This is a genomic window from Streptomyces sp. NPDC127114 (assembly GCF_042677525.1).
Lineage (GTDB): Bacteria > Actinomycetota > Actinomycetes > Streptomycetales > Streptomycetaceae > Streptomyces.
The window spans coordinates 1-57,450 of record NZ_JBHXTJ010000045.1 but is presented as its reverse complement, the minus strand read 5'-3'; the positions used below and the strand labels follow the sequence as shown (position 1 = coordinate 57,450).

Sequence of the window (57,450 nt, the reverse complement as noted above, 5' to 3'; positions counted from 1 at the left end):
CGAAGGCCGCAACCCTAGACTTCGCGCCCATGTCCCTCTGGCTGCTCAATCACTTCAGCACCTTCACCCTGGCCGCCGTCACCGTAGGCGGAACGGTCCTCCTCGCCGTCGCCGGCAGCGTCGTCATGCGCCGCAGGTACCCGTCGCTGTCCGGCGGCGAGCACAACGACATGGTCGGGGTGACGCTGGGGATGTTCGGCGCGATCTACGGGATCATCCTCGCCTTCGTCATCGTCACCCTCTGGACGCAGCTGGAGAACACCCAGACCATCGTCGCGGCGGAGGCCACCGACGCCGCCCTCATCGCCCGTGACGCCGCCGCCTTCCCGCCACCGGTCCGCGCCGGTGTCGACGCCGCGCTCAGCGACTACGTCCACTCGGTCGTCGAGGACCAGTGGCCGCGGATGCGGGCCGGCGAACCGAGCCACGGCGCGACCGCGAACAAGCTCCAGTCCGTCTACGACGTGCTCCAGGCCTACGAGCCGAAGACCGCCCGCGAGGAGGTCTTCTACGAGGAGGCCGTCGGCCACCTCGACGACGTCGCCTCCCAGCGCCGGGCCCGCCTCACCATGGCCGAGCAGCAACTCCCGCCGCTGCTCCAGGTCCTGGCCTTCGGCGGCGCGCTCGTCCTGATCCCCCTGACCTTCCTCTACGGCATGCGCAAACTGCGCATCCAGCTCCTCTTCGTCGCCTCCGTGGCCGCGCTCATCGGCTTCAGCCTCCTCCTGGTCGTGGTCCTCGACCGCCCGTTCGCCGGCGAACTCAGCGTGACCCCGGCCCCGTACAAGGAGGGCGCCCTCGCCCGCTACTGGTCTCCCTGACGCGGTCCCGGGCGGCCCGTGCTCGTACCGGGGCTGAGACGGGGGAGCAGGAGGCGCGGCCGGGGGGTCGGCCGGGCGGGGGCGGCGATCGCGTGGAGGGCCAGGTCGACGGCCTGCCGGGACATCTCGCGCTTGGGCAGGACCACGCCGGTGAGCGCGGAGCGGGAGAGCAGGCCCTCGGGGGTGTCGTCGTGGGCGACGACGGAGAGGTCCGCGGGCACCGAGCGGCCGAGGAGGCGGGCCGCCTCCATCGCCGCCGCGGCGAGCACGTCATGGGTGGCGAAGAGGGCCGTCGTGGCGGGGTCCGCCCGCAGGGCGGTCAGGGCGGCGTCGAGTCCGCCGCGGAAGGTGGGGGCCGCGGCCAGGTGGACGGCGCCGTCCGGCACGGTGACGCCGTCCTCGCGGAAGGCCCGCCGGAAGCCCTCCACGCGTACGGTGTGGGCGGGGCTGGCGAGGACCGCCACGCGTTCGTGGCCGAGCTCGCGCAGGTGACGGCCCGCCAGATGGCCGCCGTGCTCGTAGTCGACGGTCACGACGGGGAAGCCGTCCGGAAGCGGCGCCTCCCACGCGCACAGCACCACCGGGAAGCGGGCGTCCGCAAGCAACGGCAGATGTCCGGTGAGGCCCTGGTCCCCGGCGATCAGGAGGGCGTCCACGGAGCGGCTGGTCAGCCCGGCCAGGTGCCGCCGGGCGCGTTCGCCGTCGAGGCGCGTCGTGCACAGCAGCAGGTGGTAGCCGCGCTCCTCCAGCGCGTCCTCCACCTCCTCGACCACGTCCGCGTAGAACGGCGCGGAGACGGTCGGCACGAGGAGGCCCACCGTGCGGGTGCTGCCCGTCGCCAGCGAGCGGGCCACCAGGTTGGGCACGTAACCGAGTTCGGCGATCGCGGCCCGTACCCGCGCCTCGGTCGCGGGGCGCACGGCCACCCGGCCCGTGACGACGTTCGAGACGGTCTGCTTGGTGACGCCGGCCCGTTCGGCCACGTCCTGCATGGTCACCATCGCGCCCCCGTCGCACCGCTCGCGTGAGGTCGCACCGTAGCCCCGCCCCCCGAACGGGTCAAGGCCGCCCCGGAGTTCGCCACGGCGCCGCTCTCCGGGGCTTGGTCCCCGGTGCCGTACCGAGTCTTGTTTTACCGGTCAAAGAAGCCCTAGGGTCCGTGCCACCACAGGCACCTCCCGATCCCGGCCCCCCTCCATCAGGGAGTACTCGTGACCACTCCGCGCTCCAGAGTCGTGGGCGTGCTCGCCGCGGCGGCCCTCGCCGTGACCGGCGGCAGCGCGCTCGCCGCGCCCGCGCCCGGCCCCACCGCCCAGGCCTCCGCCACCGCCGCCTCCCCGACCGCCACCTACACCGTCACCGTCGGCGCCAAGGGCTCCTGGACCCATCCGGACGACACCCCCGCCAGCCCCTACATCGACAAGGACGGCACCTTCTGGTTCCAGCAGGCGCACGCCCTCTACGGCGCCGACGACCCCCGGAAGTGGACCTTCTTCACCGGCACCGACCTCGACACCGCCACCCGGTCCGCCGCCGTCAGCGACGCCGTCAACCCCGCCAACGCCAACGACCGCAACAACGACACCACCTGGCGCTGCAACAACAGCCCCACCGGCGTCGAGTCCACCCAGGCCCCCGCCGGCAGCGGCTACGCCCACCGCAACTACTGCGACCTCACCGGCATGTGGGTCGACCCGGACACCGGCGACTGGTACGGCCTCGTGCACAACGAGTTCACCCCGCAGCCCTTCGCCGACGGCGTCCACTACGACGGCATCGACTACGCCGTCTCCAAGGACCAGGGCAGGACCTGGACCGTCAAGGACCACGTCATCACCTCGCCGTACAGCACCAGGCGCGGCGACACCACCGCCTTCCCGCAGCAGACGTACCACTACGGCACCGGCGACCCGCGGCTCTTCGTCGACACCGCGTCCGGTTACTTCTACGTCTTCTACGGCTCCCGCATCGTCAACAAGGGCGGCGGCTGGGCCGCGTTCCACGGGCACGTCGCCCGCGCCCCGATCGCCTCGAAGATGGCCCGCGGCTCCTGGCAGAAGTGGTACGGCGGCAGCTGGTCCCAGCCCGGCGTCGGCGGCCGCGAGAGCACCATGGTCCCGGTCGGCTCCACCGGCACCACCGGCTACGTGCCCACGACGAAGGAGTACGACCCCGCCAACAGCGGCACCGTCAGCCAGCAGGTCGCGGCCGGCCTCACCCCGCCCACCTCACCGCTGTTCGTCATGGACATCACCTGGAACGCCCACCTCGGCCTGTACGTCGGCGAACCGCAGGCCGTCGACCAGAGCGGCAACGCCCCGCAGGAGCTGTACGCCACCGACGACCTCACCACCCAGAAGTGGTTCCGGCTCGGCGACACCGGCAGCTACAAGACCGCCTCCTGGTACCGCTGGTTCCTCGACGCCCGCACCCGGACCGGCTCCGGCATCGTCGGCAGGGACTTCCGCGCGTACTGCTCGTTCGGCTGCTCCGGCGGCTCCAGCAGCGAATACGTCAACCTGAGCATCGACACCGACCGGCCCGCCGCCCCGGTCGACACCACCAGGACCTATCGCCTCGGCAGCGCCGGCGGGCGCGTCCTCGCCCAGGTCGCGGGCGGCTCCGCCACCACCTCCCTGGCCTCCGCCACCGGCTCCCCGCTCGAATCGTGGATCTTCACCGCCAAGGGCGACGGCTCCTACCGCATCGCCAACGCCTCCACCGGGCAGCTCCTCGGCGTCCCCGCCTCGGGCACCGCCGGCCGCGCCTGGGGCGCGAAGCCCACCGTCACCGCGGCCGGCGCGGGCGGCTCCACCGCCGGCCAGGAGTGGTTCGTGATCCGCGGCGCCTCCGCCGCCGACAACACGCCCACCGGCACGTACAAGCTGGTCAACCGCTACAGCGGCCTCGTCCTCGGCCTGTCGGGCGACTCCGCCCGGCTCGCCGAGACCACTCCCGCCCGCAACTGGACCGACACCAGCGGCAGTTCCGTCGGCGGCGGCGGCCGGACGGCGGGCGAGCAGAACCTCACGCTCACCGCCACCGGCGACGCCCCGTCCCCGCTCGACGGCGTCCGCACCCTCACCACCGGCGGGAAGGCCCTCGACGACCCGGACAGCAGCACCGCCAACGGCACCCAGCTGGTCACCTGGACGCCGAACGGCGGCGCCAACCAGAAGTGGACCCTGACCCGGCAGGCCGACGGCAGCTACGAGATGAGGAACGGCGCGTCCGGCAAGTGCGCCGACATCGAAGGCGGTTCCGCCGCCGCCGGCGCCCGCGTCATCCAGTGGACCTGCCACGGCGGGGCCAACCAGCGCTGGCGGATCGTCCGGCTGCCCTCGGGCGCCCACACCGTCGCCTCCGTCGGCAGCGGCCTGCTGCTGACCACGGCGTCCACCACGAACGGCGCCCCGGTCACCCAACAACCGGACACGGCCGCCGCGTTGCAGCAGTGGACGGTCGCCGCGGGCTGACGGCTCCGGTGCGCGGGCGCACCCCCCGCCCGCGCGCCGTACGACGTCCGCAGGCCGTACGACGTCCCTGGGCCGTGCGACGTTCCTAGGTCGTACGGCCGCCGTCTCCGAACGCGTCCAGGATCCGCTCCGCGGCGAGCGTCGGCGTCAGCTCGCCGTCCCGGACCCGCCGCTCCACCTCCGGCGCGAGCGCCCGGACCGCCGGGTCGGAGTGGAGCCGGCCGAGCAGCTCGTCACGGACCATCGACCAGGCCCAGTCGACCTGCTGCTCCCGGCGCCGGGCCTGGAGACGGCCGGTCGCGTCGAGCAGTGCGCGGTGCTTCTCCAGCCGCCCCCACACCTCGTCGAGACCGGTCGACTCACGGGCGCTGCAACTCAGCACCGGCGGCGTCCAGAAGGCCTCCTGGCCGTGCATCAGGCGCAGCGCGCCCGCGAGTTCGCGCGCGGCGGCGCGGGCGTCGGTCGCGTGCGGACCGTCGGCCTTGTTGACCGCGACGACGTCCGCGAGCTCCAGCACGCCCTTCTTGATGCCCTGGAGCTGGTCGCCCGTGCGGGCGAGGGTGAGCAGCAGGAACGAGTCGACCATGTTCGCCACGGTCGTCTCCGACTGGCCGACGCCGACCGTCTCGACGAGGACGACGTCGTATCCGGCGGCCTCCATCACCACCATCGACTCGCGGGTCGCCTTGGCGACACCGCCGAGCGTGCCCGCGCTCGGCGACGGCCGGACGAATGCCGCCGGGTCGACCGCGAGCCGCTCCATGCGGGTCTTGTCGCCCAGGATCGAGCCGCCGGTGCGCGTCGAGGACGGGTCGACGGCCAGCACCGCCACCCGGTGCCCGAGCCCGGTCAGCATCGTGCCGAAGGCGTCGATGAAGGTGGACTTGCCCACCCCGGGCACGCCGCTGATCCCGATCCGCCGGGCCCGGCCGCTGTACGGGAGCAGCCGCGTCAGCAGCTCCTGCGCGAGCACGCGGTGCGCGGGCCGGGTGGACTCCACCAGGGTGATCGCGCGCGCCACCAGCGCGCGCCTCCCGTCCCGCACACCCTTCTCGTACGTGTCGATGTCGATGGCCATCGGGCTACTGGCCGTCCCCGTCCTCCGGGCCGGCCCCGTCGTGCCCCGGACCGGCCGTCTCGTGGCCCAGACCGGCGGCGAGCCGGCGCACCAGGTCCGCCGCCGCGTCCGGGATCACGGTGCCGGGCGGGAACACCGCGGCGGCGCCCATCTCCAGGAGCGTCGGCACGTCCTGGGGCGGGATGACCCCGCCGACCACGATCATGATGTCCTCGCGGCCCTCCGCGGCCAGCTCCTCCCGCAGCGCCGGGACGAGCGTGAGGTGACCGGCCGCCAGCGACGAGACGCCCACGATGTGCACGTCCGCCTCGACGGCCTGCCGGGCCACCTCGGCCGGCGTCTGGAACAGCGGGCCGACGTCCACGTCGAAGCCCAGGTCGGCGAACGCGGTCGCGATCACCTTCTGGCCGCGGTCGTGCCCGTCCTGGCCCATCTTGGCCACCAGGATGCGCGGGCGCCGGCCCTCGGCCTCCTCGAAGGAGTCCACCAGCGCGCGGGTGCCGTCCACGGACGGCGACTGTCCTGCCTCGTTGCGGTACACGCCGGAGATCGTACGGATCTGGCCCGCGTGCCGCCCGTACACCTTCTCCAGGGCGTCCGAGATCTCGCCGACGGTGGCCTTGGCACGGGCCGCGCGCACGGCCAGTTCGAGGAGGTTGCCGTCGCCGCCCGCCGCCCGCGTGAGGTCGTCGAGCGCGTCCTGGCAGGCCCGCTCGTCGCGCTCGGCGCGCAGCCGGCGCAGCTTCTCGATCTGCTGGGCCCGCACGGACGAGTTGTCGACCTTGAGGACCTCGATCTGCTCGTCCCCGTCGACCCGGTACTTGTTGACGCCGATCACCGGCTGACGGCCCGAGTCGATCCGCGCCTGCGTACGGGCCGCGGCCTCCTCGACGCGCAGCTTCGGGATGCCCGCGTCGATGGCCTGCGCCATGCCGCCGGCCGCCTCGACCTCCTGGATGTGCTGCCAGGCCCGGCGCGCCAGGTCGTAGGTCAGCCGCTCCACGTACGCGCTGCCGCCCCACGGGTCGATGACCCGGGTCGTGCCCGACTCCTGCTGGATCATCAGCTGGGTGTTGCGGGCGATGCGGGCCGAGAAGTCGGTCGGCAGCGCCAGCGCCTCGTCGAGCGCGTTGGTGTGCAGCGACTGGGTGTGGCCCTGCGTCGCCGCCATCGCCTCGACGCACGTCCGGGTGACGTTGTTGAACACGTCCTGCGCGGTCAGAGACCAGCCGGAGGTCTGCGAATGGGTCCGCAGCGAAAGGGACTTCGCGTTCTTCGGGTCGAACTCCTTCACCAGCTTGGCCCAGAGGAGGCGGGCCGCGCGCAGCTTGGCGATCTCCATGAAGAAGTTCATGCCGATCGCCCAGAAGAACGACAGCCGCGGCGCGAACGCGTCCACGTCCAGACCGGCCTCGCGCCCGGCCCGGATGTACTCCACCCCGTCCGCCAGCGTGTACGCGAGCTCCAGGTCGGCCGTCGCACCGGCCTCCTGGATGTGGTAGCCGGAGATCGAGATCGAGTTGTAGCGCGGCATGTTCCGCGAGGTGAAGGCGAAGATGTCGGAGATGATCCGCATCGACGGCTTCGGCGGGTAGATGTAGGTGTTGCGGACCATGAACTCCTTGAGGATGTCGTTCTGGATGGTCCCCGCCAGCTTCTCGGCCGGCACACCCTGCTCCTCGGCCGCGACGATGTACAGCGCCAGCACGGGCAGCACCGCGCCGTTCATCGTCATCGACACCGACATCCTGTCGAGCGGGATCCCGTCGAACAGCGTCCGCATGTCGTAGATCGAGTCGATCGCCACGCCCGCCATGCCGACGTCGCCGGTGACGCGCGGGTGGTCGCTGTCGTAACCGCGGTGCGTCGGCAGGTCGAAGGCCACCGACAGGCCCTTCTGGCCGGCCGCCAGGTTGCGCCGGTAGAAGGCGTTCGACTCCTCGGCGGTCGAGAAGCCCGCGTACTGGCGGATGGTCCACGGCTGGTTGACGTACATCGTCGGGTACGGGCCGCGCAGGTACGGCGTCACACCCGGGTACGTGCCCAGGAAGTCCACGTCCTCCAGGTCACGGCCGGTGTACAGCGGCTTGACCGCGATGCCCTCCGGCGTCTCCCACAGCAGGTCGTCCCCGCCGGAGGCGCGCTTGACGGCCGCGCGCCACTCGTCGGCGCTGCCGGCCGGTGCGGGGGATCCGAGGTCGATCCCGGTGAAGTCGGGGATTCCCATCAGGACACTCCCATGCGGTCGAGGGTGGCGGAGAGCACGGCGATCGCGTCGCACCCCGCGAAGACGTACGAGTCGGCGTCCGGGTACGCCGCGGGGCGCCCGGCCAGCGCGACGTGCGTGGCCCCGGCGGCGCGGAACTCCGCCGCCTCGGCGGCGGCCCGCTCCTCGTACAGCGCGTCGCTGGAGCAGAGGCAGACCTCGGTGGCGCCGCTGTCCGCGAAGGAGCCGTCGGTGACCGGCTCGATGCCGCCGGCCTGGAAGAGGTTGGCGGCGAAGGTGAGCCGTGCCGTGTGCGCGGCGGCCGGGCCGAGAGCGGCCAGGTAGACGCGCGGCCGTGCCCCGGTCGCCGCGAGATGGGCGTCCGAGCGGGCACGCAGCGCCTCGAACGCCTCGTCGCGGCGGACCCGCGGCAGACCGCCGCCGGGACCGGCGGGCGCGGGCTCGCGCTCCACCGGCTTCTCCGCGAGGAACGGGAACTCGCTGACACCGGTGATCGGTTCGCGCCGCTTGGCCAGCGCCTTCGAACGCTCCGCCCAGGTCGCCGCGAGCCGGTCCCCGACCAGACCCGAGCGCAGCGCGGCCGCCTGACCGCCGGACCGCTCGATCTCCTGGAAGAACTCCCAGGCCGCCTGCGCGAGTTCGTCGGTGAGGGACTCCACGTACCAGGATCCGCCGGCCGGGTCGATGACCCGCGCGAGGTGCGACTCCTCGACCAGGATCGTGGAGGTGTTCCGGGCGATCCGGCGCGAGAACGCGTCCGGCAGGCCGAGCGCGTGGTCGAAGGGCTGCACCGTCACCGACTCGGCGCCGCCCACGCCGGCCGCGAGGGTCGCGACCGTCGTCCGCAGCATGTTCACCCACGGGTCACGGGCCGTCATCATCACCGACGAGGTGACCGCGTGCTGGAGCTGCGCCCCGGCCGCGGGCGCGCCGCAGGCCTCCGCGACCCGCGCCCACAGGCGGCGCGCGGCCCGCAGCTTGGCGATGGTCAGGAACTGGTCGGCGGTGGCCGCGTAGCGGAACTCCAGCTGGGCCAGCGCCTGTTCGACGCTCAGACCGCCTCCGGTGAGCGCCCGCAGATAGGCCACACCGGTGGCGAGCGAGCAGCCGAGCTCCTGCGCGGCCGAACCTCCGGCCTCGTGGTACGGCAGGGCGTCCACCGTCAGCGCCCGCAGACCCGGGTACGACTCCGCGCACAGCCGCGCCAGCGCCACCGTGGCGGCGAAGCCGTCGCCGTCGTAGGCCGCGCCCGTGCGCGCCTCCGTGCCGAGCGGATCGGCGCCGAGGTTGCCGCGGGCCGCCTCGGGAGCGACACCGCGGCGCTCGTACAGCGAGAGCAGCTCGTCGGCCGCGGCGGCGGTCTCCGCCCCGGCCTCCAGGACGATCGGGGCCAGGTCCAGGTACACGTCACGCAGGACCCGGTCGAGCTCCTCCACCGCGACGCCGTCCGGCCCGACGGCCAGCCACAGCGACGTGACGCCGTTCTCCAGGTCCGTGAGGACCGCCTCGGCGTCGGCCGCGCGGTGACGCTGGCGCACGTCCCAGCCGCCCGCGGTGTTGCCCTCGGCGCGGCCGGCGCGCACGAACGGGGCGAAACCGGGCAGGCCGGCGTCCGGCGCGCCGTCGGCGGCCGTGTACAGCGGCCGGGCCCGCAGGCCGTCCTCCAGCGCGGTGGAGAGCGCGTCCTCGGCCTCGGTCTCGGGAACGTCCTTGCCCGACCTGCTCAGCACGCCCGCCACGAGGCGCTGCCACTGCGCATGGGTCGCTGCGGGGAACTCGGCGGCCAGGGAGAGGCCGTCGTCAGGCAGCACAGTCATGCCCGGATGCTAGGCCAGCGCCCTAAAGTCACAGCAGTGTGATCAGCTGTGACCTTGACCTCTTCGGGATGGCCTTGATCCCGGGTGCCGTCCGTGCTCGGGGCCGGTACGGGCCGCGGACGGGCCGCGGACGGGCCGCGGACGGGCGGGGACAGGGCGGGGGCGGCGGCGGAGACAAGCGCCCGTACCGGCTCGAAACGAGTCTCCGGCCAGGCGCGGAACAGGGTTCCGGACGAGCGCGGGTTGGCGCGCCGGGGCGCCTTACTCGCGGGCGCCGGTCGCGGGCAGGGGCCGCTGGTTCCAGCCGGCCACGACGGGCAGTCCGTGCTCCTTCGACAGCCGCCCGAGCCTGGCCGTGGTCAGCAGGAACAGCCGTCCGTCCGACGCCGGCAGACCGAGGTAGCGGGCGGTCAGCACGCGCAGCAGGTGCGCGTGCGCCACCACGACGCCGTCCTCGTCGGACGCGGACAACGGAAGCGCGAGGCGCGCGAGCACCCGGTCGGCCCGGCGCCCCACGTCCTCGGCCGACTCGCCCGGACGCCCGTCCGGACGGGGCGGAACCCCGTCGCGCCACAGCGACCAGTCCGGCCGGTCCTCCTGGATCCGGGCCGTCGTCAGGCCTTCGTAGCCGCCGTAGTCCCACTCGCACAGGTCCGCGTCGGCCACCGCACCGCGCAGCCCGGCCAGCTCCGCCGTCCGCCGGGCCCGGCGGAGCGGGCTGGTCAGCACGAACGCGAAGGAACGCCCGGCGAAGTACGGCGCGAGCGTACGGGCCTCGGCCTCGCCCGCCGCGGTGAGCGGAAGATCGGTACGGCCGGTGTGCCGCCCGTCGGCGCTCCACTCCGTCGCACCGTGACGGACCAGCAGGAGGTCACCCATGGACGGCCCGCCTCGTGCGGCGGGAGGGGAGGAGAAGGGACACGACGCGCTCCGATCCGGGGCTGGCGAGACTATCCCCACAGGGCGGCCGGGCGCGCGGTGACGCGCAGGGCCGCCCCGCGACCGGTGACCGGCGCCGTCCGGTCACCGGTGGGTGCCGTGGTGCGGGGCGCCCGGGTCGTCCGCCGGCGTGGGTGCGGACGTGGGCGTGGAGCGGGAGCCCGCCGGAGCGCCGACGGGCCCCACGGCCGCACCCAGCGCGTACGACCCGAAGAAGACCACGGCGAGCAGCAGGAGGAACCCTCCGACGGCGACGGACGGAGGGACCGGGACCCGCCGGGTGCGGGCACGGGCAAGGGCCCGGCCCACCGCACCGGCGCCAGGGGGCGAGGATGCTCGGGGACTCTCCATCGGTCGCGCCTCTCCGATCGCCGGAACATGCCGAAGCATGCAGTACATGCCGAACACGCCGACCATGCCGAACTGCCGAACATGCCGAACGTGAACGTGTCACCCGAGGAGTCGGACGGCCGGGCCCTCCGGTTCCCGGAGGGTTCCGTGCGGGTCCGCGGGCGCCCCTGGCCCCTGACCCGGACCTCGGCCCCGGCCGCGGTCAGGGCCGGGGCCGACGCCGGGGTCAGGCGAGGGCCGGCGCCCGGGTGAAGCGTCTGCGGGCCGGCGGGCGGTCGGCCGAGGCCGGCCTTGAGTCCGCCTCCGGCCCCGCCCCCGACGCCGACTCCGGCGAGTCCCCGTCTCCCCTCACCAGGGCGACCAGGGTGGCGCGGGCCCGCGCCACGCGCGAGCGGATCGTGCCCACCGGGCAGCCCATGGCCTCGGCGGCCTCCGCGTACGGCAGACCCAGGAGCTGGGTGAGGACGAAGGCGTCCTTCCGCTCGGCCGGGATCGCGGCCAGGAGTTCGGCGAGCGCGACGCCGTCCTCGAAGCCGGGCAGCCCGCGCGGCTGGGTGTGTTCGGCCTCCGCCTGCCAGTCGTCGTGATCGGACAGCCGGGGCCGTGCGGCCGCGTGCCGCAGGCTGTCGACGACCGTACGGCGGGCTATCGACAGCAGCCAGGTGCGCGCCGAGGAACGCCCCTGGAAGCGCGGCAGCGCGGCCAGCGCGCGGAGGAACACCTCCTGCGTCAGGTCGTCCGCCGCCTGGCGGTCGGCGCTGAGGTAGGCCACGTACCGCCATACGTCGCGGTGCAGAGCCCGGACGAAGAGGTCGGCCTTGGCCGGGTCGCCGTCCCGCGCCGCGAGCGCGAGCAGCGTCGTCGCCGCGTCGGCGGCGGCGTCCGGCGCGTGCGCGGAGCGGGACGGCCGAGGCGGCCCCTGGCGCCGGATGAGGGTGTCGTGGGCAGCAGTCATCACCACAAGTCCTTACGAGGCAAAGGGAATCCGGCGGCGCGCGGACGGCGGCGCCGGTGATGAGGAGCCGGCTGTCAAAGGACAGCGAGTGCCTCTGGAGGACCCCGGGTGATGAGGGAATGGGCGAGATGGAGCCGCCGCGGGGCGCGCTCGTCGGCGGCGCGGACGGGGCGCGGGCGAGGGCGCGTTGCCGTCACGGGTACGAACGCGGCGAGGAGGAGGCGCAGGGGCCGGAAGAGCCCCAGGGGCAGGGCCCGCGCCAGGCGGAAGACGGCGCGCTCGCCGTACGCCAGCCACAGGCCGCTCAGGAGCGCGGCCAGAAGATGCGCCGACAGCATGCCGGAAGTCGAGGACATGTCTGTCATGTCGGAGGGCGCGTGCGCCGTCGTGGCCCATGCGTCAGGTGACATGGCGGGCATGGCCGGCATGCCGGGTTGACCGCTCATCAGGTGATGGGCGTGGGCCGAGTGGCCCATGGGTGAGTGGCCCATGGGCGAGTGGTCCGGCAGGGGAACGGAGGCCGGCCCGGACCGGGAGAACAAAGCGTGCAGCGCGCTCTGCACCGTCACCGTGGCGGCCGTGACCGCGAACAGACCGCGCTCGCGCTCCGCCAGTACCCACGCGACCGCCACGGTCCCGGCCAGCGCGAGCGACAGCGTCCCGACCGGCACCGGCCGGCCGGACATCAGGATGTGGCCGGTGGCCGCGAGCAGCACACACACGGCCGCGAACGTCGCGGCCCGCATGCCTCGCGAACATCGGCCTGCTGTCATGGCGCGCCCATCCTTGCACCCCTCCTCGGAGGCATGAGGGCGGGAACGGCCGCCTGGAGGCCGCCCCCTCGACCTGTCGGCCCATGAGTACGCCACTGTGGCCCGCCCCACAAGAGCGCCTCGGGAACTCGCGGCACGTCCGGGACGACTTCTCGACGTCGACGACGGGCGGCCGGGCCGGGCGGCCGGGACCGTCGTACGGAAGGAGGAACCACACGTGACGAGCGCGGACACCGAAGGACCGACCGGCACGCCGGAGGCGCGCGGGCTGACCGCGCTGCTGACGACCGCGATGGCGTTCTCGATGATGCAGCTCTTCCTGATCGGCGCCCTCGGTCCCCGTCTCGTCGAACGGCTCGGCGTCTCGGAAACCCTGCTGGGACTGACCACGACCGTCGGCTTCGGCACGGCCGCCGTGCTCTCGCCCGCCGGCGGCCGGATCGTCGACCGGACCGGCCCTCGCCGAGCGCTCGTGGCGCTGCTCGCCGTCTCGGCCGTGGCACTCGGCCTGATCGGCGCGGCGCCGGGCCCCGGCCTGCTCCTGGCGGCGGTCGCGCTCGGCGGCCTCCCTCAGGCGCTCGCCAACCCGGCCACGAACAAGGCGATCCTGGCCGCCGTCCCGGCACCGAGGCGGGGCGCCGTGACCGGCACCAAACAGTCCGGGGTCCAACTGGGCGCCTTCGCCGCCGGCCTGCCGCTCGCGGCGGCCGCCGGCCTCGTCGGCTGGCGCGGCGCGGTCTGGCTGGCCGCCGCCGCGGCCCTGCTCGCGGCCGTGTGGGCGTGGCGCGCCCTGCCGCCCGACGCCCCACGGCGGATGACGGCGAGCCCGGCCGTCCGGGCAGGCTCGGCACCGGAACCGGCGCCGATACCGGCACAGCCACAGGCGTCGGCACCGACAACGCCATCGGCATCGACATCGCTACCGGCATCGGAACCGGCGCCGATACCGGCACAGCCACAGGCGTCGGCACCGACAACGCCATCGGCACCGACATCGCTACCGGCACCGGTATCGGCACCGATATCGCCATCGCCATCGGCACCGATACCGATACCGATACCGATACCGGTGGCGCCCTCGGTGTCCGACGCGGGCTCGCCGCCGAAGGCGGGGCCGGTACCGCTCGCCGACCACCCTCGGCAGGCGGTCCCCGCCGGGCCCCTCAGCACGCCTCCCGCCGCACCCCCCGTCACGCCTCCCGCCGTGCCTCCCGCCGGGTCTCGCCCCCCGTCACCTGCCGCCTCCGGCAGTCCCGTGCCCTGGCTCGCCGCCTTCTCGCTCTTCCTCGGCGCCGGGATAGCGTCCGTCAACACCTACCTCGCGCTGTTCGGCGCCCAACGCCTCGGCATGGGGCCCACGATGGCGGGCGTCCTGGTCGCCGTCCTAGGCGTCGCCGGGATCGGCGGCCGCGTCGGCTGGGCCCGGGCGGCGACTCCCGGCCGCGCGCCCTGGCTGCCCGCCGGGCTCGCGGGCGGCGCGGTCCTCGCTGCCGTGCTCCTCGCCGCCGCCGTCCGCGTCGAACCGCTGGTGTGGCCCGCCGCCGTGGCGGTCGGCGTGTTCGCCGTGTCGGGCAACGCGGTCTCGATGGTGCTGGTGATGCAGCGTTCCGCGCCCGGCCGGGCCGGGCAGGACTCGGCGCTCGTCGCCGCCGGGTTCTTCGCCGGATTCGCCGTCGGACCGCCGCTGTTCGGCCTGCTCGCGGAGCGCGCACGGTACGGCCGGGGCTGGCTCCTGGTCGCGGTGGAGTTCGCGGTCGCGGGGGCCGTCGCGCTCGCCTGGGTGCTGCGGGACCGTCGTACGGGAACGGGTGCGGCGGCATGACCGCGGGGGACCCCGGCACCGGCTGGGCCGAGGAGGCCCTCGGGCTGCTGCTCGGGCGGGTCGGTGAGACCGCCGAGCAGGTGGGCGACCGCTTTCCGCTGTACGCGGACCCGGTGCACGGCCGGTGGACCACCACCGGCCGGGGCTCGTGGACCGGCGGCTTCTGGGCGGGACTCCTCCGGCTCCGGGCACGGCACACCGGCAGCCGCACCGACCACGCCCGCGCGACCGCGGCCACGGCGCGGCTCGCCTCCTGGGTCGGGGCGGACACGGCCACGCGCGGGCTCATCCTCTGGTACGGCACCGCCCTCGCCGACGAAGCCGAGGGCGCGTGCACCGGTATCGGCACGAAGCGCGAACGGGCGACGGAGGCGGCTGTGGCCGACAGCAGCGGCGGGAAGGGCGGGGGCGGGCACGAGAGTCGGGGCGACGCCCCGGACGCGGTCGCGATGCACGGTCAGGCGCTGAAGGGGGCCCTCGCCCACGGCGGCCACGGCGGCCACGGCAGCGGCGGCGCCGGTGGGAAGGGCGGGGACGGGCCCGAAGGTCGGGGCGGGGCCGTCGGCCAGGCCGTCGGCGTGGGCGCGGCGTGCGGACGAGCGACGGAGACCGCCGTCGCCGACGGCAGCGGCGGCAACGGCGACGGTACGGACGAACGCCGAAGGGGCGGCCATGGCGAGGCCGCGAGCGTGGGCGGGACAGCGAGCGTCGGCGTGCTGCGTCAGCGGGCGGCGGATGCGGTCCTCGCCGGGTTCGATCCGGTGCTCGGGCTGGTTCCGTGGGGTTCCGCGCTCGGCGGCCCTCGGCTGCGGGCGCGTGCGGACGGTGTTCCCGGCCTCGTACCGCTCCTGGCGACCGCCGGCCCCGAAGGGCGGGCGGCGGCGGCCGCGCATCTCCACCGCCATCTGGACCTGTGCCTGCCGCCCACGGCCGCCCGGCGTCCCGTTCCGGCCTGGCGCCGGGACGCGGCGGGCGGCTGGACGGCCGAGGCGGACCCGGCGCCAGGCTGGACCCGAGGCGAGGCGTGGCTCCTCCTCGCCGTGGCGGACGCGTTGACGTGCGCCGCCGACGACGACCCCGCCGTCTGGCGCGTCGGCCGGCTGACCGACGCCGCCGAACTCCTCCTCCACAGCTGCGCGTTCCTCACCGGACCCCTCGTCCCGCCCGCCGACGCCCGCCGCCCCGAGGGGCCGTCCGACACCTCCGCCGCCGCCATCGGGGCGGTCGCCCTGCTGAAGCTGGCGCGGGTTCCCGGTGCCGCCGCGTGGGCCCCGGCGTGCGCCGCCCGGGCGGCGGCCGTCCTGCACCGGCTCGCGTCGCCCGCCCACCTCACCCGGCCGGCCGGCTGCCTCCCGGCCGACTCCCTCGCCGCCGGCTCCCTCCCGCCAGGCTCCGTCCCGCCCGGCTCCCTCCCGGCCGGGATGCTGCTCGGCGGCTGCTACGACGCGCGCGGCGGCACGGCCGTCCGGCACGAACTGGTCTGGGGCGACTACTTCCTCGCCCTCGGCCTGGCCGCGCTCCTCGGCCGGGCGGACCTCAGACGGGTGTGACCGGCGGGATCGGGGGCGAGGGCGAGGGTGAGAACGGGGGCGGGGGCGGGAGCTGGGCCGCGTCCGCGTGGCCGCGCAGGACGCGCCGGGCGACGGAGGAGACGTGCTGCTCGTCGGGGCCGTCGAGGATCCGGGCGGTCCGCCCGGTCCGGAACAGGGCGGGAAGCGGAGTGTCCGGGCCGAGCCCGGCCGCGCCGAACACCTGGACGGCACGGTCCGCGACCTCCTGCAGCGTGCGCGCCGCCGCCGTCTTCGCCAGGCCCACCTCCACATGGGCGTCGCGGCCCTCCGCCACCAGGGCCATCGCCTCGTACACGAGCGGTCGAGCCGTCCGCAGTGCCAGCAGCGCCTCGAACACGTGCTGTCGGACCAGCTGCCGGTCGGCCAGCGGGCCCCGGGCGCCCCGGCGTGCGACGGCGCGTCCGCACATGAGGTCGAACGCCCGCTGGGCCTGACCGATCCATCGCAACGCCCGTAGCGTCCGGCCGAGTTGCAAGCGCTCGCCGGCGACGGCGAGCGCGCGGCCGGGTTCGCCGACCAGCTGGTCCGCCGCGACCTCGACCCCGTCGAACGCGATCTCGTACGGGCCGGTCGCGCCGAGCACGGGCAGTTCGCGGACGACGCGGAAGCCAGGGGAGCCGGTGGGCACGAGGAGGAGCGACAGGCCGTCGCGGTCCCCGGGCGACCCGCTCGTGCGGGCGAGCACGGTCACCAGATCCGCGTCCCCGGCGTGCGACACGAACCACTTGCGCCCGGTGACGCTCCAGCCGCCACCCGTGCGCGGCTCCGCCCGGGTGGCGGTGAGCGCCGGCTCGGTGCCGGGCGTGTCCGGCTCCGTCATCGCGTAACACGCCCGCAGCTCACCGGAGACCAGGCGCGTCAGGCACTCCGCCCGCACCCGGGGCGAGCCGTGCCGGGACAGCATGGTCACGTCGAGCAGCGAAGCCGACCCGAGGGCGGCCGGGCCGTGGTCGCTGGCGCCCTCCGCCTCCGCGAGCGCGGCATACGACCGCAACGGCAGTCCGCCGCCGCCGAGTTCGGAGGGCAACGGCAGTGCCCACAGCCCCGCCTCACGGGCCTCGGCGCGCAGCCGGGCCCTCAGCTCCGCGGCGACGGGGCCGCCGGCGTCCAGCCGGGACTCGCACGGGAACACCCGGTCACGGACGAACGCCTCCACCCGCTTCCGCAGGAGGCCGGCGTCCCTGTCACCACGAGCATCCGGTACGTCATGATCCGTCACTGTTTACCTCCGTCTCGGGAACTCGACAGAACACGCGTCCGACTGCCTGTCCGTGGAAGTGGTCGGGCCCGACCGCCCCTCGGTTCCCACGCAGTGACACGCCCGCGCGCCGGCCCACGCCGCGCCAGGAGATGAGGAGAGGCATGGCGTCACCAGCGACCACGCACACCACCTCGGCCCGCCGCCCGTCCGGCCGCGCGCGCCCGTTGGGCGGACTGGTCATCGCCGTCGCCGGGCCCGCCGCCCTGACCGGTACCGCGGCCGACCACCTGCGCCGGCTCGGGGCCGTGGACCCGCGCCCGGCGTCGGAGAGGGAGGCGGAGAACCGGGCGGAGGCGGCGGATCCGGCGTCGCGGGCGGCAGGCGCCGGGGAGATCGTGCTCGCCGGCGACGGCTTCGCGCCCGTCACCGCCGTCACCACCTGGGGCGCGGCGGGCTCCGGCATCGAGGACGAGGCCACCGCGCAGGCCGCCACCGGCGTGATGGCGGTCCACGGCCGCCGCCACGGAGCCCCGCGCGGACTGGGCGTCGACTACCTGGCCACCGCCACCGGCGTCCTCGCCGCACAGGGCCTGCTGGCCGCACTCGTCGGCCAGGCCCGAGGCGTGACCGCGACCGCCCGGAGCGGCGGCCGGTCGCCCGGCACCGCCGTGGCCACGGGCGCCCAGGCGGCGTGGGTGACCGCCTCCGCCGACCGCGCCGGCCTGCTCGCCGTCTCCCAGTACCTCGCCGCCGCCGGCGCCGACGAACCCGAGGCCGTCGAACCCGCCACCTGCGGACCCGCCCCCGGCGAGCCCACCCCCGGCGGACCGCCGTTCACCTCCGCCGACGGAGTCCTCTTCGAGCTGGAGACGCTCGATGCCGGGGCCTGGCTCGCGTTCTGGCGCGCGCTCCAGGCTCCCGCAGACGCGATACGAGCGGGCTGGCGGCCCTTCCAGTTCCGGTACGCCACCGCCTGCGCCCCCTTGCCCGGCGCCCTCCACGAGGTGACCCGGCGCCACACCTGGCAGCGCATCCGGCAGGCCGCCGCGGCCGTCGGGGCCACCGGGGCGGCCGCAGTCACCGGGGCGGCCGCGGTCACCGGGGCGGCCGCGGCCACCGGAGCGTCCGCGCCGGCCGGGATCGAGGTGTGCCGCCTGCGCACGCTCGCCGAGCGCGCCCGCGAGGACGACGGCGCCGACCCGTGGCACCTGCGCTCCCTGGGAGCGGGCCGAACCGCCCTCGGCGTGCCGCCCGCGCCTGGTCTTCCCCTCGCCGGCGTAACCGTCCTGGAAGCCGGACGGCGCATCCAAGCACCGCTCGCCGCCCACCTGTTGGGGCTGCTCGGCGCCCGGGTGATCCGGATCGAGCCGCCGGGCGGCGACCCGCTCAGGGGCATGCCGCCGACCTGCGCCGGAGTCTCCGCCCGCTGGCTCGCGCTCAACAGGGGAAAGGAGACCGCCGAGTTCGACATCAAGTCGCCCGCAGACCGGCGACGGCTGCGCCAACTCGCCGCCGACGCCGATGTGTTCCTGCACAACTGGGCTCCCGGGAAGGCCGCCGCGCTCGAACTCGACGCCGAGCACCTGACCGCCGTCAACCCGTCCCTCGTCTACGCCTACACGGGAGGCTGGGCCGACCGGCTCGACGACGCGCCCATGGGCACCGACTTCATGGTGCAGGCCCGCACCGCCGTCGGCGAGGCCGTCCACCCGGCCGGCGAACCGCCCGTACCGTCCCTCATGACGCTCCTCGACGTCCTGGGCGGACTCCACGGCGCCGAAGCCGTCCTCGCCGGCCTCCTCCTGCGCGAGCGCACCGGGCGCGGCGTACGCGTCGACTCCTCGCTCCTCGGCGCCGCCGACACCCTCCTCGCCCCGGCCCTGCGCAGAGCCGCCGCCGGAGCCGACCCCCGGCCGCCCGCCGGATTCCGCCACCCGCTCCCGGCGTCCGACGGCTGGATCGCCCCGACCGACGCCTGCCTCCGCGCCGCCGCCGCGTACGACCTGCGCGGCATGTGCGCCGAGGACGCCCTCGACCAGCTGCGCGCCCACGGCCTGACGGCCACCGCCGTCACCACCGACCTCTCCGCCCTCCACCACGACCCGCGCCTGTCCGGCCCGATCGGCCGGGACGCGCACGGCGCCCCCGCCGTTCCCGAACCCTGGAGCTTCGCGTGACCGTCGCCCTCAACGACCTGCTGCCCGCCGGACTCCGCCGCTCGTGGGCGGCCGACGGCACCTGTCCCGACCTCGACCTCTACAGCCTGTTCCGGGCCAGACAGATCGCCGACCCGCACCGGACCGCCGTCCTCGACGCCAAGGGCAAGCTCTGTTACACCGCACTCGACCGCAAGGTCCGCGCCCTCGCCGAGGGCCTGCGCGGGCTCGGGATCCGGGCCGGAGACGTCGTCGCCGTACAGCTTCCGGACGCGCGTGACGCCGTCGTCACCGACCTGGCCGTCGCCGCCCTGGGCGCCGTCGCCCTGCCCTTCCCGGTCGGACGCGGTCCCGCGGAGGCCGAGTGCCTGCTGCGGCGGGCCGAGGCGGTGGCGGTCGTCGCCGCCACGGAACACCGCGGCAGGACGCCGGCCGCCGACCTCCGGGCCCTCGCGCCCGCGCTGCCGGCCCTGCGCCACGTGATCGCCACGGCCCCGGACCACCACGCCGCGGCCCGTACGGAACCCGTGGGCGCCCGCACACCCACGTCGGCCCGCGTGCCCGAGGGAACGATTCCCTTCCGCGCGCTGCTGCGCACCGACCCCGCCGGCTTCGTTCCGGCCCGCCCGGATCCCGACGGTGCCGCCCGCATCCTCGTGTCCTCCGGATCGGAGGCGGAGCCGAAGATGGTCGCGTACTCGCACAACGCCCTGGCCGGCGGGCGCGGGAACTTCCTCGGCTCCCTCATGCCCGACGGCACCCCGCCCCGCTGTCTCTTCCTGGTCCCGCTCGCCTCGGCCTTCGGCTCGAACGGCACGGCGGTGACCCTCGCCCGCCACGGCGGCACGCTCGTGCTCCTCGACCACTTCACGCCCGAGGCCGCGCTCGCCGCCGTACGGGAACACCGTCCGACGCACGTCCTCGGCGTGCCCACGATGATCCGCATGATGCTGGAGGCCATGGAGGCCATGGAGGCCATGGAGGCCATGGAGGCCATGGGGGCCGTGGAGGCCGTGGAGGCCGTGGGGGCCGTGGAGGCCGTGGAGGCCATGGAGGCCGTGGGGGCATCGGGGGCCGTGGAGGCATCGGAGGCGCCAGAAGCTCCGGCGGGTTCGTTGCCGTGCCCGCGGCCGGGGCCGGCGGACCCGCTGCCCGCCCCGACCGCGCTCGTCGTGGGCGGCGCGCCCCTCGACGAGACGACCGCGAAGGCGGCGGCCGAGGCCTTCGGCTGTCCCGTCGTCAACCTCTACGGCTCGGCCGACGGCGTCAACTGCCACACCGGCCTCCGGCACACGGTGCCGCCCACCGACCGCACCGGAGTCGTCGCGGGCCACCCCGATCCCCGCGTCGCCGAGATCCGCATCGCCGACCCCGAGACGCACGAGCCGCTGCCCGAGGGGCAGATCGGCGAGATCGTGTCGCGCGGGCCGATGACCCCGCTCTGCTACGTGGCCTCCCCGGACCTCGACGCCCGCTACCGCACGCCCGAGGGCTGGGTGCGGACCGGAGACCTCGGCTTCCTCGACGACGAGGGCGTGCTGCACGTCGTCGGGCGCCTCAAGGACGTCGTGATCCGCGGCGGCGCCAACATCAGCCCCGCCGAGGTCGAGCGGGAGCTCGTCTCCCACCCGCTGGTGCGCGACGTCGTCTGCGTCGGCGTGCCGGACCCGCTGATGGGCGAGCGGCTCGCCGCCTGCCTCGTACCCAGGGGCGACCGGGCCCCGGACCTCGCCGAGCTCGGCGCCCACCTCGCCGTGCGCGGCCTCGCCCGCCACAAGCACCCGGAGCACCTGCTCGTGCTGCCCGAACTGCCCCTCACGGCCGCCGGCAAGCCCGACCGCGCGGCCCTGCGCCGCACCGTCAGGCCGTCGCTCGACCGATCAGGTCCGTCACTCGGTGTGCGAGGATGACGCCACCGTAGGTGTTGATCTTGGAAGGGGGCCTTGCACGCTGATGGCTCGTTGTTCCGCCCGCATACCGTGCCGCAGCTCGTCGAAGGCCGCGGACGCCACCGTCGCCCGGACCGTCGGCCCCGCCGACGGCAACGAAGGGCGTCCGTCATGCCGTTGACCCGCCGTACCGTCCTGACCGCCATGGTCGCGGCTCCGGTCCTCGCTCCCGCCGGAACCGCCGAGGCGGCCGCCCAGGCAGCCGGCCAACAGGCTGCCCTCCCAGCGGCCCTCGCCTCCGAGGGCCTGCCGGGACCCGTCTTCAACGCGCGCAACAGGTTCGACCTGCGTGCCCGGGCCGTCGACCTGTTCGGCAGGGAGATCCTGCTCAAGCAGGGCAGGGTGCACCAGCAGGTCGCCTTCGACCCGGTGACCGGCCTCGCGTACGTCACGCAGGTCATCAGTGACGGTCGCCGGCTCGCCGACGAGACCGTGACCCTGCCCGAAGGCGAGCGCGCCCGCCGGGGCGACCTGTGCGTCAACGAGGTCGCTCCCGACGGCACCGTACGCGCCGTCATGTACCTGAGGGGCTTCGGCCACGGCGGCGGGCTCGGCGTCGAACACGCCGACGGCCGTCCCTGGCTCTGGCTGGAGACCGACGCGGACCCCGTCACCGAGGGCAACGCCTACGGCAAGCACATCGGTCGCGTCGCGTTCACCCCCGACGCCGTCGTCGACGCGGGAAGCCCGCTGATCGAGGTCTTCGACCCGGTCCCGGGATCCGTCCGCCTCACCCCGTCCCTGGACGTCGCGCACGGCCGGATCGGGGTACGGCACGGGGCGCCCGGCGCCGAGGAGTACCGCGTCTACGACCTCGACGCCTTCAAGAGCCGGGCTTTCACCCCGCTGCACGCCTTCCCGGCCCGCTACCGCACCCAGGCCTGGTGTCTCTACGGGGACCTCGTCCACCAGAACGAGGGCAGCGCCTACGGCGACACGAACCCGCGGCCCGGCAACTCCTGGTGGAACGTCTACGACATCACCACCGGCCAGATCATCGAGCGGAGCTTCAACACCACCGCGCTCGACCTGTCCCACCGCGAGACCGAAGCCATCACCGTCCGCCAGACGCCCGAGGGGCCGCAGCTCGTCTTCGGCTTCGCCACCCGAGAACCAGGACCGCGCCAGATGGCCCTCTACGGCATCACCAGCACCACCGACGGCACCGGCGACCACGTCCCGTGGACCGAACTGGACTACGACACCGCCGTCTACGCGCCCAACTCCGGCAACTACGTGCCCCAGTACCGGCAGGTCGGCAACCGCGTCGACCTCCACCTCCGCCTGTACCGCAAGGACGGTGCCGCGTGGGGCAACGGCGAGACGGTCCTCACGCTCCCGCCGCACATCCGGCCCCACCGGACGCAGGGCATGGTCGGCCAGACCACCGGCTCCGGGGTCACCGGCTCCTTCACCCTCCGGTGGGAGGTCCTCGCCGACGGCCAGCTGCGCATCTACGACCAGCGCGCGTTCACCGGCTGGATCGGTCTCGACGACGGCTACTTCACCAGCTGAGCCGGCCGCGCCGCGGCAGGTGTGATCACGGGGAGGGCGGACTCTGTTCGCCCCGGCGACTGCGGCCCTCCTTCCTCCTCCCTCGTCAGGCCCCGGACATGGCCTTCCTCAGCTCGGTCGCCGCTGCGCGGTACACCGCCAGCAGGTCCAGGTCCTCGCCCGGGTAGTTCGCGATCTCGATCTGGCGCGCGCCGGCGTCGGGCAGCACCGTGCCCGTCGACATGTGCGCGTTGTCGAGGACGTACGCGGGCTTCCTCGCCGACAGGGAGGCGAGCTGGGACGGGGTGACCGGCTCCGGGCCGTACGTGCCCACGGTCGTGGCGCCCGCGAGGTCCGCCGCCCACGCGGTGAAGACCTGGGTGACGACGGCCGGACTCCGGCCGCCGGGCCAGGCGGACCTCAGCTCTCCGTGCAGCCTGGCGACCTCGCCGTCGAGCCGGGTCTTCCACCGGACGGCGGCGTCCTTCGTGCCGAACAGGGAGCCAAGCCGGGCGACTTCGGCGCCGGCCCTGGCCGGGTCATTGTCCAGGTTCACCTCGACCAGTCTCGCCTTCGAGCCGGCCGCCTCCCTGATCTTCCCGGCGTACGGCTCGAAGGGCGCGTACAGCACGAAGTCGGCCTCGGCGACCGCGGCGAGGTCCGAGGGCTTCGGGTCGTGGTCCGGCGCGTGGTGCACCGAGCGCGGCACGATCACCGTGACGTCCTCGGCCCCGGCTGCCTTGGCGAAGGCGCCCTCCCAGGTGGTGGTCGCGACCACCACCGGCCCCCGCCCGCCGGCCCCGGGCTTCCGCGGGTCCGGCGCGTCCTCGCTCCCGCACCCGGCGAGCAGCGGGACCACGGCGCTCAGTGCGACGAGGGCGACGAGGGAAACGAAACGGACACGGGTGCGCGCCATGAGCGGTCTCTCCGTTCGGGGACGAGGTGCGCGGCGAGGACCACGGCCCCCGCCGTCAGGACGAGGACCGGTCCGGGAGGCCAGTCCAGCCACAGGGCCAGCAGGAAACCCGTCAGGTTGACGGCGACGCCGATGCCGACCGCCCACAGGGTGATCGACCGCAGCGACCGGCCGAGCCGGCGGGCGGCGAGGGCGGGCAGCAGGGTCAGGGCGTCGACCAGGAGCGCGCCGGTCAGCTTGATCGCCCCGGCCACGGCCACCGCCACCAGCACGAGGAGCGCGGCGGTCAGGAACCGGACCGGAACGCCCGAACACTGCGCCAGCTCCCGGTCGTACAGCAGCAGAGCCACCTCGCGGCGCCGCCACCAGAACAGCGACGGCACGACGACGGCGAGGGCGCCCAGGACCACGAGGTCGGCGGTGCCGACGGACAGGATCGAGCCCCACAGCAGGGCGAAGGCCCCCGAGGCGTTGACGCCGGAGACGGCGAGGACGAGCAGTGCGGCGGCGACGGCCAGGCTCATCAGCAGGCCCATCGCGCCGGACAGTCCGTCCGGCGTACGGGCCAGCGGCGCGACCGCTGCCCCCGACAGGGCGCAGGCCACCAGCGCGCACACCATCGGGTCGAGACCGGTCAGGAGACCGACCGCGATGCCGAGCAACGCCACGTGCATCATCGCGAACCGCACCGGCATGATGTCCAGGCCGACGATGACGACGCCGATCACCGGCAGCCCGACGGCCGCGAGGAGCAGGGCCGCGCCCGCCCGCCGGACGGGCACGAGCTGGATCAGGGCGCCGAGATCGGCCGTGGCGAGCGTGTTCACCGCACCTCCCGCAGCCGGCCCGCGGCCATCTCCAGGACCCGGTCGCAGCGCGCGGCGAGCGCCCGGTCGTGGGTCACGACGACGAGCGTGACCGGAAGCGCGGTCAGCACGTCCGCCGCCTCCTCCTGGCCATCGAAGTCGAGCGCGGCGGTCGGCTCGTCGGCGAGCAGCACCTGCGCGCCAGCCGCCACGCAGCCGATGGACCGCGCCAGGTACATGCGCTGCAACTGCCCGCCGGACAAGGTGTCCACGGGTCTCGCCGTCAGCGCGCCGACGCCGAGCCGCTCGGCGGCCCCTGCCGCCTCCTCGACGGCCCCGCTGCTGCCGAGGAGTTCGTCCCCGCGCAGGGGGAAGCGGCCGGTGGCCGGCTTCTGCGGGATCCAGGCACACGCCCGGCGCCGCCACGCCCACTCGGCGGCGGAGCGCGCCTCGCGCCCGCCGACCTCGATCGTGCCGCTCGTCCGTGCGTGCAGCCCGAGCACCGCGCGCAGCAGCGTCGTCTTGCCGGAACCGTTGGTCCCGGTCAGCGCGACCCGTTCACCGGCGGCGATCTCCAGGTCGACGCCGGTGACGGCCTCGTTGCGGCCGTGCCGGCAGGCGACTCCGCGCATCCGTATGTCCAGTCCGCCCATCCGCCGTCTCTGCCCCCGCCCCTCACTCGCGTTGCCGTACCGGGTCGCCGTACGGCGGTCGCCGCGCCGGGTTCGCCGTGCCGCGTTCGCGGTGCCGGGTCGCCGCCGTACGGCGTTCGCCGTGCCGATGCGGTGAGGGAGTCGGACGGAAGGCGGCCGGAGTTCCCGTGGGGCCGACGCGGATGCGTACGATGAGCAGCCGCCCCGGGCGCGGGACGGGCGGTGACGGCACGGAGGACGACGGCGTGGTGGAGCGGAACGAGGGCGGGGCGGGTCCCGCACCGCGCAGGCGCGGACAGGGCGAACTGGAGGCCCAGGTGCTCGCCATGCTCCGCAGCGCCCCCGGGCCCGTGCCCGTCGCCTGGGTGCAGGAGCGCCTCGCCGGCGACCTCGCCTACACCACCGTCATCACGATCCTCACCCGGCTGCACGGGAAGGGCGCCGTGGCCCGCGAGCGGGCCGGGCGGTCCTTCGTCTGGACCGCCGTCGCGGACGAGGCCGGGCTCGCGGCGCTGCGGATGCGCAAGGTCCTCGACGCCGAGGCCGACCGCGAGGCGGTCCTCGCGAGCTTCGTCACCGCGTTGTCGCCGAACGACGAGCGGCTGCTGCGCGAACTCCTCGCCGACACCTCGGAGGAGGCTCCGGGCGAGGCGGAAGACTGACCGTCATGGGAGTCTTCGTCTTCCTTCCGCTGGTCCTTCCGCTCACCGCCTGGCCGGTGGCCCGGCTCGCCGAGCAGCGCCTGCACCCGCGCACCGCGACCCGGCTGCTCACCGCCGTCGCCGGTGTCCTCGCCGTGTGCAGCACCCTCTGCCTCGGACTCCTCATGATCGTCGGCACCGCTCAACTGCCGGGAAACCCGCTGCCCGACGGCTGGTCGGACCCGGAGGTACGGGCGGCCGTCCCGTACGACGAGTTCGCGGGGCCGGCGGCCATCCCCGCGCTGCTCGCGGTCCTCGTCTCCTGCGCGTCGGCGGCCTGGCGGCACGTCCGGGTACGCCGCGGGGCGGAGGGCGCCCTCGCGGGACTTCCGGCGCGGTCCGTCGCGGTGATGCCCGACCCCGACCCGTACGCGTACGCCCTGCCCGGCCGCCGGGGCCGGACCCCGGACCGCGTGGTGGCCAGCACCGGGATGCTGACCGGGCTCGGCCCGGCCGAACGGCGGGCCCTGTTCGCGCACGAGCGCGCGCACCTGAAGGGACGTCACCACCGCCATCTCGTCGTGGTGCACCTGGCGGCCCGCGCGAACCCGTTCCTGCGGCCGCTGCGCACCGCCGTGACGTACACGGCCGAGCGGTGGGCGGACGAGGAGGCGGCGGCCGAGGTGGGCAGCCGCCGCACGGTGGCACGCGCCATCGGCACCGCGGCCCTGATGTCCCGGGGCCCGCTCACCGCCACCCTGCCCGCCCTCGCCCAGGCCGGCCCGGTGCCCCGCCGGGTGGCGGCCCTGCTGCGGCCGGCCCCGGCGGCGCGCGCGTGGCCGTCGGCGTTCACGACGGCGGGGCTCGCCGTGTGGGGCGCCGCGGCGGGGGCGACCGTCTCGGCGCTGTCCTCCGCCAACTCCGCCGTCACGCTCTTCGCCGTCCTGCGCGCGGCCACGCCGATGTAGCGACGGCGGCGCGGCTACAGGTCGAACTCGTGCGGCGGCAGACCGAGCGTGAAGCAGGCCTCGCGGACGACGGCCTGTTCGGTCTTGTCGAAGTCGCCGTCCGCGCCGCCGATGACGATGCCGATCTGCACGACGGCACGGGCCTCGGCCGGCTTCTTCTTCGCCTTGGCCACCTCCTGGAGGACGCTGACCTTGCCGAAGTCGAAGTCGGCGGCCAGCTTGTCGAGGTTGTCGTCGAAACGACGCTGCAGATCGCTCGCGTCGAAGTTCTGCAGCACTTCGTTGGAGGCGATGAGCTGGGCGACACGACGCCGCTCGGAGGGGTCGACGGTCCCGTCGGCGGCGGCGACGAGCGCACACATCGCCATGCTCGCGTCTCGGAACGCGCCGCTCTTGAGGTCGTTCTTCCGGGCGATCAGCTGGGTCTGCATCGTCGATGCGGACTCCTTGATGCGGTCCCACAGGGCCATGGTGCGGTACTCCCGACGTCGGTCGATCAACTTCTACGTGCTTGTAGAACGAAGCTCGCCGGGGAGGAGTTCCCGGGTCAGCGCCGGTGGTCGCCTTGCGGCGGGCCGACGGGCAGTTCGGCCCACACCGTCTTGCCGTCCTCGCGGTACCGCACGCCCCAGCCCTCGGCCAGGGTCGCGGAGATGTGCAGGCCGCGGCCGCCCTCGTCCGAGGCCTTGGCGTGGCGCAGGTGGGGCGCGACGAGGGCGGCGTCGTCGACCTCGCAGACGACCGTCGTCTCGCCGCGGATCAGCCGCAGGGTGATCGGCGCGGCGCCGTACCGGACGGCGTTGGTCACCAGCTCGCTGACGACGAGCTCGACCGGGAACACGTCGGCCTCCGGCCACCACTCGCGGACGCGCTTCTCCGCGTGCCTCCGGGCGGGCCCGACCGCCGGGAGCTCGGCGGGCACGTCCCATGCGGCGAGGTCGTGCGCGGGCAGGCGCCGGGTGCGGGCGACGAGCAGCACACGGTCGGGGGAGAGGTGCGGTGCCACGTCGTTCGCCATCGCCTCCGGGCCGCGGCGGGCCTCGGCGAGCGCGGCGACCAGTTCGGCGGCGGTCGGGCCCTCGTCCTGCGACGTGGCCGGCGACGCCAGGCAGATCGTGCTCCCCTCCGGCAGGACGAGACTCGTGCTGGCGAACGGAGGCCCTTCCTCGCCGAGCAGCGGGCCCTCGGGAAGCGGCGAGGTGTCCACCGAACCGTCGGGACGCACGATCGCGAGGAGCGAGGAACCCGCCCGCGCGATGTCCAGCCGCCCGGTGACCGGGTCGTGCACGGCGAACGTGCAGTGCGCCGTCGGCTCGTCCGCGCCCGCGCCCGCGCCGCCGTCGCCCGCGCCGTGCGGGCTGCGCGGGCTGCGCGGGCCGCGTGTGCCGCGTGTGCCGTGTGTGCCGTGTGGCGGGTCGCCGGCGCCGCTGGGGCCGCTGGGGTGGGTGGGGCCGCTGGGGTGGCTGGGGTCTTGGTCGCAGCCCGGGCCTTCCGTGGTTTGCGGGCCGCCCGCCGCGTCCATCGCCGTGCCGGTGCCGGTGCCGGTGCCGGTGCCGGTGCCGGTGCCGGTGTCGGTGCCGGTGTCGGTGCCGGTGCCCCGGCCCGTCGGCCCGCCCGCCGTCTGGGCCTCCGCGCCCGGCTGTTCGCGGGCGAGTCGCCGGACCGTCGCGTGGAGGCGGGCGAGCAGCTCGTGCGGGTCGAGGTCGAGCGTCGTGAGGCTGTGCACGGCGGTCCGCAGCCGGCTCATCGTGGCGACGGCGCTCAGTCCCGGGTGCTCCACCTGGCCCACCACCAGCGCCACCCGCGCCCCGGGCAACGGCAGCGCGTCGAACCACGAGCCGGCCCCGCTGCCCCCGGCCCTGCGCCGCTGGGCGATCTCGGCGGCCCGCTGCGTCTCCCGCTCCTGCCGCAGCGGCCAGCTCTGCAGGGCCGTCATGACGATGTGCTCGCGGGTGAACCGCAGCGCGTTCTCCAGGCTCGCCGCGGCACGCGTCGTGATGCTCTCCGCCAGGTCGAGATCGGCCGCCAGATACGGCTCCGAGCCCGGCCGCCGCTCGAAGGACACCGCACCCAGGACCAGGCCCCGTACCGTCAACGGCGCCACCAGCCGTACCCCGTCCGCCGCGGGGACCAGCACGGGCCCGTCCGGCAGCGGGGAGCCGAACAGGCCGGGCAGGAGCACGCAGCCCGCCGTCGGCACCGGCGTCCCGGGATCGGCGGCACCGACGGCCGCGCAGCGCATCAACAGACCGTTCCCGCCCGCGAGTTCCGGCGCCCTGCCCTGCAGAACGGCGTCCGTGAGCGCCACGACGACCGCGTCCGCGAAACCGCCGTCCAGCGCGACCTCGACCAGCTCGCGGGCGGTCCGCTCCACGTCCAGCGTGCCGCCGATCCGTTCCCGCGCGTCGTACAGCAGCCGCAGCCGGGCGTTCGCGCGCTCCCGGTCGGTCACGTCCACCGTGGTGGCGACGAGACCGGCGGCCCGGCCCGCGTCGTCCTCGAGGCGGTAGACCGACACGGAGAAGACGTGCTCGTGACCCGGGTCGGAGGGAGGGGTGCTGCGCAGCAGCGTGTCCCTCAGCGGCTGGCCGGTCGCCAGCACGTCACGCAGCGCTTCCTCGTCGACGGTCACGCCCAGCGCCTCGTACGCCTCGGCCGCCGTCCGCCCGACGACGCTCTCCTCGGGCACGCCGCGCATGCCGACGGCCACCGGGTTGACCCGCACCACCCGCAGATCGGTGTCGAGGACGTGCAGTCCCACGTCCGACTGGGTGAAAACGGCGTCCAGGATCGCCTCCCCCAGCCGCGGAGCCTCCTCGCGGCTCTCCTCGTCCTTCGGCTCCGGCACCGGGACCTCCTCGCCTCGGACCCGATCGGCTCCCCCGACCATCCTGCGGGGTGGCGGCCGGATCGGCACGACGAGCGGTTCTGTATCCGGGACGTATCGGCGGGCGCTCGGCTGCGCGTCGATACGTACGGTCCCGGGGCGAGGGGGCGGACCTGAGCGCTGTCTGCCGTATCGTTCCGTCAGATCCGTCTCTTCCGTCTCTTCCGCCCATTCCGTCCATTCCGTCCACCTCCCCTTCTTCCCGTCGTTCCGTCCGCCGACCGAGAAACCGGAGCCTCCCCGTGTCCTCGCCCGCCCAGGCCGCGTCCGCCGCGCAGCCCGTCCGCGTCCTGCTCGTCGAGGACGACGAGCTGATGCGCCGCTCCTTCGCGGTGGCCCTGGAGCGCTACGGGTACGAGGTGCGGGCCGCGGCGGACGGACTCACGGGCCTCGAAATCTTCCGGGAGAACGCCTTCGATCTGCTGGTCCTGGACGTGATGCTGCCCGGCCTCGACGGGATCGGGCTGTGCCGCAGGGTCCGGGAGACCAGCCTCGTGCCGGTGCTGATGATGTCCGCCCGCGGCGACGGGCTCGACGTCGTCGCCGGACTCGAGGCCGGCGCGGACGACTACGTGGTCAAGCCCGTGGAGACGTACGTGCTGGTGGCCCGCATGCGTTCGCTGCTGCGGCGGGCGACGTACGCGCCCGCCCCGGCACCCGGGCGGACCACGGGCGGAGCCGGTCCGGCCGAGGGCGGCGGCGGGCCGGGCGAAGGCGACGTGCTGGAGTTCGGTGACCTCAGGATCGACACCGCCGGCATGGAGGTGTTCGTCTCGGACCGCCTGGTGGCCCTGACCCCGACCGAGCTGAAGCTCCTCCTCGCGTTCGCCGCCCACCCCGGTGTGGTCCTCGAACGGCACACCCTGCTGCGGGACGTCTGGGAGTACGGGTGGGACGGCGACAGCCGCGTCGTCGACCTGTGCGTGCAGCGGCTGCGCCGGAAGCTGGGCCGGGACCGGATCGAGACGGTCCGGGGCTTCGGATACAAGTTCCGGCGGTGAGGCGTGCGCCCGCCTCGCCCGTCCCGCCCGCCCCTCGCGCGTCGCCCGTCCCGCCCGCTCCTCGCGCGTCGCCCGTCCCGCACGTCCCTGCGCCGCAAGATCGTCGCGCTCGTCGCCGCCACGGCCTTCCTGATCGTGGCGGCGGTCGGCCTGCTCGTACACCTGTGGACCGCGCAGGACATCCGCAGTCGCGGTGACGCGCGGGCCTTCAACTCCCTGTACGCGGCCATGGACGTCTACCGGCGCACCGGCACGCTCACGGACGGCGCCGAGCTCGACCCCGCCGACCTGCCCGCCACGCTGCGTACCCCGGCCGACGACAGACGCCACACCGCGTACGACGGGCACGTCGACGGAAACGTCGGGCCGACCGTCTGGGCCGCCCAGCGGACCGGCGGCCCGGGCAGTCCCGTCCTCGCCGTCCAGATCAACCTGAACCCGGACCACGCCAACCTGGCGCGGCTCGACATGGCCATGGTGGTGGCCTCGCTCGCCGCGCTCGTGGCAGCCGCACCTCTGGCCGTCTACGGATCGGGCCTCGTGGCCCGCAGACTGCGCCGGGTCGCCGAGACCGCGGCCCGGATCTCGGCGGGGGACCTCGACGCCCGCACGGGGGCCACGAAGGGCCGCGACGAGGTCGCCGACATCGCCGCCACCGTCGACCGCATGGCCGACGCCCTCTCCGAGCGGCTGCGCGCCGAGCGCCGGTTCACCGCGGACGTGGCCCACGAGCTGCGCACCCCCGTCGGCGGACTGCTCGCGGCCACCGACCTGCTGCCGCCCGGCGAGACCGAGGACCTGCTCCGGGCCCGGGTACGCGATCTGCGCGGCCTGGTCGAGGACCTCCTGGAGATCTCCCGGCTGGACGCCGGCGCCGAACAGCCGGTCCGCGCCCGGGTGCCGCTCGCCGCCGTCGTCGCCGACGCCGTGGCCCGTACCGGCCTGGAGACGGAGTTCACTGAGACCGCCGAGACCGCCGAGGCCTCCACCGCGGCCACCGCGACGGGGCAGGTCGTGGAGACCGATCCCCGCCGTCTGGAGCGGATCGTCGGCAATCTCGTCGTCAACGCCCACCGGCACGGCGCCGCCCCCGTCCAGGTCACCGTCCACGGACGCACGGTCGTCGTCCGCGACCACGGACCCGGCTTCCCACCGGAGGTGCTGCGCCACGGCCCGCGCCGCTTCCACACCGGCGCGCGGGAACGCGGCTCCGGCCACGGCCTCGGCCTGACCATCGCCCTGGGACAGGCCCGCGTCCTCGGCGCCGCGCTGCGCCTCGCCAACGCCCCGGACGGCGGCGCCGTCGCCACCCTGCGCCTGCCGGCCTGACCGGCGCCGGGCGGCGGCACGAGGGAGGCGCCGCTGCAGACCTGCCGCGGCAGACCTCGCTACAGAGACCTGCCGCTACAGACCTGCCGCACGGCGGAGCGCTCGCCGATACACGGCCGCCCAGGTCCCGACACGTATCCCGGACACCCTTCGACGTGCGCCTTTCCGTACGAGAAGAGGAGTCCGCATGACATCCGTGCCCGTGACCACCGACCCCCTGCTGCCGTACCCGACGCCCGGCATCGCGGCCGCCACCACCGACCTCACGAAGGTCTACGGCAGCGGCGACACCCGGGTCGTCGCCCTGGACCGGGTCGACATCGCCTTCCGGGAGGGCGAGTTCACCGCGATCATGGGGCCGTCCGGGTGCGGCAAGTCCACCCTCATGCACTGCGCGGCCGGACTCGACGCGCCCACCTCCGGTTCCGTACGCGTCGGCACCACCGAGCTGAGCCGCCTGAACGACCGTCAGCTCACCCAACTGCGCCGGGAACGCATCGGGTTTGTCTTCCAGGCGTTCAACCTCCTCCCGACGCTGACCGCGATCGAGAACGTCACGCTGCCGATGGACATCGCGGGACGCCGCCCCGACCGGGAGTGGCTGGAACGCGTGATCTCCATGGTCGGCCTCGCCGGGCGCCTGGGTCACCGGCCCGCCCAGCTGTCCGGCGGCCAGCAGCAGCGCGTCGCGGTCGCCCGCGCCCTGGCCTCCCGGCCCGCGATCGTCTTCGCGGACGAGCCCACCGGCAACCTGGACTCGCGCGCCGGGGCCGAGGTCCTGGGCTTCCTGCGCGACTCGGTGCGCGAACTGGGCCAGACCGTGGTCATGGTCACCCACGACCCGGTCGCCGCCGGCTACGCCGACCGCGTGGTGTTCCTCTCCGACGGCCGCCTGGTCGAGGAGATGACGCGGCCCGGCCCGGACCGGGTCCTGGACCTGATGAAGAACCTCGGCGCCCGCAGCGGCTGATACCCGCGCCGGCTGATACCGGCACCGGCTGATACCCGCGCCGTCCGGCCTCCGCCCGCCGACCCCCGCTCTCCTCCCTCCGTACCTCCCCTCCCTCCGTACTTCCCTTCCCCTCCCTCCGTACCTCCCCTCTCCGTACCTCTCCTCTCCCCACCTCTCCTCCTCCCAGGCGAAAGCTCCCCATGCTGAGAACAGCCCTGCGCAACATCCTGGCCGCCAAGGCCCGACTGGCCATGACCGTCCTCGCCGTCTGCCTCGGCGTCGCGTTCGTCAGCGGCACCCTCGTCTTCGCGGACTCCACCGCCGCCGCCCACCGCGCCGCCGCGTCGAAGAGCTTCGCCGGGATCGCCGTCACCGTGACCGAGAAGGCCCCGCTGCCCGGCGCCGCGGACCGGCAGCGGAGCGGCGTGCTCGACGACGCGCTCGTACGGAAACTGGCCCAGGTGCCCGGCGTCGCCGCGGTACGGCCGTCCGCCGACGGCTCGGCGATCCTGAACGCGGCCGACGGTTCCCCGCTGCGGGCCGACCGGGCCTGGTCACACCTGGCCGCCGCCTACGTGCCAGCCGAGGACGTGCCCGCCAAGGACGGCACGGACAGCCGCTATCCGCTGGCCGAAGGCCGCGGCCCCGTGAGCAGCGACGAGATCGCGGTCGACAGCGGCACCGCGGCCGCCGGCCGCTTCCGCGTCGGCGACACGATCACGCTGGCCACGGACGGCCCGGTCATGACCAAGCGGCTCGTCGGCATCGTCACCACCGACGACCCCCGGGTGACCGCCGGCGGCACCCTCGCGCTGTTCGACAAGGCGACCGCTCAGCGGCTGTTCGCGACGCCGGGCCACTACACCGGCATCGACCTGTCCGCCGCGCCCGGCACCACCGCGGGCGAACTCGCCGACCGGGTCACGGCCGTGCTCCCCCCCGACCGTGCCGAGGCCACCACGGGAGCCGCCCAGGCGGCGCAGCAGGCGGTCCTCGTCGACACCCTGACCCGCGGCTACGAGAAGGTGCCGATGGTGTTCGCCGGAGTCGCGCTGTTCATCGGCTCCTTCCTCATCGTCAACACCTTCACCATGCTCGTGGCGCGGCGCACCCGTGAGACCGCCCTGCTGCGGGCGATCGGCGCCTCGCGCCGCCAGGTGTCGCGCGCCGTCCTGCTGGAGGCCCTGGTGGTCGGTCTGGTCGCCTCGGCGGCCGGCTTCCTGCTCGGCCTGGGCGTCGCCGCCGTCCTGCCCGAGGTCCTGAGCAGCGGCGGGAACACCCTGCCCCGCGGCCCCCTCGTCATCGGCCCGCTCCCGGTCGTCGCGGCCTTCGCCGTCGGTGTCGGCGTCACCGTGCTCGCCGCCTGGCTGCCGGCCCGGCGGGCGGCGCGGGTCGCACCGGTCGAGGCGATGCGTACGGCCGAACAGCCGCCCGCTCTCCCGCGGTTCGGGCTGCGTGGCGCGGTGGGCCTCGGCCTCCTCGTCCTCGGCGCCGGATGGCTCGTCTCGCTCAGCGGCGCGCAGGACGCGTCGGAGGAGAACCTGCGGAGCGCCATGGCCGGCTGCGGCCTGCTCGTCGCCGCCCTGATCGTGCTCGCGCCGCTGCTCGCCGGCCCGGTGATCCGGCTGACCGGGCGGCTGACCGGCCGCCTCGGCGTCACCGGCCGGCTGGCACGCGAGAACGCGCTGCGCGACCCGCGCCGCACCGCGGCCACCGCCGCCACCCTCCTGGTCAGTACCGCGCTCGTCGCGGGGCTCGCCGTCATCGGCAACTCCACCGGGCAGGCCCTCGACCGCCAGGCCGCGGCCGGCCTCGGTGCCGACCACGTGATCAGCACCCGCTCCACCATGACCGGCATCGACCCCGCAGCCGTACGGCGGCTCGCCGGGACGCCCGGAGTGCGGACGGCGAGCGCCGTCACCGACTCCACCATGTTCACCGGTGGCGGCGTCAGGCAGATCTCCGGCGTCGACCCGGCCACCGTCGACGACACGATGAGGCTCGAGTTCGTCTCCGGCTCCGCCGAGGGCCTCGCACCGGGCCGGATCGCCGTCTCCGCCACCCTGGCCAGGGAGAACGGGGTGACGACCGGAGACGTGCTGAACGTCAGCCTGGGGCGCGGCGACCGGTTCACGAAGGTCACCGTCGCGGGCGTCTACCAGGACAACCCCACGGCACGGGACGCGCTCGGCGTCCGTTCCGAGGTCGCGGGGAACAGCCTCCTGCCCGGCTCCGTCCAGCGCGTCCTCCTGCGCACGGACGGCACGGTGTCGAAGCCGGACCTGGAGGCACGTCTGCGCACCGCCGTGGACAACAACCCGCTGCTGAAGGTGCAGGACCGCGACGAGCTCGTCCGCGAGGCCGCCGGCACCATGACCGACCTGCTGAGCGTGATGTACGGGATGCTCGTCATCGGCGTCGTCATCGGCGCGCTCGGCATCGTGAACACGCTGGCGGTGTCGGTCGCCGAACGCACCCGTGAGATCGGCGTGCTGCGGGCCCTCGGCATGGACCGCGCCGCCGTCCGCCGGACGATCCGCCTGGAGGCGCTGACCGTCGCCGGCCTCGGCACCCTCCTGGGCCTGACGGGCGGGCTGTTCGGCGCCTGGGCGGTCGGATCGCTCGCCAACGGCGCGGTCGAGCAGTACTCCCTGGCCGTTCCCTGGGGAACGCTGCTCCTCGTCTGCCTGCTGTCCCTCACGGTCGGCACCCTCGCGGCGGCCGTCCCTGCCCGCAGGGCGGCGGCCTTGAGCCCGCTCGAGGCCGCGGCCTAGGACCCGCCCCGGTCCGCCGGCGCACCTGCGGGCCTCCGAAGGTCACCGCTCACCGTCCGGACCGCTCACCGCACCGCGACCGTGCCGAGGTAGCGGGCGTACTCGTCGAGCGCGGCCGTGGCCTGGGCGTCGTCGCGGTCGATGAGCCAGTTGAGGGTGAGGCCGTCCATGAGGGAGAGCCCGTGGCGTGCGAGGACCGGAACCTCGACGGTCCAGCGGACGTGGGCGGCGCGGGCGACGGCCTCCAGGTACTCGCCGAACACGGCGAGGTAGTGCGCGTACTGCCGGCGGGCCACGTCCGCCAGGTCCGGCTGCCGCAGGGCGTACTGGGTCAGCTCGTACGTCACCATCTGCTCGGCGGGGCTCCGGCGGATGCCGTCCCAGTAGGCGTGCAGGGTGTCGCGGATGATCTCGTACGGGGAGCGGCCGTCGTCCTCCGTGGCCGTCGCCGTCGTGGGGACGAGCGTCCGCCGCATGATCCGGTCGATCACGGCGTGCAGGAGTTCCTGCTTGGAGCGGAAGCAGTAGTGGAAGGCGCCCAGCGGGGCCCCGGCCTCGGTGGTGATGGCCCGGGTGGTCGCCTTCGCGACGCCGTCGCGGATCATGACGGCGATGGCCGCCTCGACGAGCTGGTCGCGGCGTTCGTCGGCCGACAGGCGGGTCATGCAGGCTCCCTGGGCGGGCGGGCGGGCGGGCAGGCGGGTGGAGGAGAACAGGAGTCTAGGCACGGGACAGGAGCCGCCGGAGGGGCAGGAGTCATCCAGAGGGACAGGAGTGAGTCGCCGGTGGGACAGGAGTCGCCGCAGGGACAGGAGTGAGTCGCCGGAGGGACAGGGGCCGCCGTAGGAAGAGGTCAGAGGAAGGCGTGGCCCTCTCCCCGGTACGTGGGGACCTCGTCGACGATCCGGCCGCCCGCCACGACGTGCAGCCGGTCGACCCGCTCGCACAGTTCGCCGGCCTTGGCGTGGCGGAACCATACGCGGTCGCCGAGCCGCAGCGCGTCGGCGGCCTCCCCGGTGAGCGGCGTCTGCACCTCGCCCGCGCCCTCGCGGGGCAGCAGGCGCAGGCCGGGCGGCCACACGGGTACGGGCAGGCGGTCCGCGCCCGCCGGTCCGGAGGCGGTCCAGCCGCCGCCGAGGACCGTGACGTGCCGGGGCGCCGGGCGGCGGACGACGGGGAGGACGAAGAAGGCGGCGGGATACGGCGTGAACGCGCGGTAGTGGTCGAAGAGCGCCGGGGCGTAGAGGCCGGAGCCGGCGCCGAGTTCGGTGACGGCCGCCTCGGCCGAGGTCGTGTGCAGGCTGCCGGTGCCGCCGCCGTTGACGAACTCGAGGTCCGCGACCGAGCGGACGGCGCGGATCGCCTCGGCCCTGCGCCGCGCCAGTTCGCGCGCGGAGACCCGCTGGACGAGCCGGAGCGCCGCCCGGGCGGCGCGCGGGCCGGGCTGGTCGTCCGCGACACCGGCGATCTGCCCCTCGTACGACATGAGCCCGACCAGCCGGAAACGGCGGCGGGCGACGACGGCGCGGGCGAGTTGGCGGGCCTGGGCGGGGGAGTGCAGCGGGGAGCGCCGCATCCCCAGGTGCAGGCGGCCGCCCCACAGGCGCAGGGAGGCGTCGAGGTCGAGGCAGACCCGTACCGGAGGGCCGTAGTGGCCGATCACGGACGCGACGTGGTCCAGGTGCTCGACCGAGTCGATCATGATCGTCACCCGCGCGGCGAGCGTGTCGTCGGAGGCGAGCCGGCGCAGCGCGTCGGGGTCCGTCGTGGGATAGCCGACGAGGACGTCCTCCGCCTGTTCGGCGAGCCACAGTGCCTCGGGCAGGGTGAAGGCGAGGATGCCGGCGAAGCCGGGGAGGCGCAGCACGTCGCTGATCAGCGCGCGGCAGCGCAGCGACTTGCTGGCGAGGCGGACGGGCTTGCCGTTGCTGCGCCCGGTCATCTCCCGCGCGTTGGCGCGCAGTGCGTCCAGGTCGACGACGGCGAACGGCGGCGTGAGACCGGCCGTCGCCCTCTCCAGCTCGGCGAACGGCGCCGAGGCGGCGGGGGACTGGGCGGCCGGGCGCGGCAGGAAACCGGAGCGGGAGCCGGAGCCCGAGCGGGAGTCGGAGCCGGGTGACGGGGGCGGGGTTCGCATGGCGTGGGCGCCTTCCTGACGGGGCGGCGGCAGGAGCCGTCCGAGGCGCGGCCACCATCTCCTGGTCGCCCGTCCAAGTCAAGCTATCGGGACCCTTGACTTGGACGACTGACCAAGACGACCATCCGGACAACCGAATCCCCGGGGACCGCCCGGCGGGGAGGTACACCGGCGGGCCGCGTCCAGTGCATCCCCGGCATACCTCCCGCTTCCCCGGGGGGTTCCAGGGCGGGGCTCCAGGGCTCCAGGCCCCCAGGGCTCCAGGCCCTCAGGGCTCCAGGCCCTCAGGGCTCCAGGCCTCCCGGCCTTCCGGTCCACCCCGGCCTTCCCGTCCACCCCGGCCGCCCAGGCCTCCCGGTCACCCCCGGCCGCCCACACCGCCCCCCCGTCGAGAGGAATCCGCCGTGACCGAGACCTGGCGCAACTGGTCCGGAAGCCAGCAGGCACGTCCCGCCAGGGTCGTCCGGCCCGGAAGTACGGACGAGGTGGCCGCCGCCGTGAAGGACGCGGCCCGCGAGGGACTACGCCTCAAGGCCGTCGGCGCGGGGCACTCCTTCAGTCCGGTCGCCGTCGCCGACGGCGTCCAGCTGAGGCTGGACCGGCTCGACGCGCCGCACGTGGTCGACGCGGAGAGCGGCCTGGTCACGGTGGGTGCCGGCATGCCCCTGTGGAAGCTCAACCCGCTGCTCGCCGCGCACGGCCTCGCGCTGGAGAACATGGGCGACATCGACCGGCAGACCGTCTCCGGGGCGATCTCGACCGGAACCCACGGCAGCGGTCTCCGCTTCGGCGGGATCGCCACCCAGGTCCGGGCCCTCGAACTCGTCCTCGCCGACGGATCGGTGGTCACCTGCTCGGCCGGCGAGCGGCCCGAGCTGTTCGCGGCCGCCCGGGTCGGTCTCGGCGCGCTCGGCGTCCTCACCCGCGTGACGCTCCAGTGCGTGCCGAGCTACGTCCTGCACGCCAGGGACGCCACCACGCCCGTGACCGAGACGCTCGACCGGATGCACGAACTCGCGGACACCCACGACCACTTCGAGTTCTTCTGGTTCCCGCACAGCGATCTGACCCTCACCCGCAGGTTCCGCCGCCTGCCCGGCACCACACCGCTGAAGCCCATCGGCGCGCTGAGCCGCCGGGTCGACGAGACCGTCAGCGGCCTGGGCTTCGAGGGGCTCAACCGGCTCGGCACCCGCTTCCCGGCCCTCGTACCGCCGATCACCCGCTTCGCGGCGCGCGCCATGTCCACGCGCGAGTGGACCGACCTTTCCCACCGTGTCTTCGCGTCCGCGCGCGACGTCCGGTTCCACGAGGGCGAGTTCGCCATCCCGAGGGAACGGGCCGCGGACGCGCTCGGCGAACTGAAGCGCTGGATCGACACCCATGACGAGAAGGTGTCCTTCCCGCTGGAGGTCCGTTTCACCGCCGCCGACGACATCTGGCTCTCCACCGCGTACGGCCGCGAGAGCTGCTACATCGCCTTCCACCAGTACCACCGGATGCCGTACGACCGGTACTTCCGCGCCTGCGAGGACATCCTCGCCGCCCACGGCGGCCGGCCGCACTGGGGCAAGATGCACGGCCTGGACGCCGAACGGCTGCGTCCCCGCTACGAGCGCTTCGACGACTTCGTCGCCCTGCGAGACGAGCTGGACCCGGCCGGTCTCTTCGCCAACCCGTACCTCGACCGCGTCCTCGGACGCGCACCGGGAGCGGCCAGGCCGTGATTCGCTGGTGCACGCTTTTCCCGCGCGCCACCCGCGGGGCGCCGTGAGGACGCCGAGTCGAGTGTCCTGATCTCGTCTCAGATGTCCCGATGCTGTCCGTCGTTGCTGCGCGCACCCGTGTATCGAGGGCTGGGCCGTGCGCACTCGCACATACGCGAACCCCTACCCTGGTGCCCGCCGAGTGGCGGACTTCGAACAGTACGACGAACGGGATGTGACAGGTGACGGGGGCGAACGGCGCCGACATGGTCGGCCAGGTCCTGGGCGGGCGATACCGCGTGACCGCGACGATCGGCCGCGGGGGCATGGGCGTGGTCGCCCGGGCGGTGGACCAGCTGCTGAACCGCGAGGTCGCCGTCAAGGTGCTGCGGGCCTACACCGACGCATCCCCGGCCGAACTGGCCGATCTGCGGGTCCGGATGCAGCGCGAGGCGCAGGCCGCCGCCCGCATCCGGCACAGCGGCGTGGTCACCGTGCACGACGTCGTCGAGGAGCAGGGACTGCCCGTCATCGTCATGGAGCTGGTCGACGGACCCTCCCTCGACGACCTGCTGACGGAGCGCGGCCCCATGGACCCGCGCGAAGCGGCCGCGATCGGCGCGAAGCTGATGGACGCGCTCGACGCGGCCCACCGGGCCGGCGTCCTCCACCGGGACGTCAAGCCCGGCAACGTCCTCCTGGAGAGCAGCGGCCGTGTGGTGCTCACCGACTTCGGCATCGCCAGCATGGACACCTCCGGCGAGGAGGCCCTGGCCAAGCTGACCCAGAGCGGCCAGATCGTCGGCTCCCTCGACTACCTCCCGCCGGAGCGCGCCCAGGGACAGGTCCCGGGTGCCGCGTCGGACATCTGGGCGCTCGGCATGACGCTGTACGCGGCCGTGGAGGGCGCCGCGCCCTTCCGCCGTACGTCGGTCTGGTCCACGCTCGCGGCGATCGTCGGCGAACCGCTGCCGGCGCCCCGCCTCGCCGGGCCGCTCGCCCCGGTGCTCCAGGCGCTGATGGCCAAGGACCCGCTGCAGCGGCCGGACGCCGCGCAGGCCCGCGAGATGCTGGAGGCGGTCGCCGCGGGCCGGACGCCGGGGGCCGCGCCGACGCCCGGCACGGGCACAGGCCTGGGCACGGCCCAGGCGCCGGGCCCGGGCGGCACCCCGACCGCGGGCCTGGGCGTGCACCCGGCGGCCCCGGCCGCCGGCCTGGGGGCGACCCCGAACCCGGGTACGGCGCCCGGCCTGGGCGCGGCCCCGAACCCGGGCATGGCGTCCGGCACAGGCACGAACCCCGGCACGGCGCCCGGCCTGGGCGCGACCCCGCCCCCTGCCCCGGCCCCGCAGGCCGTCACGCCACCGCCGGCGGCCTTCGGTCCTCCCGCCGCCACGCCGTTCTCCCAGCCGGCTCCCCAGCCCGCCGCCTTCTCCCTGCCGGCCGACGCGTACGGTGCTCCCGCTCCGCACCCGGGCGCCGCGCACCCGGGAGTGGCGCCGGGCGTGGCCGCGGGTGGCGTCGGCCGGGCCGAGACGCGTGCCACCGCCGTCCGCGCGCGGCGCCGTCGCACCCGTACCGTCGTCGCGGTGGCCGCAGCAACCGTCCTCACCTGCGGCGGAGTCGCCTACGCCCTGATCGGCATGCGCGGAGACGCGGACACCGGCGGGTCGGACACGGCGCTCCCCACGGCGAGCACCTCCACCGACGGTGACATGTCCGACGCGGGCGGTGCCACCGACGGCGCGACCTCCCCGGGGGACCTGACGTCCATCAGCCCCAGCGCGACGCCGTCCGCCACCCCTTCCCAGAAGGACGGGGACAGCGGAGCCACGTCGGCGCCCGGCGACGGCGACGGGGACGCGGACGACAAGCCGACCGCGTCGCCGTCCGCCTCGAAGGACACCCTGCCCAGCTCGACGGTGAAGGAGCCCACGCCGGTGTCGACGGCGTGCACCGGCTGGGCCCACTCGAACCGCAGCAGCGGCGTGGGTGCGGCAGGCCAGAACACCCACCTCTACACCGGGCCGTACGCGGAGTGCTCGTACGTGACCGTGATCAAGACCGGCGTGAAGGTCTCGTACGACTGCTACGTGACCAACGCCCACGGCAACAAGTGGATCTTCGCCCGGATCCAGGGCACGACCACCGAAGGCTGGATCTTCGCCGACAAGTCCACCCTCACCGGCGGCTCGCTCATCCGCTGCTGAGCGGCCGCTTCACGGTCACGGTGACCGCCTCGGGCGCGAGCACCGCCTCCAGCTCCGTGCCGTCGGGCCGGCGCAGCCGGACCCGGGCCCCCTCGACGTGCACGGAAAGCGCCGGAAGGCCCTGCGGCTCGGCCGAGAAGGGCGTCGTGGGGGAGGACGTCGCCCCGGAGAGCCCTGTGGCGGAGACCTTCGTCGCAGCGAGCTTCGTGGCGGCGACGAAGAGGGTGGCCGTACCACCCGTGGTGCCGGTGAGGACGGGCAGCGCGGCCGCCGTCCCGTACGCGGTGCCGCTCGGTACGGGCCGGGTGGCGGCCGCGGCGTACCCGTGGACGTTCCGCATGGACGACGTCAGCCACGTACCGCCCGGCGTCGTGGCGACCACCCGGGCGGACAGCCCGTCCGTGCTCTCCGCGACGGTCGTGCCCGCCGCCGCCCAGCCGCTGTGACGCACCTCGGTGCCGGGCTGCGCGCCGGTGACCAGATGGGCGTGGATCTCGTCCGCACCCGCCGCGAGGACGACGGAGGTCACGGTCACACCCGGGAGTTCGGCGCCCCGGACGCGGGGCCGGTGGGCGGAGGCGGCCCAGCCCTCGCCCGCGCCGAGCGGGCGGATCCGGCCGCGCAGGCTGAGTTCGCCGTCGACGAGGACGCCGACGTGGTTGTCCGGAGCGCCGTCGAGGACCGGGCCGGTGGCGGTGGAGTGGGCGAGGCGGGCGTACAGCGGATCGTCGGGCAGGACCTGGTCGGCCGGCTGGTCGTCGCTGCCGTGGTTGTGGAGCCGTACGACGCCGTCGGCGGCGGTGGACTGGATCAGCCAGCCCGGCCGGGGGAGCGGGACGACCGCGTCGGCGCGCTCGACCGGAGCGGGTTCCTCGGCCGCCGTCCACACGGGGTGGTCGGGCGGAAGGAGGAGCCCGAGGAAGCCCTTGCTCGCCCAGTACGGCGAGGCGGGCCCCGAGTACTCCTGGACGAGCGGGAGATGGGGCCCGTGCCAGCCGAGGGTGAGCAGCCCGTCCGCGTCCGTCGCGCCCCGGTCGACGAAGTGGCGCAGCGACCCGGAGGCGAGGCGGCGGGTGGTGCCCGGCGCGAGCGGGGTGTGGCCGGTGAGGGCGCCGGCCCACAGCGGCGCGGTGGCGGCGAAGCGGTAGGTGAGGGAGCGGCCCTGGTGCATGGGGGAGCCGTCGGCGCCGAAGGTGCGGGAGTAGCCGTCGAGATGGGTGCGCAGGCGGGGGCCGTAGACGTCCATCAAGTGCCTGGCGCCGGCGAGATGGGCGTGCAGGACGGGGTAGAGGTGGAAGGCCCAGCCGTTGTAGTGGTCGAAGGCGCGCGGGCGGCCGTCGGTGTACCAGCCGTCGCCGAGGTACCACTGCTCGATCTTCGCCAGGCCTCGCTCGACGGCTGCCCGGGCGGCACCGTCCGCGTCCGGGCCGACCTCGGTCAGGAAGCCGCCGACGGTGAACGGGAAGAGCCACCAGTTGTTGTCGACGGGGGTGTGGTGCAGGGCTCCGGCGAGCCAGGCCCGGACGCGCTCGCGGACCGGGTCGTCGAGCCGGTCCCACAGCCAGGGGCGGGTCAGGCGCAGCGCGAGCGCGATCGAGGCGGCCTCGACCATGGGCTGGTTGCGGTCGCCGACGGCGAGCCAGGAGACCGGGTCCCCGCGGGTCAGGTCGCGGTCGGTGGTCGGAGTGCGGGTACCGGCGGCCAGGCCCTCGGCGTAGCGCGAGAGGAAGCCGTGCGGATCGTCGCCGGCCGCGCCCGCGATCCGAAAGGCGGCCAGCAGGAAGGTCCGGGCGAAGCCTTCGAGGGCGTCCGACCGCGTCCCCGAGACGCTGGGTCGGGGCCCGGGCAGGGCGATCAGGGCGTGTCCGGGACCGGCGTGGCGCAGGGCCGAGGTCAACAGCCCGTCGGCGACCGCCTCCCAGTGCGCCCGGGTCCAGCCGGTGCGGGGGCTGAGGACGCGGTCCTCCGGGGGAAGCGGGATCGAGGACATGCGGGTGCGCTCCTTGGTCCGATCAGGCGGACCGAATCTAGGGAGCGACGGATCGAACGTCAAGAACACATGAGCGTACGATCACGTCAGATCGTTTGATCAGCGTCCGGTGGGGCGAGGAGCCCATGCAGGGTGCGGTCAGCGTCTCGGCGGTCAGTCGACCGGCTTGCCGGGCTGGTCGTGGGTGGCGCAGTGGATGCCGCCGCCTCCGGCGGCGATGGTGTCGATGTTCACCTGCACGACGTCCCGCTCGGGGAAGTGCTCCTGGAGGATTCCCCGCGCGCGGTCGTCGGCCTTCCTGTCGCCGAACCTGGGCAGGTACACCGCGTCGTTGCCGATGGAGAAGTTCGCGTAGGTCGACAGGAAGTCGTCGCCGTGGCCCGTGATCCGGTCGGGGTCCGGCTGCGGGAGGTCGATGACCTCGAAGCGGCGGCCCCGTGCGTCGGTCGCCTCGCTCAGCACCGCCTTGGCCTCGTCCGAGGAGCGCGACCAGGAATCGGCGGGCGTTCCCGGGAAGGCCCGGTCCAGGAGGATCACCCCGGGCGCCGTGAACCGTACGAGACTGTCGACGTGGGCGTCGGTGATGTCCTCGCCGCGGACGCCCGTCAGCCAGATCACCTTCTCCACGCCCAGGAGCCGTTTGAGCTCGGCCTCGATCCGGTCGCGGCTCTTGCCGCGGTTGCGGTTGTCGTTGACGATCGAGCTCTCGGTGACCAGCAGCGTTCCTTCGCCGTCCGTCTCGAAGGAGCCGCCCTCGGCGACGAGGGGCGCCTGCTCGCGGGGAATCTCGTATCGCGCGAGCAGCTTCCGGCCGACCTGGCCGTCGTTGGTGTGGACCTGCTTGCCGCCCCAGCCGTTGAAGTTGAAGTCGACGCCGACGATTTCTCCGCCCTCCTCGACGAAGACGGGGACGGTGTCCCGGGCCCACAGGTCGTCGACGGCGAGAGGAATGACCTCGACGCCGGAGCCGCACGCCTTCTGCGCCGCGGCCTGCTGGTCCGGCCGGGCCGACATCACGACGTACTCGTACTCGGCGACGGCCCGTGCGACGCGCGCGATGTCCTGCCGTACGTACGGGAGGTCGCCCTCCCAGACGGACTCCAGCGCCGGCCATGACATGAACGTGCGGGCGTGGCTCTCCCACTCGGCCCCCAGGCGCCGCTTCCTGTCGGTTCCGGTGGCCGGACCGGTGGTATCCGCCGCACCTGACGGGCCCGCGTCGCCGGGCCCGCAGGCCGCGGCGCCGAGGGTGAGCGCTCCGGCTCCTGCGAGCACACGCAGAGCGGAACGGCGGGAGGCGCGGAAGTCGGACATGGGGTCTCCGATCGTGAGGGCGCGGGACCGGGGATCCGGCGGCGGCGGGCAACAGGGAGATGACGCGCGAACCGCCGCGGTTCCCGCTGCTGTGGTCCCGTCGCCGCGGTTCCCGTCGACAGCGTGCCTCGCGTGCCTTGGAACCGTCGGCACCGCCGCCTCCCGGCTTGAACGCCCCCGCGGTCGCTTCGGTCACGCCTCCTGAGGTGAACGCCCTGCCCGAGGTGAACGCCCTGCGGTCGCCTCGCTCATGCCTCCCGCCGCGCGTCGATCTCGGCGATCAGGCCCTCGATGAGCTCCTTGATCTCGTCCCGGATGGGCCGGACGGCTTCCACGCCCCGGCCGGCCGGGTCCTCCAGCTGCCAGTCGAGGTAGGTCCTGCCGGGGAAGTACGGGCAGGCGTCGCCGCAGCCCATGGTGATGACGTAGTCGGACGCCTGGACGGCCTCGGTGGTGAGCCGCTTCGGCTGCTGGTCAGTCCATGCTGACGTCAGTCGACACTGAGCTGATGCGGGTCCTGGCCGACCCGCTCCGGCTCGAGATCGTGACCCTGCTCGCCCGCGAGACCCTGTGCACCACGCACCTGGTCGAGGAGACGGGAGCCAAGCAGACCAACCTCTCCAGAGGTCATCGAGGCCCTGGCCGGTCAGTTCGCCGCCCTGGGCCGGCTCGCGCGGCTCACCACCGAGGCGAACACCAAGCGTTCCTGCCCCTGACGCACCTCTTCCCCGCCCACACCCGAGGTGGGATCGCGGGCGCGGTCCTGGCTGACGCGATGTTCGGCGAGCCGCTGGTGAAGTGGTCCACGCACGACCGCTCGGCCGGGGACCTGCTGCTCGGCGAGGTCGTGGCGACGGCCGGGCTGATCCTGCTGATCTTCGGCCTGGCCCGGACGGACCGCCTCCGCTTCGCGCCCGTCGCGGTCGCCTCGTACATCGGCGCCGCGTACTGGTTCACCTCGTCGACGTCCTTCGCGAACCCGGCGGTGACGATCGGTCGCGCCTTCACCGACACCTTCGCGGGCATCGCCCCGGCCTCGGTCCCCGGCTTCGTCGCCATGCAGCTGGTGGGCGCGGTGGCCGGCCTGTGCCTGGTCGCGGTCATCTTCGTACGCGGCCGCTCATGAGCGCCTGAACGCGACCGACGCCGGTCGGCCGACGGATGCCGGTCGGTCGACGGATGCCGGTCAGTCGACGGACGTGGGTCAGTCGATACGGGGGCTGCGGCGTTCCACGAGGACGGTGTCGCGCCAGACGCCGTGGTGGCGGCCGATGCGCTCGCGGGTGCCGACGACCCGGAAGCCGGCCGGGGCGTGGACGGCGAGACTGGCGGCGTTCTCGGGGAAGATGCCCGACTGGATGGTCCAGATCCCCGCCGCCTCCGTCGACGCGACGAGCGCTTCGAGAAGGGCGGAGGCGACACCGCGGCCACGGGCCTCGGGGTGGACGTAGACCGAGTGCTCGACGACGCCCGCGTACGCGCAACGGTCGGAGACCCGGGTGGCGGCCACCCAGCCGAGGACGCGACCGCTCCCGTCGAGGGCGGCGAACCGGTGCTCGGGCAGCCTGGCCGCGTCGAACTGCTCCCAGGTGGGGGCGGTGGTCTCGAAGGTGGCGTTGCCCTCGTCGACGCCCGCCTGGTAGATCGCGACGACCTCCTCGGCGTGGTCGGTGGTGAGCGGCACCACGACGACGGCGAGCGCGGCGGTCATGCGGCGGCGGCGTTCGTGAGGACGGCGCCCATGGCGGCGAGGACGGCCGGTTCGACCCGGTAGTAGACCCAGGTGCCGCGCCGCTCGGAGGAGAGCAGCCCGGCCTCCTTCAGCTTCTTCAGGTGGTGGGAGACGGTGGGCTGGGAGACGCCGACGTCGGAGATGTCGCAGACGCACGCCTCGCCGCCCCCGTGGGAGGCAACGGCGGAGAACAGCCGCAGGCGGACCGGATCGCCCAGCGCCTTGAACATGACGGCGGTCCGCTCGGCCTCGTCGGCCGTCAGCGGACGCTCGGTCAGCGGCGGGCAGCAGGGCTCGACGGCGGGTTCGAGGAGCGGCAGCGCCTTCGTGTTCGACATGCATCTATGTTGACATACGTCAAACCAGGCGCGGTGATGCCTGCGGGATACAGGGTGCGCTGATTCGATAGATGTCTATGTTGACGTCTGTCGATGCAGGTGTCAGGCTGAAGGGGCAAGAGATCGACGGATGTCGAAACAGGGTGGGCGGCTGCTCATCGCTCTCGCCCTCCCGCGCCCGCCCCCGCACTCACCCCAGGAGCCCGTCATGTCCCGTGTCCAGCTTGCCCTGCGCGTTCCCGACCTGGCGGCGTCCGTCGCCTTCTACTCCAAGCTCTTCGGCACCGAGCCGGCCAAGCTCCGCGAGGGCTACGCCAACTTCGCCGTCGCCGAACCGCCGCTCAAGCTCGTCCTGATCGAAGGCACCGGCACCGAGGAGACCCGTCTGGACCACCTCGGTGTCGAGGTCGACACCGCCGACGCCGTTCACGCGGCCACCGGCCGGCTGAGCCGGGAAGGACTCGCCGTCAGCGAGGAGAACGACACCACCTGCTGCTACGCCCTCCAGGACAAGGTGTGGGTGCACGGCCCGGGCCGCGAGCCGTGGGAGGTGTACGTCGTCAAGGCCGACGCCGACACCCTGGCCAAGGAGCAGGGCAGCACGTGCTGTTCCGCCCCGGCCACCGCCGCCGGGTCGCGGTAGGCGCCGAGACCCGCACCATCAGCCGCCCGGGCCGGACACGTCGCGGCCCGCGATGCCGGCCCTGCGCAGAGCGGCACGCCAGGCCAGGGCGACCGCGGTCTCCGCCAGGCCGAGGAGGACGAGCCACAGGCCGAGCAGCCTGGTCAGGGCCCGGGCCGACTCCGTCGGCAGCGCCAGGACGACGATGCCCGCGACGATGCCGAGGGCCGCGACGGCCATGACGATGCCGCGGTGCGGCATGTTCTTGGTCGCGACGGCCGTGTAGAGGGTGACGATGCCGGACACCAGCCAGACGGCGCCGACGATCAGGGAGAGCACGGCGATCGTCTGGAGGGGGTTCCTCAGACACAGCACCCCGCCCAGGACGTACAGGACGGCCACGATCAGGCCGGGCACGCGGTCGCTGTCACGTCCGAACACGGCCACGAAGCGGAAGCCGCCGATCACCAGCAGGTACACCCCGATGAGCACGGCAAGGACGTGCAGGGTGGCCTCCGGCCAGACGAGCACCATGACGCCGGGGACGAGCGTCGCCATCGCGGCGCCGAGGAGCCAGACCCAGGAACGGCCGAGACGCGCCAGCTGGTCCGCCGGGTCGACCGCGGGCGCGGCGGACGAGCCGGCGGCCGCGGCCTCCGGTCCGGCATGGGGCGCGGAGCCCTGTGAGGTCGACATGTGTCCTCCTCGCGCTCGCCCGAGTGGATCGTCCCGGAACGCTCACGGCCGGCGGTAGCCGTCACGTCTCCACGAGGTCGAGTGACCGGAGGGGCCGGCGGCTCGTGCGGACGGCCTCACCGGTGCAACGCCTTGGCCGACGTTCCCGTCCATCCTCAGGGAGCCAGGAGGGGGAGCCCGTGGCGCTCCAGGACCAGTCTGCACCCTGCGCCCCTGCACCGCCTCACCTCGTGAGGGACAGGGCAGGAGCCGGGGACGCGGGACGTGACGGTGGTGATGAGGCAGGGGCGGCGAGGCCGGGGAAGGCCGGCGCGCGGGCAGGCCTAGGGCAGGTCCCGCACCGCCCTCGCCGTCCTGCGCACCGGCGGCGGAGCCGCGCCCACCGCTTCCGTACGCCCCGAGGAACTCGGCCGCAGCCCGGCCCGGACGCCGGTGGACGCACTCCGCGGCCGGACCGGCGGGTCAGTGGTCGTGGCCGTCGTCGGCGTGGCCCGGAACGGTGTCCGCTCCGTCACCGCCGTCCGCGCCCGTTCCGGCGCTCGGTGCCCCGCTCGGCGTCCGAGACCCGCTCGGTGCGGTGGAGCCGTTCTCCGAGGTGGAGGGCTCCGACGGGGTTCTGTGCTCGTCGTTCTCCGGCGCTCCGCCGCCATGGCTGTGTCCGCCGCCTTCGGAGGCGGTGCCCATGCCCGCCGCGAGCGTGCTCAGGCCGACGTAGCCGCCGCCCGCGACGAGCAGGACCGCCAGGCCCAACGGGCTGAGGACGCGACGGCTCGGCGTCTCGGCGTCCTTGACGACGAAGGCCACGAACGACACCACGATGCCCAGCGGAACGAGCACCGACCCCCGGGCGGGGAAGTCGTCGAAGTGCTGGAGTCCGCCGCTGAGCATGCCGATGCCGAACGACAGCAGCAGCGAGGCGCCGATCACCACGAGCGCGCGGCCGAGCGGTGGCCGGTCCTTCGTCAGCAGGAACTCGTTGACGACGGTGGCGGCCAGGAAGACGCCCACGCCCGCGACGGCGATCGTCGTGTAGCGGGCGGGGTCGAGCGGATGGTGGACCACGGCGCCGCTGATGAGGCCGGCGCCCACGAAATACAGCACGTAACCGATGTAGCGGCCGGCGAGGGGCGTCGGCCGCTTGCGGCGTCGCGACCGGGCGGTGCGTCTGGCGTCGCCGCGTCTTCCGGGAGCGGACTGCGGCGGGGAGCTTTGCGGGGCGCGTCGGTCGGTGGCATCGGTGAAAGCGGACATGGGGTGCCTTCCGGGCAAGTAGGGCAGCGCGCGACGAGCCACCTCGCCGCCCTGTGGGCGCGGGGTGGGCGAAGCGGAAACGCTGAAGCGTGCCGCGCGACGGACGATGACGAGGCCGGCGGCAGGAGGCCCGTGAAGGGCCGGTGCAGAGACGCGAGCGCGAGCGCCGACGAGGACGGCGGCTCGGGCGGGCGATGGCGGCTGGGCCGCCTCTTTCGGATCAGGGGCGGACCCGGCCACGATCCGGAAGGGACGGCCTAGATGCGCAGGACCACCGCTGCGGGGCAACGGGGCGTCACGGGCCGCGCCACGGCGGCCCGGGAAACGCCTCGCGCGAGAAGGGCGGGGTCGTGCTCCGCACTCAACGGCGAAACGGCGGGCGGAGGGACGGTGACGGCCTCGCTGGGCTGCCCGGTCGCGCAGTCCTGCACGACGCGCGCCGACTCCCCGCCGGGGTGGTGGTCCTCATGGGACGACAGAGCCCGATGGGACGGCTGAGCCTCATGGGATGACAGCGCCTCATGGGACGGCAGAGCCTCATGGGATGACAGCGCCTGCTCCGGATGACCGGCGACGGCCGCCGCGGCGACGCTGCCCGGTGCGAGATGTCCCGCCACGCCGTCGGCGTGGAGCCCGTGCGCGTACAGGAGGCCGGTCAGCAGCGCTCCGATCCACAGCAGACGGGACCACCGCGCGACCACAGGTCGCGTGCGGGACTTCCTCGCCGCCGTGGGTTCCGTGAGCACGGCGCGATGATAGTCACGCGGCCGGGCGTGACCGGCACCCGGGTACGCCCGCACGGCACTCCGGCGGCGGAGGGCCACCGCGTCGCGCGGTCGCGCGGGAGGCCGGATTCCGCGCCGTCGGGGTGGCGTCACGGAGGCGCGTCAAGGAGGTGTCAGGGGCGGGGCGTGCGGTGCCAAGAACGCGCCAGGAGGGCAGACACACGACGGGCGGGGGCGGACGCTGAGCGGAGTCCGATCCGAAGGAGTCCGCCCGCATGACCACCCTGACCACCGAGAGGAACGCCGTACCTGGTGCCGAGGAACCGCCTGATACCGGGGCGCGGCACAAGCTGACCACGCTCACCGGGGTCGCGGCGCTGTCGCTGGACGCGATGGCGTCGGTGGCGTACGGGCCCGAGGCCATCGTGCTGGTCCTCGGGGCCGCCGGCGTGTACGGGCTGGGATTCACGCTGCCGGTGACGCTCGCCATCGTGGGGCTGCTCGCGGTGCTGGTCGCCTCGTACCGGCAGGTCATCGCCGCGTTCCCGGACGGCGGCGGTTCCTACGCGGTGGCGAAGGCGCACCTGGGACGTCGTACGAGCCTGGTCGCGGCCGGTTCGCTGGTCCTTGACTACGTCCTGAACGTGGCCGTCGCCGTCACCGCCGGTGTGGCCGCGCTGACGTCCGCCTTCCCGGGCCTGTACGGCGACCGGCTGGTGATCTGCCTCGGTGTCCTGGTGCTCATCACGGTCGTGAACCTGCGCGGGATCGTCGACTCGGCCCGCGCGTTCATCGTCCCGACCGCCGTCTTCGTCGGCGCGATCCTCGTCGTGATCGCCGTCGGCCTGTTCCGCGACGCGCCCGCCTCCACCGCGGCCTCCGACGGGCACGTCTCCGTCCTCGCCGACAACGCCACCGGCGTCGGCGCCCTGCTCCTCCTCAAAGCGTTCGCCTCCGGCTGCTCCGCGCTGACCGGTGTGGAGGCGATAGCCAACGCGGTGCCGTCCTTCCGGGCGCCGGCCGCCCGCCGGGCGATGCGCGCGGAGGTGGCGCTGGGCGGGCTGCTGGGCGTGATGCTGATCGGGCTGTCGGTGCTGATCGCCCGCTTCGGGCTCCGGCCGGTGGAGGGCGTCACCGTCCTCGCCCAGCTCACCGACGCCTCTCTCGGCCACGACTGGGCCTTCTACGTCGTGCAGTTCGCGACCGTGGTGCTGCTGGCGCTCTCTGCGAACACGTCTTTCGGCGGGCTGCCGGTCCTGCTGAAGCTGCTGGCCCGCGACAACTACGCGCCGCACGTCTTCGGGCTCAAGGCCGACCGGCAGGTGCACCGGCACGGAGTGGTGTGGCTCGCGGTGGTGTCGGCCGCGTTGCTGGTCTTCTCCGGTGGTGACACGAACACCCTGGTGCCGCTCTTCGCGATCGGTGTCTTCGTCGGCTTCACGATCGCCCAGACCGGGATGTTCCTGCACTGGAGGGCCACCCGGCAGTGGGGCAGAGCCTTCCTCAACGGTCTCGGCGCTGTTCTGACCGGTGTCTCCGCGGTCGTCGTCACCGCCTCGAAGTTCCACGACGGGGCCTGGCTGATCGTGATCGCCCTGCCGGCTCTCGTCCTCGCCTTCGAGACCGTCCACCGCGCGTACGGGCGGATCGGCGAACGCCTCGGCGTGGGCAGGATCCCGGAGCCGCCGCACCGTGAACGCTCCCTGGTCCTGGTCCCCGTCTCCTCGCTCACTCGGCTCACCAGCGAGGCCCTCACCACCGCCGTCTCCCTCGGCGACGAGGTCCGCGCCGTGACCGTCTGCCACCCGGACCCCGAGGACCTGGCGGCCACCGAGGCCCTGGAGCGGGACTGGGCGCTGTGGAACCCGGACGTCCCGCTCGTACGGCTCCCCTGGGAACGCCGCTCCCTCGGCCGGCCCATCAGCGCGTACGTACGCGCACTGCGCGACGCCGACCCCGGAGCCCGCGTCACCGTCCTGATCCCCGAGGCCGAGCCCGAGCGCCTGTGGCAGCGGCTGCTGCAGAACCAGCGTGGCGCCGTCGTCGCCCACGCCGTACGCCGGGACACCGACGCCGTGATCTGCCGCCTGAGGTTCAGGCTCGGGACTCGTCAGCCGGCGTGATCGTCTCCGCCAGGCCTCCGGCGAGGACATCCGCCGGGCCGTGGGCGCCGTCGCCATGGGCTTCACGACGGCCGCGTCACCGGGGTCGACCTGGGCCGTACCGGTCCCGGTGGAGGCGTGGCTCGTCGCCGGTCATGGCGCGTTTCGCGTAGCGGATGCGTCAAGAGGGGCGGCAAGGGCGTTAGGGCGGCGTCAACGGCGAGGGCGGGTGGCCGAAAGTCCTGTTTTCTCATCTCGTCAGAGAATCCGCTCTTCCTTCTTCCGGGAGTTCACGATGGCCGACGTGGCCTTCGTCGTCACCACGGTCGCGGTCTTCGCGCTGGTGGCTTTCGTCGCCAAGGGGGTGGCGAAGCTGTGACTGTCGAGAACATCGTCGGTCTGCTCGTCGCCGCCGCCCTGCTGGGATACCTCGTCCTCGCGCTGGTCAAGCCGGAGAGGTTCTGAGTACGGATATGAGTCCTGTCCTGGCTGGAGCCCTCCAGCTCCTGGCGCTGGTCGTCGCGCTCGGTCTGTCGTACCGGCCGCTCGGCGACCACATGGCGAAGGTGTACTCCTCGGAGAAGCACCTGAGGTCCGAGAGGTGGATCTACAAGGCCATCGGCGCGAACCCGTCCGTGGAGATGCGCTGGCCGGCGTATCTGCGCGGAGTGCTCGCCTTCTCCGCGGTGAGCGTCCTCTTCCTGTATCTGCTGCAGCGGGTGCAGGGTTCGCTGCCCGGCTCGCTCGGCTTCGTGTCGATCGACCCGGACCAGGCGTTCAACACGGCCGCGTCGTTCGTGGCGAACACGAACTGGCAGTCGTACTACGGCGAGCAGGCGATGGGCCACGTCGTGCAGACCGGCGGCCTCGCGGTGCAGAACTTCGTCTCGGCGGCCGTCGGCATCGCGGTCGCGGTGGCCCTGGTGCGCGGCTTCGCCCGTTCCCGTACGGGCGAACTGGGCAACTTCTGGGCCGACCTGGTGCGCGGTGTCGTCCGCGTCCTGCTGCCGATCTCGGTGATCGGCGCGCTCGTCCTGGTCGCCTGCGGCGCGATCCAGAACTTCTCCGGCATTCACGAGGTCGGTCAGTTCACGGGCGGCACGCAGCAGTGGAACGGCGGCGCGGTGGCCTCGCAGGAGGTCATCAAGGAGCTGGGCACGAACGGCGGCGGCTACTTCAACGCGAACTCGGCCCACCCCTTCGAGAACCCCGACGGGCTGTCCAACCTCTTCGAGATCTACCTGATCCTCGTCATCCCCTTCGCGCTGACCCGCACCTTCGGCCGTATGGTCGGCTCGATCAGGCAGGGCTACGCGATCCTGGCGACGATGGCCACCATCTGGCTCGGGTTCACCGCCCTGATGATGTGGACCGAGTTCGCGGGGAAGGGCCCGGCGTTCGACATCGCGGGTGGTGCGATGGAGGGCAAGGAGACCCGGTTCGGCATCGGCGCGTCGGCGATCTTCTCGGTGGCCACCACCCTGACGTCGACCGGTGCCGTCAACTCCTTCCACTCGTCGAACACCGGTTTCGGCGGCGGCATCAACCTGCTGGGCATGCAGCTCGGCGAGATCGCGCCCGGCGGCGTCGGCTCCGGCCTCTACGGCATGCTGATCATGGCGGTCATCGCGGTGTTCATCGCCGGTCTGATGGTCGGCCGCACGCCCGAGTACCTCGGCAAGAAGATCGGCACCCGCGAGATCAAGTTCGCCGCGCTCTACATCTTGATCACCCCGGCGCTCGTGCTCGGCTTCACGGCCGCGTCGTTCGTCCTGGACACCCCGGCGCACTCGATGACGAACTCCGGCGCGCACGGCTTCTCCGAGATCCTGTACGCCTACACGTCCGGCGCCAACAACAACGGCTCCGCGTTCGCGGGTCTCAACGCCGACACGCAGTGGTTCAACTCGACCATCGGCATCGCGATGCTGCTGGGCCGGTTCCTGCCGATGGTGTTCGTCCTGGCGCTCGCCGGCTCGCTCGCCGAGCAGCAGCCCGTACCCGAGACCGCGGGCACCCTGCGGACCGAGAAGCCGCTGTTCACCGGCCTCCTGGTCGGCACGATCATGATCGTCACCGGTCTCACCTACTTCCCTGCCCTGGCGCTCGGCCCCCTCGCCGAAGGGCTCGCGGCATGACCATCGACGTACAGAAGCACGAGGACCCGATGTCGACCTCCGCCCCTTCGACGAAGGCGCCGCACGGCGACCTGTCCGGCGGGCACCCGTCGGCCGGCCGGGTCGGCGGCGGCCTCTTCGACCCGAAGCAGCTGGTCGCCTCCTTCCCGGACGCGCTGCGCAAGCTCGACCCGCGCGTGATGATCAAGTCGCCGGTCATGTTCGTGGTCCTGGTCGGCTCGGTGGTCACCACAGGGCTCGCGATCAAGAACCCCGGAGACTGGTTCGGCTGGGCGATCACCGCCTGGCTGTGGCTGACCACGGTCTTCGCCAACCTGGCGGAAGCCGTGGCGGAGGGCCGCGGAAAGGCCCAGGCCGACACCCTCCGCAAGGCGAAGACCGACACCGTCGCCCGCCGCCTGACCGAGGACGGCAAGGGCGAGGAGCAGGTGCCCGGCACCGAGCTCAGGATCGGTGACCTGGTGGTCTGCGAGGCCGGCGACGTGATCCCCGGCGACGGTGACGTCGTCGAGGGCGTCGCGAGCGTCGACGAGTCCGCCATCACCGGCGAGTCCGCCCCCGTGATCCGCGAGTCCGGCGGCGACCGGTGCGCCGTCACCGGCGGCACGAAGGTGCTGTCCGACCGGATCGTCATCAAGATCACGACGAAGCCGGGCGAGACGTTCATCGACCGGATGATCAACCTGGTCGAGGGCGCCGCGCGGCAGAAGACGCCCAACGAGATCGCCCTCAACATCCTCCTCGCCTCCCTGACGATCGTCTTCCTGCTCGCCGTCGTCACCCTGAAGCCCTTCGCGATCTACGCGGGCGCCGACAAGCAGACCTCGATGATCGTGCTGACCGCCCTGCTGGTCTGCCTGATCCCGACCACGATCGGCGCCCTGCTCTCGGCGATCGGCATCGCCGGCATGGACCGCCTCGTCCAGCGCAACGTCCTCGCGATGTCCGGCCGGGCGGTCGAGGCCGCCGGTGACGTGTCGACGCTGCTGCTCGACAAGACCGGCACCATCACCCTCGGCAACCGGCAGGCCGCCGAGTTCGTGCCCGTACGCGGGACGACGGAGGCCGAGGTCGCCGACGCCGCCCAGCTCTCCTCGCTGGCCGACGAGACGCCCGAGGGCCGCTCGGTCGTGGTCCTGGCCAAGGAGAAGTACGGGCTGCGCGAGCGCCACCAGGGCGAGCTCGCCCACGCCACGTGGATCGAGTTCACCGCGCAGACCCGCATGTCGGGCGTGGACGTGGACGGCCGGAAGGTCCGCAAGGGCGCGACCGGTTCGGTGATCGCGTGGGTGAAGGAGCAGGGTGGCGATGTCGCCGAGGACGCGCAGGCGCTCACGGACCGGATTTCCGAGGCTGGTGGCACGCCGCTCCTGGTGGCTGTGGAGGACGGCGAGGGCGCGCGTGTCCTGGGTGTCATCCACCTGAAGGACGTGGTCAAGGAGGGCATGCGCGAGCGGTTCGACGAGCTGCGCCGCATGGGCATCAAGACGATCATGATCACGGGTGACAACCCGCTGACCGCCAAGGCCATCGCCGAGGAGGCGGGCGTCGACGACTTCCTCGCCGAGGCCACCCCCGAGGACAAGATGGCCCTCATCAAGCGCGAGCAGGCCGGCGGCAAGCTCGTCGCCATGACCGGCGACGGCACCAACGACGCACCGGCCCTCGCCCAGGCGGACGTCGGCGTCGCGATGAACACGGGCACGTCGGCCGCGAAGGAGGCCGGCAACATGGTCGACCTCGACTCCAACCCGACCAAGCTCATCGAGATCGTCGAGATCGGCAAGCAACTCCTCATCACCCGAGGAGCCCTGACCACCTTCTCCATCGCCAACGACGTCGCGAAGTACTTCGCGATCATCCCCGCGATGTTCGCGGTCGCCTACCCGTCGCTGGACAGGCTCAACATCATGGGCCTGGCCTCGCCCGAGTCCGCCATCCTCTCCGCCGTCATCTTCAACGCGCTGATCATCATCGCCCTCGTCCCGCTGGCGCTGAAGGGCGTGCGCTACCGCCCGTCGAGCGCCGACTCGATGCTCCGTCGCAACCTGGGCCTCTACGGCCTGGGCGGCCTGATCGCGCCGTTCGTCGGCATCAAGATCATCGACCTGCTCCTCTCCCTCATTCCCGGAATCGGCTGATCCACGATGAACAACTCGGCAGCGAACACCGGCCGTGTCCTGTGGGCGGGCCTGCGCGCCCTCCTCGCCCTGACCGTCGTCTGCGGCGTCCTCTACCCCCTTGCCGTCACCGGCATCGCCCAACTCGCCCTGCCCGGCAAGGCGAACGGCTCCGAGATCAAGGACGCGAGCGGGAAGGTCGTCGGCTCCGAGCTCATCGGCCAGCGCTACGACCTGCCGCTCAAGGACGGCGAGGAGACCGCGGCCCCCGACCTGCGCTGGTTCCAGCCCCGTCCCTCCAACGGTCTCGGCAGCAACAGCGTCAACACCCGGTACTCGCTCATCCTGTCCGGCGCGACGAACCGCTCGGGCGACGACGCCGATCTGGTCCAGTGGGTCAAGGACGCCAAGGCCGCCGTCGTCAAGGACAACTCCACCGCCGACCACGAGGTGAAGCCGTCCGACGTCCCCGCCGACGCCGTCACCTCCTCCGGCTCCGGCCTGGACCCGCACATCTCCCCGGAGTACGCGAAGCTCCAGGTGCACCGCGTCGCGGAGAAGAACGGCCTCACCGTCGCCCAGGTCGAGAAGCTGGTCGCCGACCACACCGACGACCGCATCCTCGGCTTCATCGGAGAACCCCGCGTCAACGTACTGAAGCTCAACATCGCCCTCAAGGACCTGGCGGCCAAGGACCTGACGGCCAAGGGCTGATGAGCTGAGGTCGTTTCTTTCGGACCCGGCCAAGATCCGGAAGGGACGGCTCAGGCGAACGACGGCGGAAGCCGGCGGGCCATGGAAGATCCATGGCC

46 protein-coding genes are annotated in these 57,450 nt (G+C 73.9%); 23 read left to right on the top strand and 23 right to left on the bottom strand.

Translation table 11 applies throughout. The annotated features are described in order from the left end of the window. Positions 1-29: 29 nt before the first annotated feature. On the top strand, positions 30-821 hold the full coding sequence (locus tag ACFVGS_RS31370) for a DUF4239 domain-containing protein (RefSeq protein WP_384410559.1): 792 nt from the start codon (positions 30-32) through the stop codon (positions 819-821). Here ACFVGS_RS31370 and ACFVGS_RS31365 read toward each other — a convergent pair. After that, the gene (locus tag ACFVGS_RS31365; RefSeq protein WP_384410562.1) at positions 806-1,822 is read right to left on the bottom strand and encodes a LacI family DNA-binding transcriptional regulator; all 1,017 of its coding nucleotides are present in this window, start codon (positions 1,820-1,822) and stop codon (positions 806-808) included. The two genes, ACFVGS_RS31370 and ACFVGS_RS31365, sit on opposite strands and share 16 nt — an antisense overlap. Positions 1,823-2,032: 210 nt before the next feature. Between ACFVGS_RS31365 and ACFVGS_RS31360 the strand changes: the two genes are divergently transcribed. After that, complete coding sequence (locus tag ACFVGS_RS31360; protein WP_385695231.1) at positions 2,033-4,297, top strand: RICIN domain-containing protein; 2,265 nt, start codon at positions 2,033-2,035, stop codon at positions 4,295-4,297. A gap of 85 nt (positions 4,298-4,382) precedes the next feature. Here the strand turns inward: ACFVGS_RS31360 and meaB are convergent, their stop codons facing one another. The 7 genes from meaB to ACFVGS_RS31325 form a co-directional block, all read right to left on the bottom strand. Continuing rightward, positions 4,383-5,375 carry a methylmalonyl Co-A mutase-associated GTPase MeaB gene (gene meaB, locus ACFVGS_RS31355; RefSeq protein WP_385695228.1) on the bottom strand — a complete coding sequence of 331 codons (993 nt, stop codon included), beginning with the start codon at positions 5,373-5,375 and terminating at the stop codon, positions 4,383-4,385. Positions 5,376-5,379: 4 nt separating this feature from the next. After that, positions 5,380-7,602, bottom strand: a complete 2,223-nt coding sequence (gene scpA / locus ACFVGS_RS31350; RefSeq protein ID WP_384410571.1) for a methylmalonyl-CoA mutase — start codon at positions 7,600-7,602, stop codon at positions 5,380-5,382. Then, positions 7,602-9,419 (bottom strand): methylmalonyl-CoA mutase family protein, encoded by a 1,818-nt coding sequence (locus tag ACFVGS_RS31345; RefSeq protein ID WP_385695225.1) that lies wholly within the window; start codon positions 9,417-9,419, stop codon positions 7,602-7,604. The genes scpA and ACFVGS_RS31345 overlap by 1 nt, the downstream gene beginning before the upstream one ends. 261 nt (positions 9,420-9,680) lie before the next feature. Beyond that, positions 9,681-10,298, bottom strand: a complete 618-nt coding sequence (locus ACFVGS_RS31340; protein WP_384410577.1) for a histidine phosphatase family protein — start codon at positions 10,296-10,298, stop codon at positions 9,681-9,683. A 144-nt stretch (positions 10,299-10,442) separates the two neighbouring features. Beyond that, positions 10,443-10,709, bottom strand: coding sequence for a hypothetical protein (locus ACFVGS_RS31335; protein ID WP_384410579.1), 267 nt, complete (start codon positions 10,707-10,709; stop codon positions 10,443-10,445). 226 nt (positions 10,710-10,935) lie between these two features. After that, the gene (locus ACFVGS_RS31330) at positions 10,936-11,664 is read right to left on the bottom strand and encodes a sigma-70 family RNA polymerase sigma factor (RefSeq protein ID WP_385695223.1); all 729 of its coding nucleotides are present in this window, start codon (positions 11,662-11,664) and stop codon (positions 10,936-10,938) included. A gap of 74 nt (positions 11,665-11,738) precedes the next feature. Beyond that, positions 11,739-12,437, bottom strand: a complete 699-nt coding sequence (locus ACFVGS_RS31325) for a hypothetical protein (RefSeq protein WP_385695221.1) — start codon at positions 12,435-12,437, stop codon at positions 11,739-11,741. Between the two features lie 217 nt (positions 12,438-12,654). Here ACFVGS_RS31325 and ACFVGS_RS31320 point away from each other — a divergent pair, with 217 nt between their 5' ends. Further along, positions 12,655-14,259, top strand: coding sequence for an MFS transporter (locus tag ACFVGS_RS31320; protein ID WP_385695218.1), 1,605 nt, complete (start codon positions 12,655-12,657; stop codon positions 14,257-14,259). Beyond that, positions 14,256-15,809 (top strand): hypothetical protein, encoded by a 1,554-nt coding sequence (locus tag ACFVGS_RS31315; RefSeq protein ID WP_385695216.1) that lies wholly within the window; start codon positions 14,256-14,258, stop codon positions 15,807-15,809. The genes ACFVGS_RS31320 and ACFVGS_RS31315 overlap by 4 nt, the downstream gene beginning before the upstream one ends. Here the strand turns inward: ACFVGS_RS31315 and ACFVGS_RS31310 are convergent. Next, entirely contained in the window at positions 15,796-17,049 is a 1,254-nt protein-coding gene (locus tag ACFVGS_RS31310) for an acyl-CoA dehydrogenase family protein (protein ID WP_385695213.1), read from the bottom strand. The genes ACFVGS_RS31315 and ACFVGS_RS31310 overlap by 14 nt on opposite strands. Before the next feature lie 143 nt (positions 17,050-17,192). Between ACFVGS_RS31310 and ACFVGS_RS31305 the strand changes: the two genes are divergently transcribed. The 3 genes from ACFVGS_RS31305 to ACFVGS_RS31295 all read left to right on the top strand — a co-directional run bounded on the left by ACFVGS_RS31305 (position 17,193) and on the right by ACFVGS_RS31295 (position 22,651). Next, positions 17,193-19,208: a CoA transferase gene (locus tag ACFVGS_RS31305; RefSeq protein ID WP_385695210.1), complete on the top strand. Its 2,016-nt coding sequence runs from the start codon at positions 17,193-17,195 to the stop codon at positions 19,206-19,208. Beyond that, entirely contained in the window at positions 19,205-21,097 is a 1,893-nt protein-coding gene (locus ACFVGS_RS31300) for a class I adenylate-forming enzyme family protein (RefSeq protein WP_385695208.1), read from the top strand. The genes ACFVGS_RS31305 and ACFVGS_RS31300 overlap by 4 nt, the downstream gene beginning before the upstream one ends. A 150-nt stretch (positions 21,098-21,247) precedes the next feature. Further along, a complete protein-coding gene (locus tag ACFVGS_RS31295; RefSeq protein WP_384410603.1) occupies positions 21,248-22,651 on the top strand; it encodes a signaling protein in 1,404 nt (467 codons plus the stop codon). Positions 22,652-22,736: 85 nt separating this feature from the next. On the opposite strand, the gene ACFVGS_RS31290 is transcribed toward ACFVGS_RS31295, so the two are convergent. From ACFVGS_RS31290 to ACFVGS_RS31280, 3 genes are read right to left on the bottom strand one after another with little or no spacing between them, the layout of a single operon-like run. Further along, positions 22,737-23,546: an ABC transporter substrate-binding protein gene (locus ACFVGS_RS31290; RefSeq protein WP_385695205.1), complete on the bottom strand. Its 810-nt coding sequence runs from the start codon at positions 23,544-23,546 to the stop codon at positions 22,737-22,739. After that, a complete protein-coding gene (locus tag ACFVGS_RS31285) occupies positions 23,495-24,373 on the bottom strand; it encodes a metal ABC transporter permease (protein ID WP_385695202.1) in 879 nt (292 codons plus the stop codon). Before ACFVGS_RS31285 ends, ACFVGS_RS31290 begins: the two co-directional genes overlap by 52 nt. Further along, entirely contained in the window at positions 24,370-25,005 is a 636-nt protein-coding gene (locus ACFVGS_RS31280) for an ATP-binding cassette domain-containing protein (RefSeq protein ID WP_385695200.1), read from the bottom strand. The genes ACFVGS_RS31285 and ACFVGS_RS31280 overlap by 4 nt, the downstream gene beginning before the upstream one ends. 191 nt (positions 25,006-25,196) lie before the next feature. Here ACFVGS_RS31280 and ACFVGS_RS31275 point away from each other — a divergent pair, with 191 nt between their 5' ends. Further along, positions 25,197-25,667 carry a BlaI/MecI/CopY family transcriptional regulator gene (locus tag ACFVGS_RS31275; RefSeq protein WP_385695198.1) on the top strand — a complete coding sequence of 157 codons (471 nt, stop codon included), beginning with the start codon at positions 25,197-25,199 and terminating at the stop codon, positions 25,665-25,667. Positions 25,668-25,672: 5 nt separating this feature from the next. After that, the gene (locus ACFVGS_RS31270) at positions 25,673-26,614 is read left to right on the top strand and encodes a M56 family metallopeptidase (protein ID WP_385695195.1); all 942 of its coding nucleotides are present in this window, start codon (positions 25,673-25,675) and stop codon (positions 26,612-26,614) included. Positions 26,615-26,628: 14 nt separating this feature from the next. Here ACFVGS_RS31270 and ACFVGS_RS31265 read toward each other — a convergent pair whose 3' ends face one another. Then, positions 26,629-27,084: a tellurite resistance TerB family protein gene (locus tag ACFVGS_RS31265; RefSeq protein WP_384410775.1), complete on the bottom strand. Its 456-nt coding sequence runs from the start codon at positions 27,082-27,084 to the stop codon at positions 26,629-26,631. Positions 27,085-27,161: 77 nt separating this feature from the next. Then, positions 27,162-29,462 (bottom strand): SpoIIE family protein phosphatase, encoded by a 2,301-nt coding sequence (locus ACFVGS_RS31260; protein ID WP_385695192.1) that lies wholly within the window; start codon positions 29,460-29,462, stop codon positions 27,162-27,164. 353 nt (positions 29,463-29,815) lie between these two features. On the opposite strand from ACFVGS_RS31260, the gene ACFVGS_RS31255 reads away from it, so the two are divergent. The 4 genes from ACFVGS_RS31255 to ACFVGS_RS31240 all read left to right on the top strand — a co-directional run bounded on the left by ACFVGS_RS31255 (position 29,816) and on the right by ACFVGS_RS31240 (position 35,557). Then, complete coding sequence (locus ACFVGS_RS31255) at positions 29,816-30,502, top strand: response regulator transcription factor (RefSeq protein ID WP_385695248.1); 687 nt, start codon at positions 29,816-29,818, stop codon at positions 30,500-30,502. Between the two features lie 3 nt (positions 30,503-30,505). Then, positions 30,506-31,831, top strand: a complete 1,326-nt coding sequence (locus tag ACFVGS_RS31250) for an ATP-binding protein (RefSeq protein WP_385695190.1) — start codon at positions 30,506-30,508, stop codon at positions 31,829-31,831. Positions 31,832-32,018: 187 nt separating this feature from the next. Then, positions 32,019-32,801, top strand: a complete 783-nt coding sequence (locus tag ACFVGS_RS31245; RefSeq protein ID WP_385695188.1) for an ABC transporter ATP-binding protein — start codon at positions 32,019-32,021, stop codon at positions 32,799-32,801. 182 nt (positions 32,802-32,983) lie between these two features. Further along, complete coding sequence (locus ACFVGS_RS31240; protein WP_385695186.1) at positions 32,984-35,557, top strand: ABC transporter permease; 2,574 nt, start codon at positions 32,984-32,986, stop codon at positions 35,555-35,557. A gap of 65 nt (positions 35,558-35,622) precedes the next feature. Here the strand turns inward: ACFVGS_RS31240 and ACFVGS_RS31235 are convergent, their stop codons facing one another. After that, positions 35,623-36,222, bottom strand: a complete 600-nt coding sequence (locus tag ACFVGS_RS31235; RefSeq protein ID WP_385695183.1) for a TetR/AcrR family transcriptional regulator — start codon at positions 36,220-36,222, stop codon at positions 35,623-35,625. A 188-nt stretch (positions 36,223-36,410) separates the two neighbouring features. After that, the gene (locus tag ACFVGS_RS31230) at positions 36,411-37,628 is read right to left on the bottom strand and encodes an amino acid deaminase/aldolase (RefSeq protein ID WP_385695246.1); all 1,218 of its coding nucleotides are present in this window, start codon (positions 37,626-37,628) and stop codon (positions 36,411-36,413) included. Between the two features lie 470 nt (positions 37,629-38,098). Here ACFVGS_RS31230 and ACFVGS_RS31225 point away from each other — a divergent pair, with 470 nt between their 5' ends. Next, a complete protein-coding gene (locus tag ACFVGS_RS31225) occupies positions 38,099-39,421 on the top strand; it encodes a D-arabinono-1,4-lactone oxidase (protein WP_385695180.1) in 1,323 nt (440 codons plus the stop codon). 221 nt (positions 39,422-39,642) lie between these two features. Beyond that, entirely contained in the window at positions 39,643-41,610 is a 1,968-nt protein-coding gene (locus ACFVGS_RS31220) for a serine/threonine-protein kinase (RefSeq protein WP_385695178.1), read from the top strand. Here ACFVGS_RS31220 and ACFVGS_RS31215 read toward each other — a convergent pair. The 3 genes from ACFVGS_RS31215 to ACFVGS_RS31205 form a co-directional block, all read right to left on the bottom strand. Further along, a complete protein-coding gene (locus tag ACFVGS_RS31215; protein WP_385695175.1) occupies positions 41,597-43,600 on the bottom strand; it encodes a DUF2264 domain-containing protein in 2,004 nt (667 codons plus the stop codon). The genes ACFVGS_RS31220 and ACFVGS_RS31215 overlap by 14 nt on opposite strands. A 153-nt stretch (positions 43,601-43,753) precedes the next feature. Then, the gene (locus ACFVGS_RS31210) at positions 43,754-44,914 is read right to left on the bottom strand and encodes an agmatine/peptidylarginine deiminase (protein WP_384410642.1); all 1,161 of its coding nucleotides are present in this window, start codon (positions 44,912-44,914) and stop codon (positions 43,754-43,756) included. Between the two features lie 248 nt (positions 44,915-45,162). Beyond that, positions 45,163-45,564 (bottom strand): hypothetical protein, encoded by a 402-nt coding sequence (locus ACFVGS_RS31205; protein WP_385695244.1) that lies wholly within the window; start codon positions 45,562-45,564, stop codon positions 45,163-45,165. Here ACFVGS_RS31205 and ACFVGS_RS31200 point away from each other — a divergent pair. Further along, on the top strand, positions 45,459-46,040 hold the full coding sequence (locus ACFVGS_RS31200) for a hypothetical protein (RefSeq protein WP_385695242.1): 582 nt from the start codon (positions 45,459-45,461) through the stop codon (positions 46,038-46,040). The genes ACFVGS_RS31205 and ACFVGS_RS31200 overlap by 106 nt on opposite strands. 78 nt (positions 46,041-46,118) lie before the next feature. On the opposite strand, the gene ACFVGS_RS31195 is transcribed toward ACFVGS_RS31200, so the two are convergent. Then, entirely contained in the window at positions 46,119-46,625 is a 507-nt protein-coding gene (locus tag ACFVGS_RS31195) for a GNAT family N-acetyltransferase (RefSeq protein WP_385695171.1), read from the bottom strand. Next, positions 46,622-46,984 carry an ArsR/SmtB family transcription factor gene (locus ACFVGS_RS31190; protein WP_385695169.1) on the bottom strand — a complete coding sequence of 121 codons (363 nt, stop codon included), beginning with the start codon at positions 46,982-46,984 and terminating at the stop codon, positions 46,622-46,624. Before ACFVGS_RS31190 ends, ACFVGS_RS31195 begins: the two co-directional genes overlap by 4 nt. A gap of 208 nt (positions 46,985-47,192) precedes the next feature. Here ACFVGS_RS31190 and ACFVGS_RS31185 point away from each other — a divergent pair, with 208 nt between their 5' ends. After that, entirely contained in the window at positions 47,193-47,627 is a 435-nt protein-coding gene (locus ACFVGS_RS31185; RefSeq protein ID WP_385695166.1) for an ArsI/CadI family heavy metal resistance metalloenzyme, read from the top strand. Between the two features lie 18 nt (positions 47,628-47,645). Here the strand turns inward: ACFVGS_RS31185 and ACFVGS_RS31180 are convergent, their stop codons facing one another. Together ACFVGS_RS31180 and ACFVGS_RS31175 are read right to left on the bottom strand one after the other, a co-directional pair. Continuing rightward, a complete protein-coding gene (locus tag ACFVGS_RS31180) occupies positions 47,646-48,302 on the bottom strand; it encodes an HdeD family acid-resistance protein (protein WP_385695163.1) in 657 nt (218 codons plus the stop codon). A gap of 462 nt (positions 48,303-48,764) precedes the next feature. Further along, a complete protein-coding gene (locus tag ACFVGS_RS31175) occupies positions 48,765-49,403 on the bottom strand; it encodes a hypothetical protein (RefSeq protein ID WP_385695160.1) in 639 nt (212 codons plus the stop codon). A 1,150-nt stretch (positions 49,404-50,553) separates the two neighbouring features. On the opposite strand from ACFVGS_RS31175, the gene ACFVGS_RS31170 reads away from it, so the two are divergent. From ACFVGS_RS31170 to ACFVGS_RS31145, 6 genes are read left to right on the top strand one after another with little or no spacing between them, the layout of a single operon-like run. Continuing rightward, complete coding sequence (locus ACFVGS_RS31170) at positions 50,554-52,401, top strand: APC family permease (protein WP_385695157.1); 1,848 nt, start codon at positions 50,554-50,556, stop codon at positions 52,399-52,401. Between the two features lie 40 nt (positions 52,402-52,441). Next, entirely contained in the window at positions 52,442-52,759 is a 318-nt protein-coding gene (locus ACFVGS_RS31165) for a hypothetical protein (protein ID WP_385695154.1), read from the top strand. Then, positions 52,756-52,845: a K(+)-transporting ATPase subunit F gene (gene kdpF / locus ACFVGS_RS31160; protein WP_384410667.1), complete on the top strand. Its 90-nt coding sequence runs from the start codon at positions 52,756-52,758 to the stop codon at positions 52,843-52,845. The genes ACFVGS_RS31165 and kdpF overlap by 4 nt, the downstream gene beginning before the upstream one ends. 8 nt (positions 52,846-52,853) lie before the next feature. After that, the gene (gene kdpA, locus ACFVGS_RS31155; protein WP_385695151.1) at positions 52,854-54,518 is read left to right on the top strand and encodes a potassium-transporting ATPase subunit KdpA; all 1,665 of its coding nucleotides are present in this window, start codon (positions 52,854-52,856) and stop codon (positions 54,516-54,518) included. Continuing rightward, positions 54,515-56,659, top strand: coding sequence for a potassium-transporting ATPase subunit KdpB (kdpB, locus tag ACFVGS_RS31150; RefSeq protein WP_384410673.1), 2,145 nt, complete (start codon positions 54,515-54,517; stop codon positions 56,657-56,659). The genes kdpA and kdpB overlap by 4 nt, the downstream gene beginning before the upstream one ends. Before the next feature lie 6 nt (positions 56,660-56,665). Further along, positions 56,666-57,352: a potassium-transporting ATPase subunit C gene (locus ACFVGS_RS31145; protein ID WP_385695148.1), complete on the top strand. Its 687-nt coding sequence runs from the start codon at positions 56,666-56,668 to the stop codon at positions 57,350-57,352. The last annotated feature ends 98 nt before the right edge of the window (positions 57,353-57,450 follow it).

Coding starts and splice junctions, on each gene's coding strand:
- ACFVGS_RS31340 (WP_384410577.1), bottom strand. CDS start 10,298: ATGGGTGACCTCCTGCTGGTCCGTCACGGTGCGACGGAGTGGAGCGCC.
- ACFVGS_RS31270 (WP_385695195.1), top strand. CDS start 25,673: ATGGGAGTCTTCGTCTTCCTTCCGCTGGTCCTTCCGCTCACCGCCTGG.
- ACFVGS_RS31255 (WP_385695248.1), top strand. CDS start 29,816: ATGCGCCGCTCCTTCGCGGTGGCCCTGGAGCGCTACGGGTACGAGGTG.
- kdpA (WP_385695151.1), top strand. CDS start 52,854: ATGAGTCCTGTCCTGGCTGGAGCCCTCCAGCTCCTGGCGCTGGTCGTC.
- scpA (WP_384410571.1), bottom strand. CDS start 7,602: ATGGGAATCCCCGACTTCACCGGGATCGACCTCGGATCCCCCGCACCG.
- ACFVGS_RS31210 (WP_384410642.1), bottom strand. CDS start 44,914: ATGTCCGACTTCCGCGCCTCCCGCCGTTCCGCTCTGCGTGTGCTCGCA.
- ACFVGS_RS31265 (WP_384410775.1), bottom strand. CDS start 27,084: ATGGCCCTGTGGGACCGCATCAAGGAGTCCGCATCGACGATGCAGACC.
- ACFVGS_RS31315 (WP_385695216.1), top strand. CDS start 14,256: ATGACCGCGGGGGACCCCGGCACCGGCTGGGCCGAGGAGGCCCTCGGG.
- meaB (WP_385695228.1), bottom strand. CDS start 5,375: ATGGCCATCGACATCGACACGTACGAGAAGGGTGTGCGGGACGGGAGG.
- kdpB (WP_384410673.1), top strand. CDS start 54,515: ATGACCATCGACGTACAGAAGCACGAGGACCCGATGTCGACCTCCGCC.
- ACFVGS_RS31245 (WP_385695188.1), top strand. CDS start 32,019: ATGACATCCGTGCCCGTGACCACCGACCCCCTGCTGCCGTACCCGACG.
- ACFVGS_RS31330 (WP_385695223.1), bottom strand. CDS start 11,664: ATGACTGCTGCCCACGACACCCTCATCCGGCGCCAGGGGCCGCCTCGG.
- ACFVGS_RS31240 (WP_385695186.1), top strand. CDS start 32,984: ATGCTGAGAACAGCCCTGCGCAACATCCTGGCCGCCAAGGCCCGACTG.
- ACFVGS_RS31180 (WP_385695163.1), bottom strand. CDS start 48,302: ATGTCGACCTCACAGGGCTCCGCGCCCCATGCCGGACCGGAGGCCGCG.
- ACFVGS_RS31195 (WP_385695171.1), bottom strand. CDS start 46,625: ATGACCGCCGCGCTCGCCGTCGTCGTGGTGCCGCTCACCACCGACCAC.
- ACFVGS_RS31185 (WP_385695166.1), top strand. CDS start 47,193: ATGTCCCGTGTCCAGCTTGCCCTGCGCGTTCCCGACCTGGCGGCGTCC.
- ACFVGS_RS31215 (WP_385695175.1), bottom strand. CDS start 43,600: ATGTCCTCGATCCCGCTTCCCCCGGAGGACCGCGTCCTCAGCCCCCGC.
- ACFVGS_RS31345 (WP_385695225.1), bottom strand. CDS start 9,419: ATGACTGTGCTGCCTGACGACGGCCTCTCCCTGGCCGCCGAGTTCCCC.
- ACFVGS_RS31145 (WP_385695148.1), top strand. CDS start 56,666: ATGAACAACTCGGCAGCGAACACCGGCCGTGTCCTGTGGGCGGGCCTG.
- ACFVGS_RS31325 (WP_385695221.1), bottom strand. CDS start 12,437: ATGACAGCAGGCCGATGTTCGCGAGGCATGCGGGCCGCGACGTTCGCG.
- ACFVGS_RS31335 (WP_384410579.1), bottom strand. CDS start 10,709: ATGGAGAGTCCCCGAGCATCCTCGCCCCCTGGCGCCGGTGCGGTGGGC.
- ACFVGS_RS31275 (WP_385695198.1), top strand. CDS start 25,197: ATGAGCAGCCGCCCCGGGCGCGGGACGGGCGGTGACGGCACGGAGGAC.
- ACFVGS_RS31190 (WP_385695169.1), bottom strand. CDS start 46,984: ATGTCGAACACGAAGGCGCTGCCGCTCCTCGAACCCGCCGTCGAGCCC.
- ACFVGS_RS31280 (WP_385695200.1), bottom strand. CDS start 25,005: ATGGGCGGACTGGACATACGGATGCGCGGAGTCGCCTGCCGGCACGGC.
- ACFVGS_RS31235 (WP_385695183.1), bottom strand. CDS start 36,222: ATGACCCGCCTGTCGGCCGACGAACGCCGCGACCAGCTCGTCGAGGCG.
- ACFVGS_RS31295 (WP_384410603.1), top strand. CDS start 21,248: ATGCCGTTGACCCGCCGTACCGTCCTGACCGCCATGGTCGCGGCTCCG.
- ACFVGS_RS31170 (WP_385695157.1), top strand. CDS start 50,554: ATGACCACCCTGACCACCGAGAGGAACGCCGTACCTGGTGCCGAGGAA.
- ACFVGS_RS31290 (WP_385695205.1), bottom strand. CDS start 23,546: ATGGCGCGCACCCGTGTCCGTTTCGTTTCCCTCGTCGCCCTCGTCGCA.
- ACFVGS_RS31365 (WP_384410562.1), bottom strand. CDS start 1,822: ATGGTGACCATGCAGGACGTGGCCGAACGGGCCGGCGTCACCAAGCAG.
- ACFVGS_RS31370 (WP_384410559.1), top strand. CDS start 30: ATGTCCCTCTGGCTGCTCAATCACTTCAGCACCTTCACCCTGGCCGCC.
- ACFVGS_RS31305 (WP_385695210.1), top strand. CDS start 17,193: ATGGCGTCACCAGCGACCACGCACACCACCTCGGCCCGCCGCCCGTCC.